Genomic DNA, 57671 nt, shown 5'->3' with positions numbered 1-57671 from the left:
TGTTTATAATTGGTAAAAAATCTTAATAACCGATTTTGAGAGGTTAACTAAATTTGGATTTGGATATTTAACCGGAAAAATAGTTTTGTTTGTGGTGTTTGTTCTAGTTACCTACTTCACTAGAAAAAAGAATGTTAAAGCTACTGCCTAAAAAACGAATAGCTTTTTTATTCAGTATTATACAAAAAAAAGGCAGTAAATTAAATTACTACCTTTTATTGTGGAAAAAGTTTTTAAGGGTTCACATCCTTAAAACACTAACTAATTTACACCTTGAGCATCGCTAATAACACGATCTATAAAATCGGTGTTAATATATAATAGCCTTGCCAAATTGTGTAAAACATTAATTTCGCTATCATCTATTTCTCCATCGGCATAGGATATAATAGATAAATCTCTAAGAATATTTAGTTTTTGCATTACAGATAGTACGATATCCAAATCTTTGGTAAGTTGTTTTACCTCGTCTATCATTTCATCTTCTGTAAGGCCTTTGATAGTCATCATACAATTAGCGAAAATTTTAGGAGCAACAATACTACTTAATGCTTGTATTTCAGAATCGTCTACAACGCCGTCTGCATTCGAAATTAAGTAACCACCTAAGAACATTAATCGTTGAATTTTTTCAGAATGTTCGCTTTCATCATCTAGGTTTTCAGGTTCCATTAACGACATAATACGTTTAATTTCAACCTCCATAGCTTCCTCTGTGATTTCACCGGTAATGTTCGGGTTAAATTCAGCATAGGTTTCACTTTTGTTAAAAAGCTCCAAAGCTTTAATTCGTAAAGGACTAAATGGATGACTGCTATACCAATCGGAAGGGTCGTGGTTAGCATCGTTTAAAACTTCTTCGAGATCTACAAATTGTTCGATGTAAGCATTAAGTTGAAAATCTAAAGAATCTGTTGTAACTCCAGAAGATAATTTGAAGAATGTACGGCCTACAGCTTCAAAATCTTGACAGCATAATAACCCGGCTCTATCTGCACTTATTTCTGCATTTCTATTCCATGCATATAATTTCATGGCGTGTATTGGCGCCAAGTGGTTCTCGCCTTCATCTAAAATTTGACGTACTGGGTAATCAAAATGCTCGAAAAGTACATGTCCGATTTCGTGACCAACAACAAAAATTAATTCTTCTTTAGAAAAACGTTCTAAAATTCCTGAAGATAAAATTATGTATAATTTATTATCGTCTGGCGGATAGCATGATGCGTTAAAGATGTCGCTTTGGTATACAAAAAACTCAATGTCAGCCTTTAATTTTAGAGTGTTTTTACAATGCTCTCCAATGTCGTGAAGCATTGGTGCCAAGGTTTTAGTAAGTCTTAAACTCGATTTTAATAAGTGTTTTCTAGACTTAAATTTACCACTGTTTTCGTTTACACGTTTTAAAGTTTCTTGTATTAATTCGTCTTTTTGAAATTCAATAACAAAGTCTCTATCTCCATCATAAACCAGTAAGTTTAAATCGATGTTCGCACGGTTGTTAGTATAGATTTGTGGCTCGTTATCTGCCACAACTTTATGGTTTAGCGCATTAATTTCTTCAATACGTTTGGTGTATTCTTGAGCTAGCTCTGTTGTTATATTTTGAAATTCAACACTGGCTTCTTGTATTTTACTGTGATCTCCTGAAGTTTGTGCTTCATTTAAATCTGCCATCATTTTTTCCTGCGCTGTATTTAAAGCTGCTTGATGTTCTTGTTCTAGATCCGAAATAGTTTCTGATGTATATGTCATAATATATTAAGCTTGAACTGTTATTTTAGAATTAGAAATTTTCATGAGTCTTCCTTTTAAATCGAAAATCCCAAGAATTTGATCAGCATCTTTTTTAGCGACAATATTATTTCCTGGTAGGTCTACTTCGTAACCTTTTGCTTTTAAGTAAAAGTACAAGCTGTATTTATGAGGGAACTTGTAGCTTGCTGCAACTTGCGTAAAATGAGAGCAAATTAAAGCAGGGACAGTTCGGGCTTTATCATCGGCTTCTATAGAGTTGACAGTAACATAAACGGTTAGGCCTTTAAAAGTTAATGGTACGTAGCAACTCTCTTTTAACATAGAAGACGCTATAGTTGAAAAATAAGCACCTGGATCAGAGTCTAATTCTGTTTTAGGGTTTGTTAAATCATCTATTTGGTAAGCTTCACCTATAGCCTTCATGGCTAAAGAAGTTTGTGTAAACTTTTCTGGAATACCACTTTGAGTGTTTGCCCATGCCCATAACCAACTTTTTTCATTTTCAGCATATGTTCCTATAACTTGAATATCAAAAACCTGATTGTCGCCATAAGTTAATTTACCTTCAAGCATATCGCAGCTCCATCCTAAGCCTTCTACCATTTCACTAAAAATCTCTTGTTTTTCTAGAGAAAGTACTAACGATTGATTATACAATTCTTGTATTGTCATTTTGTTAGGAGCTTCTGTTGCTTCTTGTTTCTTTTCGGTCGCAGGAGAAGAAGTAGAAGTTTCTGTAGTTGCTGTATCAGGAGTTCCTTCAGCAAATTCTTCTAGTTTATCTTCTAATAAAGAAATAATGCGTGCTGCTCTATCTTCAACCTTATCGGCATTAATAACTGGGCTGTGGTTTATTTTTAGTACACCAGCTTCAAAAGTAATGGCGCGTTCTATATTATGCTCGTTGTTTTCGTTTATAATAACCACATCTTTCAATCCTGTTTGTAAAAGTTCAATCCCCATAGAATCTACACAAATGGCTTTAAAAGCTTCTATTAATGGAAGAAAATATATTTTTGGAAACGTCTCGTTGTATATGTGAGAAAAGCGATCTTCCATAAGGGTGTTCCATGAAATATTTAAAGGTACAGTGTAACCTGCAGCTGTGTTAATTTCAGTTTCTAATGCTGGAAATAAATCGTTTTGAAAGGCTTGGATAATTCTTTTTTCTTTAAGTCCCATAATTTTATTCTTTAAGATTGTATTTTATTTTTGAATGAATTTTTTATAATATTTGAAGAAGCTTTTCTTCTAAAGTATTAGCTAGGTTTTCAGGCAAAGCCTTATCTATAGCTAGAGATATGGTTAAAGTTTTAGATTGAATTTTGAGTTTAAGTGTTTCCGTTTGCTCGAATACAATAGTGTCTAGCACTTGATAAGCTTGCTTACCTAAGTTATCTGTAGTGATATTGTTTACAGCTTTTTGTAGTGCAGTAAATACGTCTTGAACATTCAATCTATTATTTAATTCTTTTAAATTGAGTGTGTCTATTTTTAAATCATTTATTCGATTTCCCAATAGCGATTTTTCATTATTTAACCAGCGTTTAAGTTGTAAAACCGTTAGTTCTTGATTGGTAGATGATAATGGCCTGCTGATAGCGCCTTTGGATAATTCTACAACCATTTTTTTAGGTTGTTTTACCGTTATAACAGTAATGTCGCGTATCTTAAAAAATGATACGTTATCGTTTTCTGAAAGTATACAAACCGATTTGTGATGCTTGTTTTCTTCTGAAATATCTAGAAGCGTACCTTCCATATAACTGCCGTTGGTTAAAGAAATGGAAATTAAAATAGGGTCTTCTTTTTTAAAAATAGATTGTAGGATATCCTCGGGCGTTTGGGCTACAAACGCTTTATAATAAGATGTTTTTTCCATGATGTAAATTGGTGTTATGGGTGTTCTATAAGAAATTGATAATCTTCTGGTAATTGATCCATAAGTGAAAAGAAGACACCGTCTCGAGGTGTGGTTTTGTAATCGTAATATTTTAAGGTTTTCATGTCTAGGTTTGGATAGTTCATTTTTACCATATACACGCCAACAGCTTCTGTTATGTGTCTATTTCCCTCAGCTTGTTTTAATGGCTCGTGTTTTTCAAAAGCAATATAAAAACTGTTTAATTTTGATTGATTTAACCAAATATGATTTAAGTAAATCGGTGAGTTTGGTGTAGCGAATTCAAGTTGAATAACACTATCAATATGTTCTGCTTTTTTTGAACCCGTGTTATTTGCAACAATAGCATTTGAGTAATATCTATACGTTAGGTTACTATCGTTATAAGTATTCGGTTTTACAATAAGTTCGTAAAAACCTTTCTTTTCACCTTTAAGTTTAAAATCTACATGTGCTTCTCGGGTCCAAGTGTTCGGGTAGTCTTGCAAAACATAACGTATTTTTCTTGAAAATTTTTCAAAATCCTTCTGCGTTGGCTCTTTTTCTAAGGTTACGCTTATGTTATGGTTAAACACATTAACATCCATATCCAAAACGTCGGCATCTAAGGTTTCATGCATTTCTTTTCTTAAAACAATTTCTTGTTTTTGATATTGTGTTAGCGATTTAATACTAAGGTCTTGCCTATTGTGAGACGATATGTATAGTGCTTTATTTTTTGCGTTCCAATCAAAACTTATAATGATATCTGGATTTTCTTTTAGTTTGAGCTCTACCCAAAATAAATCGGGGTTCATGCTTGCAGCATTAAAGTCTCTTTTAAAAGTAAGTACGTCATACTTGTTTTTATGATGCATTTTTAAATAGGCGATAAGCCCTTTTTTAGCTTCTATTCCAGAAACACCGCAGCTAAAAAGCGATAAAAACAATCCGATTAAAATAATATAAAAAATAGATCTATACATATCAATAACTATTACCAATTAAACAACAGATTAAAACGCTTACTTATAGATTGTTTTCTAACAAATCAACGAGCACTTTGGTGCGGCTATCTACATCGTCGGCATTAAGAATCGGGCTATGGTCTAGAGTTAAAATTCCGTTAGAAAAACTAAAGGCATTACTAGGGTTGTGGTGATCTTGAGTATTTGTAATATGTATTTCTTTTAAGCTTTCAGCAAGGGCTTCTTTGCCCATATCATCTGCAGTAATAGATTTAAAGGCTTCAATAAATGGTAGGAAATAAATTTTAGGGTAAGAGTCGTTGTAAAGATGTAAAAAGCGGTCTTCGAATAAGTTAGCCCACTCAATATTTAAAGGTACATTGAAACCCGCAGCTTCAATTATTTGAGCTTTTAATTGAGGAAATTGTTCGTCTTGAAAAGTTTTAGAAAATCGGTTTTCTTTTAATCCCATGATTTTTAAATTTTAAGGTTATTTGTTTATTTACCTCAAAACTAAGACTAGAATACGATGATTTTAAAACCGTTTTATATGTGCCGTTTTACGTTTTGTATTTGCATTTATAGTGCGTCTAAAAGTTGTTTTAAATACGATTTTTTTCGTGTAGCGACAGGTATTTTTTCGTTGTTTGTTAGGGAGACTGTGTTGTTGGTGCTAATCGTTTTTATGTATTTTATATTTACTAAATGCGATTGGTGTACGCGAACAAAAGTGTGTTCGCTTAAAATGTTTTCGTAGTATTTTAGATTGCGCGCACTCATTATTTTTTTGTCTGTGGTATGGAATGTAGTATAAGCACCATCAGCCTGGCAACGTACTATATCTTTTATTTGAAGAAAGTGTTGAGCGTCTGCAGTTTTAATTAAAAGCGTTTGCTGGTTTTCTTTTTCGTTAATTTCCGAAACTTTATCTATTGCCTTCTTGTAAACCTGTTCTTTTTTAAAAGCAACTCTAAAACGGTCTATACATTCTGATAATTCTTCCGAATCTATTGGTTTTAGTAAGTAATCTATAGTGTCGAATTTAATGGCTTTTATTGCAAATTCGTCATAGGCTGTTGTGAAAATTATTTTAAAAGCAATACTCTCTAAAGCTTCTAAAATTTGAAAGGCATTGCCGCCAATTAACTCTATGTCTAGAAAAACAAGATCTGGTGTTTGACTTTTTAAAAATGTTATGGCATCGGTAACATTATCGATTTTAGCAATAACCTCAATATCTTTTTGGGTATATTTAATAAGCTTATCTAATGTGTTCTGCGCATTAAACTCATCTTCTATTATAATTGCTTTTATCATTAAAATTTCAATTTAAAAATTACTTCAGTGCCTGTTGGGGTGTTGTTTTTATCAAGTAAATCCTTGATTTTAAAAGTTTTTTCTTCACCCTTTTTTCTCATTTTTAAACGCTCTATAAAAATAGATGTGGCATGTAACTCTTCGGTAATTTTTTCTTGTTTTGCTTTTACAGAGCGACCTAATCCGTTATCTAGAATTATAAATACCAAGTCTTTTGGCTCTTTTTCGATTTTTATAGTCAGTTTACCGTCTTCTTTTTTTTCTTTTAAGCCATATTCTATAGCGTTTTCAACAAAAGGTTGTAATAGCATTGGTGGTACTTTTATTTCAGATTTATTTAAGGCATCATCAATCTCTATGGTGTAAGTAAAGGCATTATTAAAACGTAATTGTTGCGTTTCAATGTAATTAGAAATCATGGCAACTTCTTTATCTAGCGCAATAGATTCTTTTTTAACGTAGTCGAAATTTTGCCTAATTAATTTAGAGAATTTCGCGATGTAATTAGACGATTTTATGGGGTTGCCTTCCAGAGTTATATTTTGAATAGCGGCCAAGGTGTTAAATATAAAATGAGGATTCATTTGCACACGCAGTAAGCTTTGTTCTAGTTTAGAAGCTTTATTAGCAGCTCGTAATTTGGTGTTGTATACGTAAAATGCAGTGGCGATAAGTACCATTACACACAGTAAAACTGCGCTAATTAAAAGCCATTGGTTTCTGGAGTTAATTTCTTTTTGATGATTGATTTCGGTTTCTTTTTGTTTTACTTCGTAATTTACGTTTGCAAAGTTTAAAAGTCTATCTTTTTCTATTCGGTTCACGTTTAGTTGCAAGCTATCTCGAACTATTTGGTTGTTTAGAGCTTTAACATAGTCTCCAGCCATAATCGCTATTGCTATGAGTTTATCTCTTACCTCTATTTCCTCTTTAATGTTGCTATTGGCTTTGTAAATTTCTAAAGCTTTTTTAAAATTAGCGGCTGCCGAGTCATTTTTTTTTGTTAGTAAAAACATATTACCTAAACCCTTGTAAGGAGCAGCATTAATAGTGTTTATGTTTTTGTTTAAAGTAATAGAACCTCTTAAAAATTTTTCTGCACTTTCGTATTCACCGGCCTCTATATAGGTGTAGCCAATATTGTTTAAAACACTAACAATGGTTTTCGGGTTGCCTTTAGATTGACTTAAAGCCATAGCTTGCGAGTAGCTGGTTAAGGCCTTGTTGTATTCCTTGAGTTGTAAATAAACACTAGCAATATTGCTTTTTATAGCTATTATAGAAGTGGTATCTGTGGTTTTGGAGTAAAGGCTGTCGGTTGCTTTAATGTAATGCAATGCTTTATCGTAATCTTTTAATTTGAAATGTAAACTAAATAGTTGATTATAAGCTTTGCCTTCTATGCGTTTATCACCTATTATTTGCGCTATATGCAAGGCTTTTAGGGCGTAAACTTGGGAGGTTTCAATATCACCCATATGTAAGGCTGCACCACTTAATGTAATTAAGGATCGTCCTTGGTTGAAGTTATCTTTTAATTCAGAAAATAAGGCGTAAGCTTGTAAATGTATATTAAGTGCTTCATGATATTTATCGTTTAGGTATAAAGCTTCCCCTTTATTAAATAATAACATACCACGCTCGAGCGTAGTTAAATTATTGTTATCAAGTAATAGGCTGTCTAATTCTAGAAGTGATTGTTCGGGCTGTAATTGGGAGAGGGTATCTAATACCGCAAGTCTATTTTTTATGTCAGGACGAAGCGTATCTTGCCTAGAACAAGTAGAAAAAAGTATAAAAAAAGAAATGACAACGCTAAGTTGCCAAAGGCTTTTGTATGTTGAAATCATAAAAGCAAAGCTCGGTGTTATTTGGATGAGCTAAAGTAAGGAATCATAAAGGCTTATTAAAGGAATTTAGCTTTATGTTTTCTCTGATATTTTTAAATTCTTAAAGTTGCAGATGTTAGTATGAATAAATTATTTTTTGCTTCTAAATTAAATGCTTCAAGCCTATGCTCTAATCCTGTTTTTAATTTTAAATCTTCAGTAATTTGCCAGCCAATTTGTGTTGTTAATCTAACATCTGTTTCTGGCTTTTGCAATTTGCTCAAACTTAATAATCCTTCAAGGTAGCTTATCAAAAAAGTTTCTCCTATGTCTATGGTTTCACCGCATAAGGGAATGCTTGTAGAAAACCGGTAACGTTCTCTGTAAATGGTTTTAGCTTTTAGAAAACGTTGTTCAGTTCTAAATCGATGACCATATTTAAGTCTCTTTTTTTGTTTATTGTAGCTGTATTGCTGCATAATGCGCAACTCGTTGCTACCACTGTTAAAAGGCGTTCGTGTTCTGTAATACACACCTAAACTAAGCGAATTATGCTTGTTTAATTTTAATTTTGAAAAATGAAAGGCGTCAATTTGTTGCTGTTGGTATTGGGTGTTAGTGTTTTGGTATAAAAAATAACGAGATCTTAGTGTGAAATTTAGAGTGTAGTCTTTAGATATACCTTTATTTAGGCTGAATGCCGTCTCTCCTAAGGCGCTAAAATTTTCTTGACCAAAACCATTACATGTTACAAACAGGAATATTAGAGAAGGTATGATTTTTAAATGAAAAGTGCTTGACATTTGGTAATTCTATTTTTTTATAAAAATGATTTTAGAAATCATACTTCGGAATATCTAAAACATTTAGTTTCATGGTCGTTAATCATTCCGGTAGCTTGCATGTGTGCATAAACAACAGTAGAACCAACAAATTTAAAACCACGCTTTTTTAAGTCTTTACTTAAAGCATCGCTAATTACTGTGTTTGCTGGTGCATTTTTATAATAATCAACACTGTTTTTTATAGGTTTTCCATCTACAAATGCCCAAATGTATTTACTGAAACTTCCAAATTCTTCTTGGATTTTGATAAAAGCCTGAGCATTAGTAACAGTGGCCTTCACTTTTAGTTTATTGCGAATTATACCAGCATCTAGAAGTAAATCGTCTATTTTGTTTTGGTTATACGCTGCAATTTTTTTATAATCAAAATTATCAAAAGCTTTTCTGAAATTTTCTCGTTTCCGTAATATCGTAATCCAGCTCAAGCCCGCCTGAAAAGTTTCTAATATTAAAAACTCAAAGAGCGTACTGTCATCATAAACGGGAACACCCCATTCTTCATCATGATAGGCTTCATATAAAGTATCTCCTTCGCACCATCTGCACCGGTGTTTTGTCATTTTAATTTTGAATTTAAATGTATTATCTCTTTGTACTACACGAATGTTTAAAATTTTAAAAGAACAGGCAAAATACAAAATGATATTTAAGGCCCATAGATTGTAGTGATAAAGATTTTTTACGAGTTTTATGTTTTCTTATAGATTAACGTGTTCTATAACAAAAACCACAATAAAGAGCATAATAAAAGCAATGAGCAAAAGCCTTAAATTTTTTAGCTAATTCAAAATAGTGTAAGTTTTGTAATTAAAACATGACAAAAGTCAGCATAAATCAACATACAAGATACTAATTTTGTAATAGTTAAAAAAAGAATATTATGAGTAATTCAATTATAAATTCCGGACTTAAAAACAGTATAACCTACCAAGTATATAGAGATTTGGTTAAAAAATTGGTGGACCAAAACGCAAGTACGGGCCCCGTGCAAAATGACGATTTAGCTAATTATACGAAACTTAATGATCGTAGAATGAAACGTTGGGATAAAACGATTAAAGTTAGCGAGGACGATAGAAAGCGTATTGAATCTTTCGGAAAAAAGACCACTTGGCTAGTTATTACAGAGAGTTGGTGTGGAGATGCAGCGCATGTTTTACCAGCAGTAAATAAAATTGCAGAGTTGAACGATAATATAAAGATGAAAGTAGTACTTCGGGATGAAAACTTGGAGCTTATGGATACGTTTTTAACCAATGGTGGTCGCGCAATACCTAAAGTTATTATGATAGATGATGCTACAGGTGAAGTTTTAAATACTTTTGGACCAAGACCAAGCGAGGCAACTAATCTAGTGAATAGATTTAAGGCTGAAAATGGAGGTTTAACTCCGGAGTTTAAAGAAGATCTGCAGTACTGGTACAATAAAGATAAAGGTCAAAATATAATAAAAGATATTACTAAAACACTCTCGGAAGTAGCTTCTGCATCTGCAGTTTAATGCTTCCCAATAAAATTGAAGGTAATACTTCCAATTTGAGATGCCTTGGAACCATCGCTATTAAATCTCGATTTTTTAGCGTATTCCAAGGCATGTTTTATTAAACAATCGTTGGAAGAGTTTGAGGAGGTGTTTAAGTAGGCATCAGTAACATTTCCGCTAGAATTTACCGTAATATTAATAACCACTTTACCATCTACTTCACAAAGATAAACAGGGATAGGTATGTAGATTTTTTTTCTATTAGTTAGTGAAAAGCTTATAGTGCTTTTAGAGTTGTTATCCGTTTCGTTTTGTTTTTTTAGTAAATCGTTTACTTTATCGAAAGAAGAGCGTTGGTCTTTGTTTAGCTTCGATTCTATGGGCTCGTATTTTTTTGCGTAAGATTCTGTGGTGTTTGGGCCGTTAGTTTGGCTTTGTGGTACATAATCTTCTGGAGGAGCAACCGTTTTATAAGCCTGCGCAAAATGTTTGCTTTTTTGAGTTTCATTAAAAGCAGAATTAGTTTCTGCTTTAGTATTGTTAAGCTTTTCCAGAGTTTCAATCATTTTAACTTCCTCTTCGGTAACTTCTTTTTCAGGTTCTAGCTCGTAGTAACTTTCGGCTGCTAATTCGTTTTGCTGTTTTAGCCCCATATTGAAAACAGTAAGCACTACGGTTCCAGAAATTAGAAGCGTAATAAGTAGAGCTTTATGTTGATCTGTTAGGTTCAAATCGATGGATTTAAGAGCAAATATTTAATAAATATACGGAAAAGTAGCGAATCTAGACTTTTAACGAAGCGATGAAGTCGTCAATAGAGACACCGTTTTCAACATTAAAGTCTCCAATTTTTGTTCTTCGTAAAGCCGATAAATGAGCGCCAGATTGAAGTGCTTTTCCAAAATCGTGTGCCAAAGAACGTATGTAAGTGCCTTTACTACACACTATTCTAAAATCGATATTTAAACCATCAATTTTTGTGATTTCGAATTCAGAAACATGCACGGTTCTTGATTTTATCTCAACAGTTTCGCCCGCGCGAGCATATTCATATAAACGTTTTCCGTCTTTTTTTAGTGCTGAAAATATAGGAGGAAATTGCTCAATATCTCCGGTGAATTGTGTTGTAGTACTATGAATTAAACCCTTAGTGATATGTTTCGTTTCAAAAACTTCATTCACTTCAGTTTCCAAATCGTAAGATGGTGTTGTGCCTCCTAAAACAAAGGTGCCTGTATATTCTTTTATTTGACCTTGGAAGGTATCTATTTGTTTGGTCATTTTTCCCGTACAAATAACCAATAATCCTGTTGCTAAAGGGTCTAAAGTTCCGGCATGACCAACTTTTATTTTTTTAATGTTGAAAGCTTGGCGAATTTCCCAACGTAGTTTATTAACCACCTGAAAAGAGGTCCACGTTAAAGGCTTGTCAATAAGTAGAACTTGACCCGCTTGATATTCTTCGGCTGTTTTCATTTTAATTTAATAAAGCGTAAATAATAGCAATAACTCCAACAACTAAGCAATAAATAGCAAAGTATGACAGTTTGCTTTTCTTTACTAAAGAAATCATCCAAGTACATGCAAAAAGCCCAGCAATAAATGCTGCTACAAAACCAATAGAAAGCGCTGTAAAGTTTCCACTATCATAAGTTAAATCACCACTTAAAACATCTTTGGCAATTTTACCAAAAATTAAAGGTACTACCATTAAAAATGAAAAACGAGCTGCTTTTGTTTTATCGTTTCCTAATAAAACCGATGTAGAAATAGTAGCTCCAGACCGAGAAATACCTGGTAACATAGCTATAGCTTGGGAAATACCAATAATAAACGCATTTTTAAAAGTTACGTTTTTGTTGGTGTCCTTGGCTTTATCGGCTAAATAAAGTAAAACAGCAGTAATAATAAGCATGCAGCCTACGAGCAAAATATTTCCACCAAAAAGAGATTCTAGTTGTTCTTCAAAAAATAAGCCAACGATTACGGCTGGAATCATGGAAACTGCAATTTTTGCTATAAACTGTAAATCGTCGTTCCACTCAAATTTTAAAGCTCCCGTTATAAGGCTCAAAATATCTTTTCTAAAAACAACTATAGTACTTAAAGCTGTTGCAAAGTGTAATACTACAGTGAAAAGTAAACTTTCTTCGGGTACTGAGTTATCGCCTAAAATGGCTTTTCCTAACTCTAAATGTCCGCTTGACGAAACGGGTAAAAATTCGGTAAGTCCCTGAATAATACCTAGTATAATTGCATCTATTATTTCCATGGCGCAAAAATATTAAAATTGAAGTAGTAAAGGGATAAACTTTTAAAAATTTTAAACTTTAAAAGTGGAATCTCTTATTATTAAAGTTCCTTTTATTTCAATTAATTTATTCGATACGCTCTCTTCTTGGTTTTCAATTTCATCTATTAAATATTTTACAGCATTTTTACCAATAGTTTCTCCGGGTTGATCTACGGTTGTAAGGTTCGGTTCTATAACAGTAGACCTTCTTGAATTACTAAAACCCACTACAGCAATTTCTTCTGGAATTTTAATGTTGAATTTTTTAAGTGTTTGTATTACGCCAATAGCAGCACTATCGGTAATTGCAAAAATAGCGTCTGGCGGGTTTTTTATACTCAATAAATGGTTTGTCATTTGGTTTCCATGGTCAGTTGAAATATCATCTACGCTTATAATTAATTTCTCGTCAATTTCTAATTGGTTTTCTTTTAAAGCCGATAAGTATCCTGCATAGCGCTTTTCTGAAGTATAGGAGAAATCACGTTCCTTAATAATAGCAATACGTTTTTTGCCAATATTTATTAAGTGCTCAACAGCGTCATGGGCAGCTTCTTCATCATTTATAGTAATTTGAGTACAAGGTATTTTATTCGACACTTTGTCAAATAGAATAAGCGGAATTTTATTCAGTATTTTTAAAACATCATCTATATCTCGCGTCATTTTAGTTAGAGATACCAAGATGCCATCAACCCCAAATTGTAGCATAGTGTTTAGCATTTCTGTTTGCTTAATCGGGTCGTTGTTTGATTCTGAAATAATAACACGATAACCTTTAATAGCAGCTTCTTCTAAAATTCCCCTTACCATGGTTGTTGTAAAATAATGGGTAATGTTAGGCACAACCACACCAATAATTTTGGTTTTTCTATTTCTAAAACCTTGTGCAAAGATGTTGGGGACATAATTTAAGGAATCAGCAAGCTTTTTTACTTTCACTTTAGTTTCTTCACTTATATCAGGATGATTGCTTAGTGCTCTTGAAACTGTAGATGTCGACAAACCAAGCATTTGCGCTAATTTTTTTAATGTTATAGCTTGCTTTTTCATTTAAATTTTATCTTTTTATCAAAAATATACAAAAAACAAACGTTCCCGCAACCGTTTGCGTGAAAATATGATAATTTTTTGGAACTTTTTATGTGTATATCGTTATAAATTTGGTTAAAAATTAACTAAAACTAAATATTATGACCAAATTAATTTACACACTACTATGTGTTTTTAGTATTTCTACAGTGTTTGCACAAACAGACATTGCGGGAACAGTAAAAGACAATTCGGGTGTTCCTGTAACTGGAGCAAACGTTTTAATTGAAGGAAGCTCTTCAGGAGCCACTACCGATTTTGATGGTAATTATAGTTTCACCACGAGCACTTCTGGAGCTCAAACTATTGTCGTATCTTTTTTAGGGTATGAAACGTTAAGGCAAGCCGTAACCTTGAGCGGAGGTGCAATGACTCTGGATTTTGTTATGGTTGAAGGTGGAAACACTTTAGATGAAGTTGTATTAACGGCATCTTCTACATTTAGGTCTCAGAAAGAAACACCAAATTCAATTTCATCTTTAAAGGCTCAAGAATTAACGCGCTTGAATGCGAATAGCCAAGCAGATATTGTGGCGTCTATTCCAGGTATTGTTGCCGATGGTGGAGGTGGTGAAGCTGCTACAAATATATTTGTTAGAGGATTGCCTTCAGGAGGACAGAACGATTTTTCTCCAATACAATATGATGGATTAACTTTGGCTGGTTATGGATTAAGTTCTACAGCTGGTGATGTGTATGCTAAAGTGGATCAAGGTGTTAAAGGTGTCGAGTTTGTACGTGGTGGTTCTTCTATTTTATATGGTGCAGGTTCTACTGCAGGTGTAATGAATTACATTTCGAAAACAGGAGATACTAACGACGAAAATATTATAAATTTTGAGGTTGCTACAAAAGGAAGAATAAAAGGTGAGTTTTATTCTGGTGGTAAAGTAGGAGGCGAAGATTCCAATACATACTATGCTGTTTCTGGATTTGTGCGTAAAGATGATGGTCCTTTAGATTTTGGATTACCAACAAAAGGGTACCAACTTAGAGGGAATTTGAAAAAGAAATTTGAAAACGGATCTTTTACATTCTATACGCAGTTTATTGATGATAAAGCACAGTTTTTATTAGGTCTTCCATTGGATGGTGATTCTAGAGAGCGAATAGCTGGTAATGATGGTGAAACTGTTTATCAATTAAATTCTTCTCACGTTAGAAATATTAGTTTTTTAACACCTGCTGGAGAGTACAGAAGTCCAATTGGAGATGGTGTACATACTAAAGGTTTTTATGCTATGGGTGTTTTTGATTATGACTTAGGAAACGATTGGAAAATTAATTCTAAAGTAAAAGTTTCCGATTATGTTAACAATTTTGGATTATATGTTGCTGCCAATGGTACTGTAAATGCGCCTGCTAATTTAAGTGATTATTTAGATGCTTATGGGTATAGTGGTGCAACAAATATTAATGCATCTTACGTTGGAGGAACAGCGCTTGCTGCAAACGATAGGGTAATCGATAATTTAAATATTGATAGAAACAGACCTATTACAGACTTAACAGGAGAGTTTAGTATTACTAAAAAATTAGCTGGTGATAAAGTTGAGCACAATATTACTTTAGGTACGTATTTAACATCTTCGCAAGGAGAGGATAATAACTGGCAGTATAGAACATTGTCTGCTTTTAATGATGCTCCAGAGTTAGTAAACCTTTCGTTTACTGATGTTAATGGAAATGATGTTACTCTAGCACAAAATGGATTAACTGCGAGATTAGGACGTACGGCTGCCACTTTTCTTACTCAAGATAGAACTGCGTTTTATTTAACCGATGAGATGGTTTTAGATAAATGGCGTATTGATGTTGGTTTACGTGTTGAAAATCAAAAAGCAAGTAGAGAAATTGGAAGTATAGCAACGCAACAAGTGTATACAGATGCTGGTTTAACTTCTGCATTGCAAAATGTGGGTTATGCAACAGGCGAATACAGAAGAGCTGAGGTAAATACTACCGGTTTTGCTGCGTCTTTAGCTGCACTTTATAAAATTAACGACAAGTTAAATGCTTATGCAAACATGTCTAAAGGGTATTTTTTTCCGCTTACTAGAAGTATAAATGTTATAAGTAATGATGTTATAGCAGGAGATTATAAGCCTGAAAACATTTACCAAGTGGAGACAGGTTTAAAATATGGGAGCAGTAAGTTTTCTGGAACCTTTGCCGCTTATTACACCACACTTGTAGATCGTGTTGCTATTCAGAGATTAAATTACGGTGGAACTATAGGGACAGTAGATGGAATAAAAACAATTCAAGACACAAAAACACTTGGTATGGAAGTATCATGGTTATGGAAGTTTGCCGAAAACCTTTCGTTTAACGGAAACTTTACATACCAAGGTCACGAGCTTAAAAAAGATGAAAGAACAGTATTACAATCCGGTACTGTAGATGGTGTAGTTTTAGTTGAAGGCGATGTTACAAACGGAGCAAATGTTGGAAAGCAATTAAGAAGACAGCCAACTGCATTATCAACATTACGTTTTGATTACGATAATAAAAAGTTAGATGCTTTTGCTTCAGCAAACATTAGGGGTAGCCAATTTAATGATGATGCCAATTTAGTTGAGTTAGATGGCTTTACTGTATTAAGAATTGGTGCTGGATACACTATAGGTTTTGAAGATGATAAAAAATTAAGATTTGGTTTTTCAGTTTATAACTTAGGAGATAGTCAAGGTTTATCAGAAGGAGATCCTAGAGCATTTTCGCAATCAACAACACAAGACTTTTTTGTTGGTCGCCCAATATTACCAAGACGAGCATTTTTCAACGCTACGTTAACGTTCTAAACGTTTAGTTTGTTTTAACCTTTAGTTAATAGGTTAATTTAGTTACTCACCACTTATTGGTTAAGTGTTTAAGTGGTGGGTTTTTTAAAAAAATAAAATATGAAAGCATTACAAGAGAGAGCTCAGGCAGTTCTAAACAACAATTTTAAAGAAGGATTTAGTATACCTTGCGCAAAATTATACCCATTTCAATGGTTTTGGGATTCAGGCTTAATTGCTATTGGTTTTGCACATTTCGATATGCAAAAAGCAGAACAAGAAATATCAACACTGTTAGACGCACAATGGGAAAATGGCTTTATTCCGCATATTATTTTCCATACAGATACCGATACGTATTTTCCTGGACCAGATTTTCATAGGTCTGATTTACATCCTCAATCTTCTAAAAAATATAAATCTACAGGGATGACACAGCCACCTGTTACAGGTTTTGTTTTAGAGGAAATGTATAGAGTAAGTGAAAATAAAGTGGCTACATTAAAGTATATTCAAACAGTCATCGATAAAGTTTTCGATAACCATAATTACTTTTTTACAAAGCGTGACCCGCAAAATGAGGGCTTAGTTTATATTTACCATAACTGGGAGTCAGGCACCGATAATTCTCCTATTTGGGATGATATTTGGGAAACTATGGATCCGCCAGAATATACTTTCGAACGTCGAGATACTACACATGTTGATGCTGCTGAAAGACCATCGAAAAGGGAATATGATCATTATTTATACATTATTGATATTGCTAAAGAACATAATTATAGCGATGAGAAAATAGCTGAATTATCACCGTTTTTAGTACAAGACCCTTTGTTTAACGCGATACTGATTAAATCGAATCAAAGTTTAATTAATTTGTACGAATTATTGGGAGATTATTCTAAAGCGGAACAACTTAAACAATGGCAAAATAAAAGTGTAAAAGCTTTTAATAATAAGTTGTTTGATAAGGAGCTAGGTGCTTATATTCATTACGATTTACGGAATGAAAAACCACTGCGCTATTTATCATCTTCATCATTTTCACCTTTATTTGCAAACATTCCAAGTAAAGAGCGTGCAGATGCTATGGTGAAAGTTATGATGGACAAATTTGGAGGAGATCAGCAATATTTATGTGCTTCTTTCGACCCAACGAGTGAGCGTTTCAACCCTAAAAAATACTGGAGAGGTCCTGTATGGATAAATTTAAACTGGATGCTATATAAAGGTTTAAAGCAATATGGTTTTTCTGAAATAGCAGAACGCGTAAAACAAGATACCATTGAAATTATTGAGAAAAATGGATTTTATGAGTATTTTGATTCACGAAAAGATATGCATAAAGAAGGAAAAGCAGGTTACGGAGGAAACGATTTTTCTTGGAGTGCCGCATTACTTATAGATTTATTGAACGACTAATTAAAATGCTTCGATTATCTTAAAAAAAACAAACTAATAAGACATTTGAAAATAAAGGGTTTTAGTTATAAATTAAAACCCTTAATTGCATAAACCAACTAACCACAAAAACTAACATTATGAATTGGCTTGATTATAGTATCATCATATTTTATATCGTATTCTTTTTAGGAATGGGCTTTTTCTTCAAAGACAATAAAGATTCGAAAGATTATTTTTTAGGTGGCAAAAGCATGGGCTGGTTCCCTTTAAGTCTTTCAACTATGGCTACCCAGCTTTCTGCAATTAGTTTTATTTCGGCCCCAGCATTTGTAGGGTTAAAATTAAATGGCGGCATGAAATGGTTAACCTTTGAATTTGCAGTTCCGTTGGCGATGATATTTATAATGATTGTAATAATTCCGCCTTTATTCAGGTCTGGGGTTGTTAGTATTTATGAGTTTGTAGAAAAGCGTTTTAGCACCTCCACAAGGTTAATTCTAAGTATCGTTTTTCAAATAAGTAGAGCATTAGGAACCGGAGTTATGGTTTATACTATTGCCATTATTCTGCAAGCTGTATTAAATATCGATTTTGTTTACACAATTTTAATTATTAGTGTTATTACTATTATTTATTCGTGGCAGGGCGGCATGAAGGCTGTCGTTTGGGGCGATGCTATACAGATGATTATTTTATTCGCGGGTTTAATTATATGTCTGTATTATGGATGGAATTTATTACAAGAACACGGTGGTTTAGAAGCTGGATTCGATCCTGAAAGGTTAAAAGTTGTCGATTACAATTTAGGCGTAGGTGAAGGGAATGAATATGGTTTATTACCGATGATTCTTGGTGGGTTCTTTTTATACGCGTCTTATTATGGATGCGATCAAACGCAAGCACAGCGTATGCTATCTGCTAAAGACGAAAAAACCATTAGAAGCCTTTTATTGGCCAACGGGCTTTTAAGATTTCCGGTTGTTTTAGTATATTGTATCATGGGCTTAGTAATTGGTGGGTTAATTACACTTGCTCCAGATTTTCTAACTGAAATTGCAGATACAACTCAAAGACACTTTCCAGATGAATTTGCGCAGCACGGTATAAAAGCCGATTTAATGGTTCCGGTGTTTATTCTTAAATATTTACCACATGGTTTAATTGGGATATTAATGGTAGGTATCTTATCAGCGGCCATGTCGTCTTTAAGTTCAACAGTTAATTCACTTTCCGCAGTGACCGTAGAAGATTTTTTTAACCGTGGTGATGTAAAATTAAGTACGAAAAAATACATGATGATTTCAAAAGGGTCTGTTGTGTTTTGGGGCGTAGTTTGTATTGCAAGTGCCTTTCTTTTTGGGGGTAGTAAAAATGCCGTTATAGAAATAATTAATGCTATCGGTTCTGTTTTTTATGGTCCGGTATTGGTAACGTTCTTTTTAGCATTCTTTTCAAAAAAAGTGAATCATATAGGTATGAATGCGGGTATTATTTCGGCAGTTTTAATTAACTTAATGTTTTCAAAAACAATTCAAGAGTTGTTTCATATCGATTTAGGCTTTAATATTTTTTGGATTTGGTTAAACTTTACAGGCGTTATCATCGCGCTGGTTGTAGCTTATGTAGTAAGTGCATTAACTAGTAAAACTAAAGTAAAAACCATTTCTAATTTTAATGTGAGTATTAAAAAAGAAGATTTTATGATTAAAGAGGTTTATATACTTCTAGTGTTTTTCGTTTTTATACTTGGTTTAAGCTTTTTTCTTCCTTCAATTTTAAGTTAAATATTTAGATTATGAAAATTGTACTCGCACCAGATAAATTTAAAAACTCTTTAACCGGCATGGCGTTTTGTGAAGCGGTAGAATTAGGTGTTAATGCCGTGAATCCTGATGTAGATATTTTAAAATTGCCTCTCGCCGACGGTGGTGATGGCACAATTGAAGTGGTTAATTTTTACTTAAAAGGTGATGTGGTTGAGGTTGATGTGAGTAATCCGTTTTTTCAGCCAATAAAAGCCAATTATTTATATGCTGAAACATCTAAAACAGCTTTTATTGAAATGGCGGAAGCTTCTGGCTTAAAACTTCTAAAACGTAAGGATTTTGATTGTAAAAATGCAACCACATTAGGTACTGGCGATATGATTTTGGATGCCATAAATAAAGGGGCACGAACCATTATTTTGGGTATAGGAGGTAGTGCTACTAATGATTGTGGGATTGGTATGGCAACAGCTTTAGGCTATCGTTTTTTAGATGAAAAAGGGAAAGAAGTTACACCTACGGGAATCAATTTATTAAATATCAAATCTATTGATGCTACAAACGTACACCCAAATATTAGCGAAGTCAATTTTAAAATAGCCTGCGATGTTACTAATCCTTTATATGGTGAAAACGGTGCAGCTTATGTTTATGCTGCCCAAAAAGGAGCGAAGACTAGGGATATCACTTTGTTAGATGAGGGTTTAAAATCTTTTTCTAAGATAATACAAGCCGTTTTTGGTGTAAACGCGCAAGAGATTCAAGGGGCAGGTGCAGCCGGTGGAATGGGTATAGCTTCTAAAGTGTTTTTAAAAGGCACTTTAGAGCGTGGTATTGAGCTTATAAAAGACTTAGCTCAGTTTGATGAGCAATTACAGGGTGCCGATTGGATAATTACGGGAGAAGGCAAGCTAGATACACAAACCATGTCTGGGAAAACCATACAGGGCGTGCTATCTTCCGCGAAAGCGAAACAAATAAAAGTCGCTGCCTTTTGCGGGGCTATAGATTTAGAAAATAATAAAGCGAAAGATTTCGGCATAGAATATACCGATGCCGTTGTTAATTATTCAAAGAATTTAAATGACGCTATGAGAAATTCTAAAGATTATGTAGAAAAAATGGCTAAAAAGTTTGCTCAACAATTATAGAAAGGCGCTTTTGTTTATAAACCTATTATTTCCACGATAGTAGAAATAACATTATTAAATACTAAAAATTTAATTTTTATCAGGATTCAATAAAATAGCATAAACCTGAATGCCAAACCCAAGAAGAATTAGCATTGGTGCTAAACGTATACGTCTCCAACTAAAAATTTCTGGATTAAAAACTGCAGGGTCGTCGCTACCACCACCAGACATTAAAATAAAACCAAGAGCAATAATTGCTAAACCAATAAACATGAATTTATAGTTTTTCTTGCCAAATACAAAGGTGGCTTTTGCTACTTCTTTTTGTTTTTTATTTTCCATAATGTTTGTAAGTGCTGCAAATTAACAGAATTAATTCAGAATTTCTGTTAATGTTGTTTTAAATTTCTTGAGCCTAATAATACAGTTCGTCCGTTTTTAAATTCAAGAAGCGCTGTGTTGCAAAATGTGTGCTTATCCAAGTTATTAAAATACCAAGACCAAAAATGGCACCAAATAGAATGGCTATTAAAATTGGGTTGCTTAGTAATTCTAATTCGGCAAAAGTTCTGTTTAAATAATAAAGAACAACCGCCATTCCAATTATTGCTATAATAGCACCAATAATACCTAAACGAACGCTTTTCCATATAAATGGGCGTCTAATAAAACGTTTTGTTGCTCCAACCATTTGCATGGTTTTAATAGTAAATCGTTTAGAATATACGGCCAAACGGATAGAACTATTTATCAATAATACCGCTATAAGCGTAAAAATACCACTGATGACTAATACCCAAAAACTAATTTTTTTAACGTTGTCGTTCATGAGGTTTACTAGGTCGTTATCATAAGTCACTTCTTCTACAAAGTTTTTATTTAACGCTTCCGCTGAAATTTTTTCCAGATGTTCCGAGGTTACAAAATCGGCTTTTAAATGTACATCAATCGAGTTTTGCAATGGGTTATAACCAACAAAATCCATAAAGTCTTCGCCGTTTTCAGCTTTCATAAATTCGGCAGCTTGTTCTTTAGATACGTATTCGGTTGTTTTTACATAATCGGCCATAGCCAAACTTTTTTCAAGCTGTTTGGTTTCAACATCTTTAGCCGAATCTTTCAAATAAATGGTAAGCACCACTTGTTCTTTAAAATGATCGGATACTTTTTTAGCATTTAATACCAACATACCTAGCAAGCCTAGTAAAAATAATACTAAAGCAATACTTAACACTACAGAGAAATACGATGAAATTAGTCTGCGTTTTTGATGTTTTTCAAAAGATGAACTCATAAAAGGTGGTGATTAATGCTGTAAAAATAATAAAGAATAAGCAATCTTCATTTATATAAACAGAAACATATTGAAATTGTTGCTATTAACAATCAATTCATTTAAAATAAAAGCATGTTATACTAGTTTTTTAGGTGGTTTGCTAATAATATAAACGCCAATAACGACCATAATACAGCTTAGTATTTTTACAAGGTTAATATCTTGTGCGTATTCCGCTTTCATTAGTACAAAAGCATAAATACTTACCATTATAAAACTAATTACTGGTTGTAAATAAATGTAACTACTAGTTACGGATGGCATTACGTGGTTTAGCGCATACAAATTAAGTAAATAGGTAGTAAAGGTGGTAAATAAAACCACAAACCCAATAACTAAATAAGTGTTGGTTGTAAAGGCGTCAAAATCGGTTTCCATTATGGGTTTAATTGAAAACGGAGAAACAAAAAGAAGACCAAACAAAAACATCCAACAAATAACAGTAAGTGCATTATATTTTTTCATTAAAGTTTTGGCAAGTACCAAATAAAGTCCGTAAGAAAGTGCGTTACAAAACACCAAGAAATTACCAAGTAGCGAACTTGTGCCTTCCGCTTTATTGCCATATGCAATTAGAAAAATAGCAGCAACACCGGCAATAACAGTGCCTATAAATTTATTCTTTGTCATGCGTTCTTTCAAAATAAAAAAGCTAAAAATAAATACCAAAACGGGTGTAATCGTCATAATAATAGAGGCGTCTACGGGCGAGGTTTTATTAATGCCATGAAAGAAAAAGAGCATGTTTGCTGCTGCACCTAGTAAACCACAAATGGCTAAGCGAAAAAAATCTTTACGTTCTACTTTTTCTTTAACAAATAGAAATTTGAGTACCCAGAAAAGTACAACACAACAAACCAAACGAATAAATACAAAGGCTGTTGGACTAATTTTATGAGGCATAATACCTTTGGCGATTATGTAATTTAGTCCGTAAATAACATTGGCGCCAAAAAGGGCAAAATGGGCTTTGTAGATTTTCGCGTTCAAAGAGTTGTGTTTTTAGCGTGCAAAAGTAAATGTATCTCTTTGAAATAGCATGTTTTTTATCTGTTTTAACTTATAAAAATAAAAGATTTTTAAGTTGATTTATAAACCGTAAATTTGCGCCGAATATGGCGGTTTTAAAAACAGCCTGGTAGTAATTCGAAAATAATAAATAAGGATGATATACGATTTCAATAAAATCGAAGAAAAGTGGCAGAAATATTGGGCAACAAACCAAACTTTTAAAGCCGAAAACCAAAGCGAAAAACCAAAGTATTATGTGTTAGATATGTTCCCTTACCCAAGTGGAGCAGGTTTACACGTTGGGCATCCGTTAGGGTATATCGCATCCGATATTTATGCGCGTTACAAACGTCACCAAGGTTTTAATGTATTGCATCCGCAAGGGTACGATAGTTTTGGTTTACCTGCCGAGCAATACGCGATCCAAACGGGGCAGCATCCTGCGGTTACCACTAAGGAGAATATTGCGACATACCGTCGTCAACTCGATCAAATTGGGTTTTCATTCGATTGGTCTCGTGAAGTAAGAACATCAGATCCTCAATATTACAAATGGACCCAATGGATTTTTATTCAATTATTTAATTCTTGGTTTAATAAGGATAATGATAAAGCTGAAGATATTTCTACTTTAGTAAGCATTTTTGAAACTGAAGGTAATGCGACAGTAAATGCCGTTTGTGATGATAATATTGCGCCATTTACAGCAGCCGAGTGGAAGGGGTACACAAGTAAAGAACAACAAGCCATTTTATTACAATATAGATTAACTTATTTAGCCGAAACGGAAGTAAACTGGTGCCCAGAATTAGGAACGGTTTTAGCGAACGATGAAATAGTAAACGGTGTATCCGAACGTGGAGGTCACCCTGTTATTCGTAAAAAAATGACACAATGGAGTATGCGTATTTCTGCTTACGCGGAACGTTTGCTTCAAGGTTTAGATAAAATTGATTGGACAGATTCTCTAAAGGAAAGCCAACGTAACTGGATTGGGAAATCGGTTGGAGCATCTGTTACTTTTAATGTCAAGGATAGCAATGCTGTTATTGATGTCTTCACAACTAGACCCGATACTATTTTTGGTGTAAGCTTCATGACGCTTGCTCCAGAACATGAATTAGTGTCTCAATTAACAACGCCAGAGCAAAAAGCTGAGGTAGATGCCTATATTTTAGCAACAGCAAAGCGTAGCGAACGCGATAGAATGGCCGATGTAAAAACCATTTCTGGTGCATTTACAGGAGCTTATGCCGAGCACCCGTTTACTAAAGAACCTATTCCGGTTTGGATTGGCGATTACGTTTTAGCGGGTTATGGTACCGGAGCAGTTATGTCTGTGCCTTGCGGAGATGAAAGAGATTATGCGTTTGCGAATCATTTCAATATTCCAATTATTAATATTTTTGATGGTGCCGATATTTCGGAAGCAGCCTTTACAGATAAAGAAAAAACCGTTATCGGGAACAGTGATTTCCTTGACGGCATGAACTATAAAAAAGCTACTAAACGTGCTATTTTCGAATTAGAAAAAATAGGGCAAGGTGAAGGAAAAACCAATTACCGTTTGCGCGATGCTGTATTTAGTCGTCAGCGTTATTGGGGCGAGCCATTCCCGGTATATTATGTAGATGGTATGCCACAAATGATTGCTGCCGAACATTTACCAATTACATTACCAGAAGTAGAAAAATATTTACCAACCGAAACCGGCGAGCCTCCATTAGGTAATGCTACCGTTTGGGCTTGGGACACTAATAAAAATGAAGTGGTTTCAAACGATTTAATCGATAATGAAACCATCCATCCGCTAGAATTAAACACTATGCCAGGTTGGGCAGGGAGTTCTTGGTATTTTAACCGCTATATGGATTCTACAAACACCGAAGAATTCGCGAGTAAAGAAGCGATGGATTACTGGAAAGATGTCGATTTATACATTGGCGGAAGCGAGCATGCTACCGGACATTTACTATATTCTCGTTTTTGGCAGAAATTCTTGTTCGATAAAGGTGTTGTGCCTGTTGATGAGTTTGCTAAGAAACTGATTAACCAAGGAATGATTTTGGGGACTAGTGCTTTTGTAAGAAGACTTGATGGTTTTAAATATGAAAAAGGAAAATTTGGAAGTCCTGGTTATATGTCAGGAGCTTATGATGTAAAATCAAATATATTGGTTTCAGAAAATCGTGCAAATGATCAAGAGTTTCTTAAGGAGTTAATTGTAAAATATAAGCCAGAAACTGAGAATTCTATGAAATCATATGATAAGATAATTGAAAGTCTTGATGAATTTAAAATTGAATTGCGTCAGGGTATTCACGCTGATGTCGCTTTTGTGAATTCTTCAGATGAATTAGATACTGAAGCTTTTAAGAATTGGAGAGAAGAGTATAAGAATTCTGAATTTATTTATGAAGAAAATGGAACTTTTAAAGTAGGCCGCGAAGTCGAAAAAATGTCGAAATCGAAATACAACGTCGTAAACCCTGATAACATTGTTTCAGATTACGGAGCAGACAGTCTGCGTTTATACGAAATGTTTCTTGGGCCACTTGAGCAATACAAACCATGGAATACGGCCGGAATTACAGGCGTGCACAACTTCCTTAAAAAACTTTGGAAATTGTATGTGGATGATAACGGATTGAAAGTTACAGACCAAGCAGCAACAAAAGACAATTTAAAAACACTTCATAAAACTATTAAAAAAGTTCAAGAAGATATCGAGAATTTCTCGTTCAATACATCAGTTTCAACGTTTATGATTGCCGTTAATGAGTTAACAACTCAAAAATGTACATCTAAAGCTATTTTAGAACCATTATTGGTATTGTTATCACCTTATGCGCCACATATTGCAGAAGAGTTATGGAACCAATTAGGGAATAGCGAATCTATTTCTACAGCGGCTTTTCCAGCATTCGATGCCAGCCACTTGGTAGAAAGCAGTAAAAACTATCCTATTTCCTTTAACGGGAAAATGCGTTTTACCTTAGAGTTACCAATGGATATGAGCAAAGAAGAGATAGAAAAAACCGTTTTAGCACACGAAAAAACAAAGGAACAGTTAGGCGACCGAACACCTAAAAAGGTAATTGTAGTCCCAGGTAAAATTGTAAACATTGTTGGCTAAGTCCAAATAACATATAGAAATAAGCCATCTTATTTTACAAGGTGGCTTTTTTAGTTTAACTCAAATAGTACAATCTCGTAAAAATTATGTTCGAAATTCAACCCATGGAAATAGTAGGTTTGGTTGCAGCCACTTTAACGACTGCGTCATTTGTTCCGCAGGTGTATAAAGCCTATAAAACTAAAGATGTAGAAGGAGTATCATTAACCATGTTTTTAGCCATGTTTGTTGGTGTATTACTTTGGTTGGTTTATGGTTTCTATTTAAAAAGTTTATCTATGGTAATTGCTAATGTAATTACCTCAGTACTATGTTTAATGATTTTAATTCTTAAAATTAAACATAAAAAAAAGTAATATAAAACGAGTCAAAATAAGCTTAAAATTGGGTAAAGCAAAATCATTCAAAATTTCTATATTTTCAAAAAAACGAGTCTTTTTTTATCAATTAGAATTAAAAATGAGTGTTTTTAGAGCTGTTTTAATCAAAAAGGCGGTTTCCTATTAAATTGATGTGAATTACATATTTTTTGGTGTTCGCGTGTTTTAGGTGAAAATATATTAACAATAAGTCAGTTTTGATTATAATATTAAAATTTTTGTATTAATTTTGCTTTAGTTTAAATCTATAAAAAAGCTTAATACATGAAAATTGGAGTTCCTATTGAGATTAAAAATAGCGAGAACAGAGTTGGTATGATACCTTCTGGAGTTTTCGAATTAACCAAAAGAAACCACGAAGTTTATATACAAACAAATGCAGGTTTTAACAGTGGTTTTCTTGATGAAGAATATATTGAGGCAGGTGCGACTATTTTAGATAGCATAGAAGCTGTTTACGATATTGCCGATATGATAGTAAAAGTAAAAGAACCTATCGAGCCAGAATACAAGTTAATTAAGGAAAACCAAGTGGTCTTTACGTATTTCCATTTTGCATCTAGTGAGCCATTAACTATGGCCATGATAGAGAATAAATCTATATGTATTGCTTACGAAACTGTAGAAGATAACGATGGGTCCTTACCGCTTTTAATTCCAATGTCTGAGGTTGCAGGTCGTATGTCTGTGCAACAAGGAGCAAAATACTTAGAGAAACCAATTAAAGGTCGAGGTATTTTACTAGGCGGAATTCCAGGAGTGCCACCAGCAAAAGTACTTATTTTAGGTGCAGGTATTGTTGGTTACCAAGCCGCAAAAATGGCTTCTGGTTTAGGTGCGCAAGTTACTATTATGGATATAAACATGAAGGCCTTACGTTACGTAAGTGACTCTATGCCAAACAACGTAGTAAGCGAGTTTTCTAGTGAATACAACATCCGTAAACACATAGCAGATGCCGATTTAATTATTGGTGGTGTATTATTAAAAGGAGCAAAAGCGCCAAAATTAATAACACGCGATATGCTAAAAGAAATGCGCCCAGGTACCGTAATGGTAGATGTGGCTGTAGATCAAGGTGGTTGCTTCGAAACTACACACCCAACAACACACCAAGATCCAACTTATATTATAGACGAGGTTGTACATTACACCGTGGCAAACATGCCAGGAGCTGTGCCTTATACATCAACTATGGGGTTAACCAATGTAACTTTGCCATATGTAATTAAATTGGCAAACGAAGGTTGGGAGAAAGCATGCGAAAGCAGTGCGCCACTAGCTAAGGGTTTAAACATTGTAAAAGGAAAAATAGTGTATAAAGAAATAGCCGAAGCTTTCGATATGGAGCTAGAAACAGCATAATTTCTTTTTAAATACAAATAATAAATCTGGTTTTAGCATCACGTCTAGAACCAGATTTTTTTTGTGCTAAATGTTTTGGGCGTTACCCGAAAAGGGTCGGGCTTTCACTACTCGCTCCTCCTAAGGTCGGGAGCTCAAACAGGCCGTTCTATCCCTAACGCGGGTTTAGGCTGTGGTTATGTTTTAACTATAAAAACAGTGTTTTTAAGTTAAATTACCCGATTTCTGTTTTATAATTTCTAGTATTTGGTTTCTATCATTCTCAGAAAGAACCTCAAGAAAAACTCTGTGACTTGTAGTTTCTCTCGATGTGCTATTAACGATATCTAGATAATACCCTTTATTTGTAATTTTATTTTTTTGGTAAACATTAGAAATGTCTCTAAAATTAAACTCATAGCTTCCTAAATTATTTAAGGCTATCCTAAGGAGAATAAATATTCTAAACATTCCAAAATTAACAGTGGGGTATTTGGGTAAAATAATTTTAGAAGGTTGTACTTCTGCTATTTTTCCGAAGTTTAGTTTATTCAATAACATTTTAAATAATACCGATGCAATAATCGTGTATAATATTAATTTAATTCCACCACCAAATTGCGATTTAAACAAGAACAAAACAATAAATACAGCTAGTAAAATTGAGAAGATATAAGTAATATTACTATTAACGTAGTATGTTTTTCCATTTTTTAAAATATGTGGAATTTCAAAAGAGTTCATAAAGGCTATATTCTCTTTTGTAAATATGTCGTTTTTGTTTCCTTGTTTTTTGTTTTCCTGTTGTGTGTTGTTCTTTTTTGTGTTTTTTTCTTGTTCATCTGCCAACGAAATATTTCTTTTTTGTAATTCGGCCTCAAGAATTGGTAACACTTCTTTTCTTAAAGATTTTATGTCTTTGGTGGCTATTTCTATTAGTTTTTCATCATCAAAGTTTTCGTAATTTCTTTTTATATCTTCTAAGTTCATGCAATAAAGAAAGGTTTGTTAGTATAAGAAGGTTTTTTTGGTTGTATGTAAATCTTTTTTATAATGCCTTATTCTGTTAAAGCCTTCAGCATACCTTTAAAAATAAATCCGTGAAAAGGTAAAACGGCGTACCAGTATAATCGACCTGCTAAGCCAAGCGGTCTAAATGTTGCGGTTTGTATAAGCTTATCGTCAACAACTTTAAATTCTAGCCAAGCTTCTCCTGGGAGCTTCATTTCGGCAAATAAAAGTAAGCGGCCTTCAGTTTTATTGGCATATAAAACACGCCAAAAATCTATAGAATCTCCAACATTTATGGTTATAGGGTTTGTTCGTCCGCGTCTTAATCCAACACCTCCAAATAATTTATCCATGTAGCCTCTAATTTTCCAAAGCCATGTACCATAATACCAACCTGTATTTCCTCCAATAGCCCAAATTTTGTTTATGGAAACCTCTCGGTTCTCTATAGTTTTACTTCTACTATCTTTAAAACAACCATAGGAAGGCACGTTAATAAATTCTGATATATTGAAGTTTAATCCACTACTAGAATAAGCATCTTTCCAACTCGAAAGAATTTCGTTGTTTTCAATTTTACTAAAAGCACGTTTTAATGCTTCATTATAGCTTAAGGGTTTAATGCCTAGAATGTCGTTAATACGATTGTCTCGGCAAACTACTTCTACTTTCATACTATGCACTAAAGATGTTGCGAGTTTGTATGAGGTTGAGGTTACAAAATAAAGCCAATAAGATGATAGTTTGGGCGTCATTACAGGTACCGTATAAATGTAACGTTTTAAGTTCCGGGCTTTTCCAAAATTTAAAAGCATCTCTTTGTAGGTTAGAATGTCTGGACCGCCAATATCAAAATTCGCATTATAGGTTTCTGGATTAAAGAGCGCCTTAGATAAAAAAGCCATAACATCAGATATGCCTATAGGTTGACATTTTGTGTTAAGCCATCTTGGAGTTATCATAACAGGGAGTTTTTCAACTAAATCCCTTATGATTTCAAAAGAAGCACTACCCGAACCTATAATTATTCCGGCACGTAAAGCCGTAAAATTGTAATCGCCTTTCGCAAGTTCAATTTCAACATTTTTTCTAGAACTTAAGTGTTTAGAAAGTTCGGTTTCGTTAACAATACCACTTAAATAAATAACATGGTTTACGTTTGTGTTTTTAAGAGCTTGTCTAAAATTTTGAGCCGATGTTTCTTCTAAAGATTTGTAATCGCCTTCCGAAGACATAGAGTGAACTAGATAAAAAGCCGCATCAATATCTTTTGGGATATGTTCTAAAGAGGCTTTGTCTAAAAGATCTAATTGGAGTACTGTAATGCTTTTTGCTAAGGATTGTGGTGGATTGAATCTTTTTGGGTCTCTAACGCAACAAATAACTTCGTGCCCAGCTTCAACTAGAACAGGAATGAGTCGTTTGCCAATATAACCTGTTGAGCCTGTAAGTAGTATTTTCATTTTAATGGATAAGATTGTTGAAGTTTGGTACAAAACGAAGTTAACCATTTTTTTGTTAAGCGAGTTTATTTAGATTTATGCCTTTATTAGACTAAAATGTAACTGACAAACTAGCACAAATTAGAATTGGCTTTATTTTTGATATATTTACATTAGAATTTTAAAACGTAAACAAAATGATTGGATATTATATATTATTAGGAGCCATAAGCCTTGTGAGCTGGTTGGTGAGTAGTACCTTAAAAAGGAAGTTTGCCAAATACTCTAAAATACACTTGCGAAATGGCATGAGTGGTGCAGAGATTGCAGAAAAAATGTTAGCAGATAATGGTATTAGAGATGTTGAGGTGATTTCTACACCAGGGCAATTAACAGATCATTATAACCCACAAAATAAAACGGTAAACTTAAGCGAATCTGTTTACAACCAACGTAACGCAGCAGCAGCAGCTGTTGCAGCACATGAATGTGGACATGCTGTGCAACATGCTCAAGCTTATAAGTGGTTAGGGATGCGCTCTAAATTGGTGCCTGTTGTTAGTGTTACATCTAATATATCTCAATGGGTTGTTATTGGAGGTTTAATGTTAGGAGCAGCAGCTGGTTTAGGTTTGGGGTATTGGGTAGCTGTTGCCGGATTGGTAATGATGGGGTTTGCAACTTTATTTAGTTTTGTAACCTTACCTGTAGAATACGATGCTAGTAACCGAGCTCTGGCTTGGTTAAAAAACAAAAACATGTTATCTCAAGAGGAATATGCAGGATCTGAGGATGCTTTAAAATGGGCAGCTAGAACATATTTAGTTGCTGCAATAGGCTCTTTGGCATCTTTGGTATATTGGGCTTTTCAGGTTTTTGGAGGCTCTAGAGATTAATACATACCTATAAATAATTTATAAATCAATTTAGACCCAAATTTATGCATCAAACATTTAATAATAAGTTAATGGTAAGTCAGCTCTCTGAAGTTGATAGAGTCTCTTTTTACAAAAAAACATATTCGCATGTTGCTGGTGGTGTTTTAGTATTTATTCTTTTTGAATATTTATTACTACAAAGTGATACTATTGTGGAGTTTGCATTATCGATGACGCAGGGTTGGCGTTGGTTAATTATGCTTGGTGGTTTTATGTTTATTACCAATTACGCCGAAGGTATGGCGCTTAAAACTCCCGATAAGAATAAACAGTATTTAGCTTATGGTATTTACATTTTAGCGGAAGCTTTTATTTTTGTGCCGCTTATTTATATGGCTGCATTCTATATGGAATCTGGGCCAGCTATTTTAAATCAAGCAGCAATTGTAACCTTGGCGTTATTTACTGGTTTATCGGCTATTGTTTTTGTGACTAAAAAAGATTTTTCATTTTTAAGAGCAGGTTTAACTGTAGGTTTTTTTATAGCTATAGGTTTAGTTATTGCCGGAAGTATTTTTGGCTTTAATTTAGGACTTTGGTTTTCGGTAGGTATGTGTCTTTTAGCAGCTGGATCTATTTTATACCAAACATCTAATTTAGTTAATAAATATGGTGTGGAAGATTATATTCCTGCGGCTCTTGGCTTATTTGCTTCGTTAATGTTACTGTTTTGGTATATATTACGAATTTTTATGTCTAGAGATTAAGTATAATATATAAATGGTTTTAAAATTTTGAATGTAATTTAAAACTTAGTTAAAAAGAGAGCTCTGAAAAATAAACTTCGGAGCTTTTTTGTTTCTTTACCTTTTCAATTAAATAAAATGAGAGTAAATAATATAGCATACTACAAAGAACATCTAGAAAAATACAAAACCGAAGCGCAAAAGCTACATAAGCAAATGATAACCCTTAGTATGCTGAGGTTATTGGTGTTTGTGGCTATGGGGTTTGGTATTTATTTTACGTTCCAAAATTGGCAAGTAGCTTTAGTTATTGCTGTTTTGGGGATTGTGATTTTTCTTTTTTTACTATCAAAGTACAACAATATTAAGCGTGTGCATAGTTTTAATAAAGCACTTGTATCTATAAACGAAGAAGAAATTGAAATTGAAGCTGGTAATTTCCATAATCGGGATGCGGGTTTACAGTTTCAAGACCCCAATCATTTTTACAGTTTAGATATTGACTTATTTGGTCGTGGATCGTTTTTTCAGTTTATGAATAGAACCACCATTCTTGAAGGTCAAGAAAAACTTGCCGAATTACTGAAAGCAAACAATAAAGAAGCAATTGTTTCTCGCCAAAAGGCTATAGAAGAATTAAGTAATAAACCAGAATGGCGTCAGTATTATGCGGCAAATTCTAGCTTAATTGATACAGAAACATCCGCTAAGCATATTGTGGGTTGGCTAAAAAACTACAAAACCTTTTTACCTAAAGCAATGCAGTGGTTACCGCTTGTGTTTACCATGGTTTCGGTATTGTTATTTGGTTTAACTATATTAGAAATGGTGAGCCAGGAACTTGTTGGGTATTGGTTGCTTATCGGTTTAGGGTTTACGGGTTTGTATGTGAAGAAAGTAAATCTGCTATCATCTGGCGCTGATAAAGTAAAAGATACGTTTAGGCAGTATGCTATGCTTTTGGATTTAATAGAAAATGAAACGTTTACTTCCGAATTACTTCAAGAAAAGCAAGAGCAAATTCAATCTGAACATAAAAAGGCATCATTAATTTTTAAAGAGTTGTCTAAAGGTTTGGATGCTTTGGATAATAGAAACAATATTATTTCTGCCATTTTTGCAAATGGTTTATTCTTATCGGATATTAAAAACAGTTACCGTATTGAAAAATGGATAAATGAATTTGGAGATAAAGTTGAAGATTGGTTTGAGGTGGTTTCCTTTTTTGATGCTTACAATTCTTTGGGTGGCTTCCATTTTAATCATTCAGAGTTTGTTTTTCCTAAAATAGTTAAAGGTGGCGCTATCGTGAAAGCGAAAAGCTTAGGGCACCCTTTATTAAATAAAAACAAGCGTGTAGATAGCGATGTTACCATGGAAAACGAACAGTTTTTTATTGTTACTGGTGCAAATATGGCTGGAAAAAGTACTTTTTTACGTACCATGTCTTTACATATTGTTATGGCAAATGTCGGTTTGCCTGTTTGCGCTAAAGCAAGTGAGTATTCGCCTGTAAAATTGATTACAAGTATGCGTACAACAGATTCTTTAACCGATGATAGTTCGTATTTCTTTTCAGAATTAACACGTTTAAAATATATTGTAGATGCCATTGAAAAAGAACCCTATTTTATTATTTTAGATGAAATTTTAAAAGGAACAAATAGTACCGATAAGGCTATTGGCTCTCGTAAATTTGTAGAAAAATTAGTGGCTTCTAACGCTACAGGAATTATTGCTACACACGATTTAAGTTTATGTGAAATTGAAAAAGAATTACCTCAGGTGAAAAATTACTATTTCGATGCTGAAATTATAAACGACGAGCTTCATTTTGATTACACGCTAAAAAATGGTGTTTGTAAAAATATGAATGCATCCTTCTTATTGAAGAAAATGGAAATAGTTTAGTTTAATCCATGATAAAGGTTTCCTTTTAGATATTTAATGTAAAAATAATTCTCACCTTTTAGTTAGTGTGGCTTATTACTACTTTATTTTAGTATACGCTTCTCATGTTCTAAATAGCTAATGTGCTGTATATCGCCGTATTGCATAAAGTATGTGAATCAATACACTATACTTTTGTTAAAAGCGCGTTAAGCCCGTGACTAACCCTTAATTTTGTGTCTAAAAAGAAGAGAATCTTAAAAAAGATAAAGAATATGAAGATGATAAAAATAATTCCGATAGCATTGATAGGTTTATGCATGTCTTGCGGAAGTGGAGAACGAGTTGTAATGAAAGAAGGAGCTGTATATAAAGTGAAAAATGATAACTTTTACAGTAACGGTAAAGATGTTACAGAGTTGCTATCGAAAAACGAGAAAGAAGATATAAAGGCCACGTTAAAAAAACGTTTAGAAGCAGAACGTATTGCTGAAGATAAAAAAGAAAAGCTAGAGAAAGAGCAGAAAAAGGTAGAGGAGATCATAAAGAAAGCTAAGAAAAAACAAGAGGCTTTGGAGGAAAGTCAAAAGAAAATAGAAGAAAAACAAGAGGCAATAGAAGATGCACGAGACGATTTTTTAAAGGCTAAAGAGAAATTAGCGAGTAAGCAAGAAAAGTATAACAAACTAAAGGAAAAAGGTAAGCTATCGCCTAGTGATGAAGAGAAGTGGCAAGGCCGTTTTGAAGACTTAGAAGCAAAAATAAAAGAATATAACACTATTTATAAAAACTTAAAATAAAATAATTATGAAAAATATATTTGTAGCGCTAATCTTATTTGGATTTTGTTTAACCATTAATGCCCAGGAGGTTGTATTTAAAGAATCAACTTACAAAGTTAAAGGGGAGAAGATTTTAAAAGATGGTGAAGATGTGACAAAAACATTATCTCTAGAAGATCAGAAGCATATAAAAGATGCATATAGTGTTAAAAAAGTAGAATTAGAAAAAGCGAAAGCACAGGCTAAAGCAGAGGAGGCGCAAGTAAAAGCAAAAGAGAAAGCTGTTAAAAAGGAAGAAAAGGCAAAAAAAGAGCAAGAAAAAGCATTAAAAAATGCTCAAAAAGAACAGAAGAAAGCTGAAAAAGCGTTGAAAGCTAAAGAGAAAGCAAAATCTAATTTTGACAAGGCAGGAAAAAAGCATAAAGATGCCGTTGCTAAATACGAAAAGTTAAAAAATAAAGGTAAATTGTCTCCGGTTGATGAAAAGAAGTCTCTAGAGAAAATTGAAAAGCTTAGAGAAAAAGTAGAAAAAACAAAGCGTAAATTATAAAACGAATGTCACGGTATGGAAAATGAACTTAAGGTTGCATTAATTCAAGCAGATTTAATTTGGGAAAATCCTAAAGCAAACCGTGAACAGTTTACAGAAAAAATAAAGCAAATTTCAGGCAGTATAAATCTAATTATACTGCCTGAAATGTTTACAAGTGGTTTTACCATGAATGCCGAAATGGTTGCCGAAACCATGCAGGGTAAAACTGTATCATGGATGCTTGATATTGCTGAGGAAAAAAACGCAGCAATTGTAGGGAGTTTGGTTATTAAAGAAAACAAGAAGTACTACAATAGATTATTGTTTGTAGAACCTTCAGGTCAAATTACTGTTTATAATAAACGACATGCGTTTACATTAGTTGGTGAAGAAAAAATATATACTGAAGGAGCCGAAAAAGTGATAATAGATTATAAAGGTTGGAAAATTTGCCCTTTAATATGTTACGATTTGCGTTTTCCAGTTTGGGCAAGAAACACCGAAGATTATGATGTTTTAATTTATGTCGCCAATTGGCCGAAGCCTAGAATTTCTGCTTGGGATACTTTATTACAAGCAAGAGCTATAGAAAACATGAGTTATTGTGTTGGAGTTAATAGGGTTGGCGTAGATGGTGTTAATAGTGAATATACAGGGCATTCTGCTGTGTATGATGTTTTAGGGAATAAAATATCGGCGTTTGCAGAGAATGAACAAGGATTTAAAATAGTTACTTTAGAAAAACGTCATGTAGAAGCTTACAGGAATAAGTTTAAATTTTTAAATGATCGAGATAGTTTCTCGATCGATTAGTTTACTTATTTAAGAATAAAAGCCCGATTTTTACGTCGGGCTTAATAGATTAACCAAATTTATTACTAATCATTCTTTTTCTTAGCAAAGGTTCAGTCGTTTATATTTTTAATTACTTACATTTTTTTTTGAGGTTATAAAACCATTAAGTTGCAGCCACGAATATCAGAGTTGTCGAACCGTCCAATAACTTCAAAAGATCCGTCTGGGTTTAGTCTGCCTAAATCTTGGGTTGCAATAAAGGCGCAAGAATTAATATTTGCTAAGTCAATAACGTTAATTCCTCCCGCTTTACCATTTGTGGTTATGGTTAGTGCATCTTCAGTATCTCGCGTTAATACTTTCATCCAGTTAGGGCATTTAAAGGTGCCACTGCCTTGAGAGTAACCTTGGCTTAATAATTCCGTCATGCCATATTCACTATGTATACGGTCAACACCAAAACCTGCTTTTAGTTGTTTGTGTAATTCTTCTCGAATTAACTCTTTTCGGCGTCCTTTCATACCGCCAGTTTCCATAATAATAGTGTTTTTTAAATCAAATTGATGCATTTCAATTAAATCTAGTAAAGCAAAAGAAACTCCAATAAGTAACACTTTTTTTTTCTCGGCATCAACTTTTAATAATGTGTTTTTTAATTCAGAAATGTTATTTAAGTAAAACCCACTTTCAGCATGTTTCGATTTAGAAATCATGGCATCCACCATATATATTAACGAAGATCCTTCGCGTTCTAAATAAGAAGGGAGTAGGCCTAAAATCACATAATCTTCAATAGGTCCATAAAAATGTTGGAAGCCTTTATTAAAGCTTTCCTCGTAAACGCTTAAATCGGTTACTAAGTGCTTGCTTGTTGCACTTCCTGTAGTTCCAGAACTTGTAAATATTGTTTTTACATCATCTTTAGAACTTAAAATATCTCGTGTTTTAAAAAACTGGATAGGTAAAAAAGGAATGTCGTTAATGCTCTTTACGTCGGTAGGGTGTTTGTATAATAAATCACAAAATGAACGGTAAACTCTATTGTTTTTAAACTGATATTTAAAAACGTCTAGAGCCACAGCTTGAAACTCTTCTGGAGAGTTAATGTTGAAAATGGCTTTTTTATCTATCAATGTGCTATTAGTTTAATAAAGGCAAAAGTATATAAAATAAGAAAGCGCCACCAATTGGTAACGCTATTATATATGTGTATGTTTTAATTTTATTGAATGACCAACTTGCGGGTTTCACTAATGTTGTTTTCTGTGATATTTAAAATATAAACGCCTTTGTTTAATCTAGAAATATTTAAGGCTTTACCAACAAGTTTCGTGGAAAGGACTTGTTTGCCTAATACACTAAAAATTTTGATATTTTTGGTTAAGTTTTGTTTTGATGATATGTAAACTACATCGTGTTGCGTAGCAACTGGGTTTGGATAAATACTCAGACCTTCAATTTTATCTTTAGCCTCAAAAAAAGCATTTTTGTTTTGAGCATCAAACGGGGTAAATACAAGCAAAGTGTATAAAGCGAAAAATATTAAAAAGTATTGTTTCTTCATATCTGAATATTAATTAATTCAAAACTAGAATAATACTAGCAATTTTAATGCCAAAAAATAGTTAAGATTATTATTAAGAAAACAAAAGTTTAAGGATTTGTTTATAGATTGTTACCTTAATGTTATTAAATTTAGTAATTTCATAAAATTATGTTATTAGCTTTATCTTTACCTCAACAAACAGATTTTTTTTACAGATGAAAAAAAAAGACATTAAAATTTTATTGGTTGATGATGAACCAGATATTTTAGAAATTGTAGGTTACAATTTAGCTAGTGAAGGTTACCAAGTACTTAAGGCTGAAAATGGTGCGGAAGGTGTAAAGGTTGCTAAAAAGGAATTACCTCAATTAATAATTCTAGATGTTATGATGCCTGAGATGGATGGTATTGAAGCTTGTGAATTAATTAGAAAGCATCCCGATTTATCAAATACCATTGTTACTTTTCTAACCGCTCGTGGTGAAGATTACAGTCAGGTAGCAGGTTTTGATGCTGGTGCAGACGATTATATTACTAAGCCAATAAAGCCAAAAGTTCTTGTTAGTAAGGTAAAAGCGCTTTTACGTCGTTTTAAAGAAGAAGATGTTGCCGATACCATGAAAATAGGATCATTGGTTATTAATAGAGATGAATATAAAATTACTTCTAAAGGGAAAGAAATTATTTTGCCAAGAAAAGAATTTGAATTATTATCCTTATTAGCATCTAAGCCAGGAAAAGTTTTTAAACGCGACGAAATTTTAGATACCGTTTGGGGTAATGAAGTAGTTGTTGGCGGACGTACTATTGATGTACACATTAGAAAGTTACGCGAGAAACTTGGTGATAAAAGTTTTAAAACCGTAAAAGGTGTAGGTTATAAGTTTGTAGAGTAATTTGTAATGAAAGAAACTAAGTTTAAAAAATCGTATCGATTTGCCAAAATCACTTCGTTTTATATTACCTTATATATAACGCTCTTATTGAGCGTTTTTTTATTTTATTTCTCTAATATAGAGTTTTGGGAAGTATTAGTGCTTGCTTTTAGTACCTACATTTTTTGTTTTGTTGTTATTCAATACAGGGTAGAGCGGTTTATTTACCGACGCGTAAAAAAAATATACGACGATTTAACCTTGTTAGAATCTGCAAAACTTACAAAAGGAGCTATAACCACCGATATGCATACCCTTACTCAAGAAATAGATAGGTTTGCTCGAAATAAAAAATTAGAAATAGAAACCCTTAAAGTTAGGGAGCAATATCGAAAGGAGTTTTTAGGCAATGTCTCTCACGAGTTGAAAACGCCGTTGTTTACAGTACAAGGTTATATTTTAACTTTGCTCGATGGTGCTATGGATAATAAAGAAATTCGCGAAAAATATCTAGAACGCGCGAGCAAAGGGATTGAGCGATTAAGTTATATCGTTGAAGATTTGGATATGATTACTAAATTGGAAGTTGGTGATTTAAGACTTAAAATAGAAACTTTTGATATTGTAGAGTTAGTGAAAACCATTTTCGATATGCTGGAAATGAAAGCAGCAAAAAAGAAAATTACGCTAACTTTCGATCTGAATTACAAAAAAGCAATTTTTGTAAAGGCTGATAAAGAGCGTATACAGCAGGTTTTAATTAATCTTATAGTTAACTCTATTAAATATGGCAGCGAAAAAGGAACTACCGAAATCAGTATCGAGAATTTAATAAAGAACAAAATTATTGTCAGGGTAACCGATAACGGAGAAGGTATCACAACATCACATTTACCAAGGTTATTCGAGCGCTTTTATAGAGTGGATAAAACTGGGTCAAGAAAAGAAGGAGGTTCGGGACTTGGTCTTTCTATAGTTAAGCACATTATTGAAGCGCATCACGAAAAAATTTATGTAGAAAGTGAGTATAGTGTAGGTAGTGAGTTCTCATTCACCCTAGAAAAGGCTTAATAAGTCTTTAAAATTAACCTCGTAGTCAAAAGCCTTTAAACCTGCATAACCAGAAATGTTTTCTAACATTTTCAAATTAAAATCATCTTGCGAGCATGTTGGAACTAACCGCATGTCACTAAGTCGTTCTGCTAAGTATTCTTGCTCAAATTGGCCAGGTGTTGGTATAAAAAATGCTTTTTTGTTCAGTTTAGCTAAATCCATCACAGTGGTGTAGCCCGAACGTGAAACAATCAATTCGCTTTCGTTTATGGCTTGTTCTAACAAGTTAGACGTCATAAAATTATAAATCGTCAAATTGCCTTTTATTTCCTTGGTTTGTTTTTTTTCCATAAGGCCTTTAACAAAAACTACGCGACCCTTATAATATTTTAATTCCTCTAAAAGACGCTTTTCTAACATAGTGCGTTGTGGCTCAGGGCCAGAGATTAATACCATTAAATCGTTTTTGATTTTGGTTTCTTTTTTTGTGAACCGACTTAATGGCCCAATATAGGTTGTTGGAATTTCAAAGTGTTTAACATGACCCAGTTTTCCACTTAAGTTAATTTCCCCTGGTGTGTCTGGCACCCAACAAGCATCAAACTTATTAATAATTTTTTGATGCATTTTAGTGCTCAGCCAAGTGGTATTGCCACTCAAAACATTTAATTGATGTGTAATAAAAATAGAAGGTATTTTTTTACTTCTAACACCCAAGCGGTTGTCCGATATAATGCCAGAAATGTTCTCGGAGTCCACGAGGTGCTTAATAGCTTTTTTTTCAGCATTAATAGCCTTCATTAGTTTTGGAGAATCCTTAATAAGTTTTAACTTAAAATGCTTGCCATTCTTTGCGTACGTTACATTGTACGAAGGCAATTCAATACATTTTAAATCAGGAAACTCTTTTTTTAATAAGGATAAAGCTACGCCATCACTGGCGATAATAGGCTCAAAATTATTTAAAATTAACGCATTAATAATTGGCATACATCGTGTTGCATGGCCTAAACCCCAGTTTAAAGGAGCGACTAAAATTCGTTTTTTCATCAATTAAATATCTAAATAAAAAGCAATATTTTGGCGTTACCACAAGGGTCGGGCTTTCCGCTATATCTTTTTTTGAACTTTTAATTAAGTCATTTTATTAAACAACAGAAAACCTAAGTGGTTACTATCTGTTTTAAAACGTAATCTAGCACAAAAAAAGGATGCCGCATCAATCCCTAACGCACTTTTAAGCAAATTCAAAGGTAAGCATATAAAGACTTGGGTATATTTCCGTAATTTTACCAATTCAAAACTAATAATAACAAATAGTTAATATACTGTGGGTAGTAAAAATAAACTGAAACGATTTAGAGAAAACGAGACTTTTTCCAACGTATTTCAACCATCAAGAGAAGAATTGGTAGAGTCAACTTTTAGTCTAAAAGGTGAATGGCGTTCTAAGGTTTTCAAAAACGATAATCCTTTAGTGCTTGAATTAGGCTGTGGAAAAGGGGAATATTCGGTTGCATTAGCGCAAAAATATCCTAATAAAAATTTTATTGGAGTAGATATCAAAGGTGCTAGGTTTTGGAGAGGGGCAAAAACAGCCATAGAAGAAAATATACCTAATGTGGCTTTTCTGCGCACGCAAATAGAACTTATCGATCATGCTTTTGCGAACAATGAGGTTGATGAAATTTGGATAACATTCCCAGATCCGCAAATAAAGTATAAACGTACCAAACACCGCATGACAAATGCTGTTTTTTTAGAGCGTTACAAACAAATTCTAAAACCAGATGGTGTTATGAATTTAAAAACCGATAGCGAATTTATGCACGGTTATACGCTTGGTTTGCTGCACGGCGCAGGTCACGAGGTGTTGTATGCCAACCATAATGTTTATAAACAAGAAGGTAGCCCAGAAGAGGTTACTAGTATTCAAACCTTTTACGAGTCCCAGTATTTAGAGAAAAATAAGCCTATCACCTATATTAAATTTAAAATTAAATAGTTTTGAACATTACTTTTATCTTTTTTTTAGGGTTGGTTTTTGCGCTTGTGGGTGTTATTCCGCCAGGATTACTAAACATGACGGCTGCAAAAATTAGTCTAAAAGAAGGGCACGTGCGCGGCATAATGTTTTCTATTGGCGCCTGTGTAGTTGTAGTTATTCAAACCTCTATTGCTGCTGTTTTTGCTCGTTATTTGAGTAAAAATCACGATGTAATTGATGTCCTGCAGCGTGTAGCTTTTGTTATTTTTGTTTTAATTAGTATCTATTTTTTATTTATTGCGAAGTCCGAACCTAAAGAGCAGGTAGAGCCTAAAATAAGAAGTAAGGGGAGCCGTTTTTTTCAAGGATTATTTTTATCCGGAATTAATGTGTTTCCAATACCTTACCAGGCTTACATGACCATTACTTTGGCGTCTTTTGGTTGGTTAGATTTTAGCGAAACAAGTATTATATCTTATGTCGCTGGTGCAGCTATGGGTACTTTTGTTACTTTGTATATGTATATTTTCTTTTTTGATAAAATAAAGAGTAAAACACTCACATCTCAAAAAAACATGAACCGTATTATAGGTGGTATTACTGGTGTTATCGCTGTAGTAACGTTAATAAATATTATTAGGGAAATATAAATATGAAGCCGGAAACACTTAATTTTTTTGATAAAGTTTATGAGGTTGCTAAGCAAATTCCATTTGGTCGTGTTACTAGTTATGGCGCTATTGCCAAATATTTAGGTGCTGCAAAAAGTGCTAGAATGGTTGGCTATGCCATGAACGGTTCTCACGGGAAAGATGTTCCTGCTCATCGTGTGGTGAATAGAAAGGGTTTACTCACTGGTAAGCATCATTTTGATGGAACAAACCTCATGCAACAGCTTTTGGAAAGCGAAGGAATTGAAGTGGTTGATAATCAAATTCAGAATTTAGACCTTGTTTATTGGGATCCTTCAGAATACCTGTAACCTTTGTGATTTTAGAGGAAGTAGCCTTAAATAGCAGTGTGATAAACCATGTAGGCGAAGATAAATGCGTTAATTTTCAGCTCAAAACATCCTGTTTTTATTCCATTTCTTGATAATAACTATTTTCAATCATAACATAAGTAAAACTTCTAACTTAGGTCTTCCCACTTCCATCGATATTATTTATCTTTGTAAATTATAATTATTCTCAATTAAGTGGTGGTCAAATATGCCGGCTACCAATATTATTACACAAGCAATGAAATTAAACAAACAAGATATATTAAAAGCACTTGAAACTATTACTGTTCCTGGTGAAGGACAAAATATGGTGGAAAGTGGAGCCGTAAAAAATGTGGTAACTTTTGGAGATGAAGTTATTGTAGATATCACGATTAATAACCCAAGTTTACAAGCAAAAAAACGAACGGAAGTTGATGTTTTAAAAACGATACACGAGCACGTTTACGAAAAAGCCAAAATCACGGTTAATGTAAAAGTAGACGCGCCTGCTAAGCCAAAAGCGAATGTAATAAAAGGAAAACCAGTTCCTGGAATTCAAAATATAGTAGCAATTGCTTCCGGTAAGGGTGGTGTAGGTAAATCTACAGTTACTGCAAACTTAGCTGTAACTCTTGCAAAAATGGGTTTTAAAGTTGGTATTTTAGATGCTGATATTTATGGACCATCTATTCCAATTATGTTCGACGTGGCTAACGAAAAACCTTTGGCAGTAAATGTTGAAGGTAAATCGAAAATGAAGCCTGTTGAGAATTATGGGGTTAAAGTGTTGTCTATTGGTTTCTTTACACAACCTGATCAAGCTGTTGTTTGGAGAGGTCCAATGGCAGCAAAAGCGCTAAATCAAATGATTTTTGATGCACATTGGGGCGATTTAGATTTTTTACTTTTGGATTTACCTCCAGGAACCGGAGATATTCATTTAAGTTTAATGCAATCGCTACCAATTACTGGGGCCGTTGTGGTGAGTACTCCTCAAAATGTGGCTTTGGCAGATGCTAAAAAAGGTGTAGCTATGTTTCAACAAGAAAGCATAAATGTTCCTGTTTTAGGTATTATTGAAAATATGGCGTACTTTACTCCCGCAGAATTACCAGATGACAAATATTTTATCTTCGGAAAAGAAGGAGCTAAAAACTTGGCAGAAGATTTAAATGTACCATTTTTGGGAGAACTTCCATTGGTGCAAAGTATTCGTGAAGCCGGTGATGTTGGACGCCCTGCGGCTATGCAAAAAGGAACTCCTTTAGAGCAAGCCTTTGAAAAATTAACGCAAAATGTAGTGCAGGAAGTTGTTAGAAGAAATGACGATTTACCTCCTACAGAAGCAATTAAAATTACAACAATGGCTGGATGTTCTGCCGTAAAAAAATAAGATATGACCAGCGAAGAAGTAAGATTAAATGTTGAAAAAGCATTAGAAGAAATTCGTCCGTTTTTACAAAGTGATGGCGGCGATATTTCATTATTATCTATTGAAGATAATGATACTTTGGTAAAAGTACAATTGCAAGGCGCTTGTGTAGGATGTTCTGTGAATCAAATGACACTAAAATCCGGTGTTGAGATGACTATAAAAAAATATGCACCACAGATTGAAAAAGTGCTAAATATTGATGTTTAATAGGTTAATATCGATATAATTTAAAAATAAAGAATCTTCAATTTAAAAAAATTGAAGATTCTTTATTTTTTTGTAATCGTTTCTATTTTCCCTTAGAAAAGTATTAAAATTAAAGACACAAAACTTAAATTTGTGGCACGACTTATGACGTATCACTAATTGAATTACAAAATAGTACCATGCAAGACATAAATATTAAAATCACAGATAGAGACGGTGTAAAACACGAAATTGTTGCTCCAACAGATATGGCAATGAATTTAATGGAGGTTGTTCGTTCTTACGAATTGGCGCCAGAAGGAACTATAGGTGTTTGTGGCGGTATGGCTATGTGTGCTTCTTGCCAATGTTATGTTTTAAGTGATACAGAATTACCTGAAATGGGTGATGACGAAGAAGCAATGCTATCTGAAGCTTTTGACGTTAAGGATAACAGTCGTTTAGGTTGTCAGATACAAATGACGCCCGAAATGGAAGGTTTGGAAGTAGAGCTTGCTCCGGAAAGTTAATACCAATTATTATATTTCACGAATTTCTTTACAGGTTCTAAAGTAACTCAGTACGTTTTAATGGGTTGTGACTTGTATTAATTTGTGACTTTATTTCGGTTTAAGTGTCTAATATTAAACGTTATAGTTTAATTCTCTCAAAATGGCACTTTTCAAAATTTATACAGATAACAATGGTTTGTATCGGTTTTTTTTAAAAACTGATGCTAAGCATATTAGTTTTATAAGCACAGGATTTTCTTCAAAGTTTATTTGTTTAAGGAAACTTCAATTATTTAGGCAACAGGCTGTAAACAATAAATATTATCTTCGTCTTACTTCTACGGAAGGCCATCCATATTTTAAATTTAAAAAAGCCTTGTCTCAAGATATCATTGGGTTTAGTGAGCTTTTTTTAAATCATGAAGCTATGGAAGAAAAAATAGATGAAATAAAAAAAGTTGTCGTATTTGCGAAAATAGACAACTTAGTTTATGGGGTTTGAAACATGTAATAGTTTTATTTTTTCTCTTTCTTAGGTTTAAAAATAAAAGCACTCGGAAATTTTTTCTTAATTTTTTTAAGAGCCCGATCTGCTTCTAAACGTGTGCTAAAGTTACCCGCCCAAATTTTAAAATTTGGTGTTTCATATTCTATAGTCGGATTCCATTCTGAGAACGATTGGTTAAAATCGGCTTTTGCGTTTTGAGCAGCAGAGCGATTTCCAGAGTAGATTTGTATTTTGTAACGATCGGAATCATGTTCGTTTTTGTTCATTTCCTTTTTTAAATCTAGTAAAACAGCAATGTTTTGGTCTTGATTTATAGAAACATGGCCTTCTTGTGAAAAACTTATTGCAGATGTAAGCAACAGTGCTAAAAGGGGTAACAAAGTTAATTTTGTTTTCAATGGGTTCATTTTCAAATTATTTTGTGCAAAGATATACGTTGCAATCAAATTATTAGTTGTTTTCTTTATTTAGAATCTCTCTAAATTATCAATTATACCTGCGCTATCATTTCTAAAATCGACTTTTAATATTACTTTTGCGAGAGATTTTTTTAACTGTATTTTTTTTCAATTATTAGTAATGAAAAAATCATACCAAAGTTTAGAAGTTAATTTAACCAACAATATGAGACAGGTGATTCACCGTATATTAAGTAAAAACACTCTTAGTTTCAGCTTAATTATTTTATTAGCGTTTACATCAGTCCTTTCTGCTCAGGAAGGCGATCCAGCGAAAGGAAAATCTTTATTCAATGCCAATTGTGCGGCTTGTCATCAATTAGACAAGAAAATGACCGGTCCGGCTTTACGTAATGTAGAGGCGCGTTTGTCTGACGAGCAAGGTTTAGATCGTGACTGGATTCAAGCATGGATTCGTAACAGTTCAGGGCTTATTAAATCAGGAGACTCTTATGCGAATAAGGTTTACAACGAGTATGGTGGTGCTGCCATGACGGCTTTCCCACAATTATCCGATGATGATATCAGCAACATTTTGGCATACACTGCTGAAGAAAAGAAAGCGCCAGTTGCACCTGCAGGTGGAGCGGTTGTTACTCAAGCATCAGAATCATCAGGAGGAATTTCAAATGAAATTATTTTAGGAGCATTGGCTATTTTGTTTATGCTTTTAGCTGCTGGTTTATATTTAGTAAATAAAACATTACGTCGTTATGCCGTAGCCTCGAATATAGAATTGCCAGAAGACTCACAAAGAACTCCAATTTGGAAGGCATTTGTACAAAACCAATTTTTGGTAATGGTGGTTACCATCTTCTTTTTACTATCGAGTGCTTATTTTGTTTATGGTTATTTATCTCAGATAGGGGTAGATCAAGGATATCAACCTGTACAACCTATTCATTTCTCGCACAAAATACATGCTGGTGATAACGGTGTAGATTGTAAATACTGTCATTCTTCTGCTAGGGTTAGTAAAACTTCAGGTATTCCTTCATTAAATGTTTGTATGAACTGTCATAAATCTATTTACGAATACAACGGCGAAACAACTCCGGAGTACTCTAAAGATTTTTACGATGGTGAAATCAAAAAATTATACGCTGCTGCAGGATGGGATGATGCTGAGCAAAAATATACAGGTGAATCTAGTCCAGTAAAATGGGTTCGTATTCACAATTTGCCAGATTTTGCATACTTTAACCACTCGCAACACGTAACAGTTGCAGGTGTTGAGTGTCAAACATGCCATGGTCCTGTTGAAGAAATGGAAGTTGTTTATCAACATGCTCCTTTAACAATGGGCTGGTGTATCAATTGTCACAGAGAAACAGATGTTAACGTTAAAGACAATGCTTACTATACTAAAATTCATGATGAATTATCTAAGAAGTATGGCGTGGATAAGTTAACAGCTGCTCAAATGGGCGGGTTAGAATGTGGTAAGTGTCACTACTAAAAAAACAGTTTTTCTTTTCTGCTAAGGCAGAGATTTTTAAAAAATTAATAAGAAGTAATTCAATTATATAATATGTCATCAAACAAGAAATACTGGAAAAGTGTTGAAGAGCTAAACGAAAATAGCTCTATTGTTGAGACGCTTAAACAAAACGAGTTTGTAGCTGAAATTCCTACTGATGAATTTTTAGGAGATAAAGATACATTAGAAGAAAGCTCTACAACGCGTCGCGATTTCTTAAAGTATGTTGGGTTTAGTACAGCTGCTGCTACTTTAGCTGCTTGTGAGGGTCCTGTTAAAAAGTCGATACCTTATGTAGTACAACCAACAGAAATTATTCCTGGTGTTGCTAACTATTACGCAACTACTATAGCGAATGGTTTTGATTTTGCTAGTGTTTTAGTAAAAACTCGTGAGGGTCGTCCAATTAAAATTCAGAATAATGTGATGGCTTCTACCAATGGTAGTGCTAACGCAAGAGTTAATGCTTCTGTATTGGGATTGTATGATAGTTTAAGAGTTCAAGGTCCCAAAAAGGCTGGAGGTTCTATTTCTTGGGATACATTTGATAATGAAACAACTAAGAAATTAACAGAGTTAGCTGCGGCAAACAAGAATATTGTGTTGTTAACACAAACTTTTGCTAGTCCTTCTACTGATAAGTTAATCTCTGAGTTTAAAAATAAGTATGGCAATGTAAACCACGTGGTTTATGATGCAATATCAGAATCTGCTGCTCTTGATGCTTACCAAGCTAAATATGGTGAGCGCGGGTTAGCAAATTACGATTTTTCTAAAGCAATGACTATCGTTTCTATTGGAGCTGATTTCTTAGGAGATTGGCAAGGTGGAGGTTTTGATTCAGGATATGCGAAAAACAAAGTGCCTAATCACGGTAAAATGTCTCGTCATATTCAGTTTGAATCGAATATGTCTCTTACTGGTGCAAATGCTGATAAGCGTGTGCCATTAACTCCATCAGAACAAAAAATAGCTTTAGCTAAATTATATAGTTATGTTGTTGGAGGTTCTGTTTCTGGAACATTGCCTGCGAAAATTGACGAAGCTGTTAAAAATGCAGCATCTCAAATTAAGAAGGCAGGAAGTAACGCTGTTGTAATTACTGGCATTCAAGATGTGAATGCTCAAACTATTGCTTTAGAAATAAACGCAGCATTACAGAGTAAAGCTTTCGATCCTAGTACTCCAATAAAGACTAGACAAGGTAGCGATAAAGCAGTGACTAAATTAGTCGCAGATATGAAAGCTGGGAAAGTTGGTGCGGTTATCATGAGCGGGGTTAATCCGGTTTATAGCTTAGCAAACGCTTCAGACTTTTCAGAAGGATTAAAGAACGTTGAATTGTCAATCGCTTTTTCTTTAAAGGAAGATGAGACTTCAACTCAAACAGAATATATAGCGGCAGCGCCACATTACTTAGAGTCTTGGGGAGATGTTGAAATCAAAAAAGGTCATTATTCTTTAATGCAACCCACTATCCGCCCATTATTTGATACGCGTCAGTTTCAAGATGCTTTATTAAAATGGACAGGTAATGAAGATACTTTTCACGATTATATTAAGAACAATTGGAATTCTAGCGTATTAGGTGGGAATTCGTTCAATCAAGCATTACACGATGGTGTTTTTGTATACGGTTCTTCTATTGGAGGTTTAAATGAAGCTTCAACTAAAACGGTATCAACATCAACAACAGAATTAAAGGATAAGAAAGATCGAACTTTGGTTGGTGGACTTATTCATGATGTAGCTGTAGGAGTTGGTATTAAAAAGGAAGATAAAGATGAATACATTACAACAACATCTACTTCAACGGTAAATACTAGTAATAGTGTTAATGGAGTTTCTGTAATTGGAGGTGTAGCTGCAGCGAAAGCTTTAGTGTCTTCTGCTACTTCAAACGGATTAGAATTATCACTATATACAAAAGTAGGTATGGGAGATGGGCAACAAGCCAACAACCCATGGTTACAAGAGTTTCCAGATCCAATTACTAGAACATCTTGGGATAACTATTTAACAGTTTCTAAAGCTGATGCGGAAGCATTAGGTTTAATGAACAAGCACGTTGCCAATGGCGCGTTAAATGGTAGTTATGCAAATGTGACTGTTAATGGTGTCAGTTTAACTATACCAGTTTTAATACAACCAGGACAAGCTAAAGGTTCTGTTGGATTATCTTTTGGTTACGGTAAAACAAAAGGATTAAAAGAAGAGATGCAAACAGGTGTAAATGCCTTTGCTTTCTATCATAACTTCAATACAGTACAAAACGTAACTGTTGAGGCTGCAGCTGGTGAGCATGAATTTGCTTCAGTACAATTGCACAATACTTTAATGGGGCGTGGAGATATTATTAAAGAAACTTCTTTAGAAATATTTAATACTAAAGATAAACAAGAGTGGAACCCTATGGCTATGGTTTCTTTAAATCATAAAGAAACTGCTGTTACAGATCCGAAAGTTGATTTATGGGATGAGTTTGATCGTTCTATTGGTCATCACTTCAACTTATCTATAGACTTAAATTCTTGTACAGGTTGTGGGGCATGTGTTATAGCTTGTCATGCAGAAAACAATGTACCAGTAGTTGGTAAGTCTGAGGTACGTAGAAGTCGCGATATGCACTGGTTACGTATCGATAGATATTATTCGTCAGAAGAATCTTTTGATGGTGATAACGAAAAGAAAGAGAATATTTCTGGTTTAGGAAGTTCATTAAGTGAGTTTGGTGAAATGGAGCATCCTTCAGAGAATCCTCAAGTCGCTTTCCAACCAATCATGTGTCAACATTGTAACCACGCACCTTGTGAAACTGTATGCCCTGTGGCAGCAACATCACACGGTCGTCAGGGTCAAAACCACATGGCTTATAACCGTTGTGTAGGTACAAGATATTGTGCTAACAACTGCCCTTATAAAGTGCGTCGTTTTAACTGGTTCTTATATAATGGAAACGATGAGTTCGATTATCATATGAATGATGATTTAGGACGTATGGTATTAAATCCAGATGTTGTAGTACGTTCTCGTGGTGTTATGGAAAAATGTTCTATGTGTATACAAATGACACAAAAAACTATTCTTGATGCTAAACGTGATGGACGTGTTATTAAAGATGGTGAGTTCCAAACAGCTTGTTCTGCTGCTTGTAGTAGTGGTGCAATGGTATTTGGAGATATCAATGATGAAGAAAGTCAAGTTGCAAAACTTAAAGAAGATAACCGTATGTATCACTTGTTAGAACACGTTGGCACAAAGCCTAATGTGCAATATCATACAAAAGTGAGAAATACAACCGAAGCATAAATCTAATTAAAGAATCAATTATATAATTATGGCGTCTCATTACGAAGCACCTATTAGAAGACCTTTAGTTACAGGCGAAAAATCATACCATGATGTTACTGTGGATGTGGCCAAGCCTGTAGAAGGAAAAGCAAATAAGCAATGGTGGATAGTTTTTTCTATAGCATTAGCAGCTTTCCTTTGGGGTATAGGATGTATTATTTATACCATTTCAACAGGTATTGGAACTTGGGGTTTGAACAAAACCGTAGGTTGGGCTTGGGATATTACTAACTTCGTTTGGTGGGTTGGTATTGGTCACGCAGGAACACTTATTTCTGCAGTACTATTATTGTTCCGTCAAAAATGGAGAATGGCCATTAACCGTTCTGCGGAAGCGATGACTATTTTCTCTGTTGTACAGGCAGGTTTATTCCCTGTAATTCACATGGGTCGTCCATGGTTAGGATATTGGGTGTTACCTATACCGAATCAATTTGGTTCATTATGGGTTAACTTTAACTCTCCGTTACTTTGGGATGTATTTGCAATCTCTACGTACTTATCAGTATCATTAGTGTTCTGGTGGACAGGTTTACTTCCTGATTTTGCTATGCTAAGGGATCGTGCAGTAAAGCCTTTTCAAAAGAAAATTTACGCTTTATTAAGTTTCGGTTGGTCTGGTAGAGCAAAAGATTGGCAACGTTTTGAAGAAGTATCTTTGGTACTTGCTGGTTTAGCAACGCCGTTAGTACTTTCTGTACATACTATTGTATCTTTCGATTTTGCCACATCGGTTATACCAGGGTGGCATACTACCATTTTTCCGCCATACTTTGTCGCTGGTGCGGTATTCTCTGGATTTGCTATGGTAAATACCCTTCTTATTATTATGAGAAAGGTATGTAACCTTGAAGATTATATTACAGTACAACACATCGAATTAATGAACATTGTAATTATGATTACGGGTTCTATCGTTGGTGTAGCATATATTACTGAGTTATTTATTGCATGGTATTCAGGTGTAGAGTACGAACAATATGCGTTCTTAAACAGAGCAACTGGACCTTACTGGTGGGCATATTGGGCAATGATGTCTTGTAACGTATTCTCGCCACAGTTTATGTGGTTTAAAAAACTTAGAACAAGTATTATGTTCTCTTTCTTTATCTCTATTGTTGTAAACATAGGAATGTGGTTCGAACGTTTTGTAATTATTGTAACATCGTTGCATAGAGATTACTTACCATCATCATGGACAATGTTTTCACCAACATTTGTTGATATTGGAATATTCGTAGGAACTATTGGATTCTTCTTTGTATTATTCTTATTATATTCAAGAACATTCCCTGTAATTGCGCAAGCAGAGGTTAAAACTATTTTGAAATCTTCTGGTGAACGTTACAAGAACATTAGAGAAAGAGGTGATAGTTTAGCAGGAACAGGTGCTGATGCTAGAACATCTGGTCCAGTAGTAAAGACTGAAGTTGTTATTGAACCACCTGTTGAAGCGGTTCAGGAAGATACTTCTGAAAAGGTTAATAACCTATTAGGTAGTATTGGGGCTTTTGACGCTAATACTCAAACAGCCGATGACTTGAAGAAAGTTAATGGTATTGGCCCTAAAATGGAAGAAGTATTAAATAGTATTGGTATTTATACATTCCTTCAGGTTAGTAAGATGACAAAAAATGAGTATGACTTGTTAGATTCAATTACAGGTTCTTTCCCAGGAAGAGCAGAACGTGATGATTGGTCAGGACAAGCTAAAAATTTAATAAACTAAATATAGTCAATGGAAGCTTCAAAAGTTATTCACGCTATTTATACAGATGATGATGTATTAATGTCTGCTGTTAAAAAAGTTAAGGCAGAGAGATTTCACATCGAAGAAATATATACGCCTTTTCCAGTTCACGGACTAGACAAAGCCATGGGATTAGCGCCTACACGTATCGCTATTACAGCGTTCATTTATGGTTTAATTGGTTTAACTGTAGCAACGGTTATGATGAATTTCATTATGATTGAAGATTGGCCTCAAAACATCGGTGGTAAGCCTAGTTTTAGCTATATTGAAAATATGCCTGCTTTCGTACCAATTATGTTCGAACTTACGGTGTTTTTCTCAGCACACTTAATGGTACTTACTTTTTACTTAAGAAGTAGAATGTGGCCATTTAAAAATGCAGAAAACCCTGATCCAAGAACAACAGATGATCATTTCTTAATGGAAATTGCTGTTAATGGAAATGAAAAGGAGCTACAGGATTTATTAGCAGGAACAGGAGCAGTAGAAATTAATTTAGTTGATAAAGCACATTAATTTAAAGTATGAAAAGCTTAATTAAAATATTAGTAATTGCAGTTGTCTTACTTGCTGTTTCTTGTAAAAAAGATACAGCACCTAATTATCAGTTCATGCCAAATATGTATGAATCTGCTGGTTATGAAACTTATGGTGAAGCGGCTTTTAAGGATGGAGTAGAGGCTCAAATACCTGTTGAAGGTTCGGTAGCAAGAGGACATGTACCTTTTGATATTGAAAATTCTACAGCTGGATATGAGCTAGCTAAAGCTACATTGAAAAGTCCTTTAAGAGCAGAAGATATCGACGCTGAAAGAGGAAAAGAGTTATACAATATTTACTGTGGAATCTGTCATGGTACAAAAGGTAACGGACAAGGAAACTTAGTAAAGCGTGAAAAAATCTTGGGTATACCAAGTTATGATGACGCTGGTAGAGCAATAAATGCTGGAAGTATTTATCATACAATTTATTATGGTAAAAATGCGATGGGATCGTATGCTAACCAAATTAACGAAGAGGAACGCTGGCAAGTAGTTGACTATGTTTTAACCTTGAAGGCAGATTTAGAAAAGTAAGATTGATAAGATTATTATAGATATGTACACATTTTCAAATAAATTAAAGACATTCTCTTTCATTCTAATGCTTTTAGGAGCAATAGGAGTTGGTTATGGTTTTTTTACATCTCATTTATCTTTTGAAGAGGTTGAAACCTTAATAGCAGAAGAAGCGCATCACGGTGGAGGACATGGTGAGGAAGTAGCTCACGCGGCACCAGCTCATGATGCACATGCAGAAGAAAACGCACATGGCGAGACGGCTCATGCTAAATCTGGAGAACATCAGGTTGATGCGCATAAAGAGCATATTGAGCACGTGCAACACCAAATAGCCAATAGACCTTGGTCTGCATTATATGTGGCGGCATTTTTCTTTATGATGATAGCTTTGGGAGTTTTAGCTTTTTATGCTATTCAAATTGCTGCTCAAGCAGGATGGTCACCAGTATTATTTAGAGTAATGGAAGGTATTACAGCTTACTTGTTACCTGGAGCATTAATTGTTCTTGCAATAGCAGTAGCTTCTGGTACAATAGGGCATTATAATATTTTTATGTGGATGAATCCTGAGGTAACTAACCCAGAAAGTCATCATTACGATAAATTAATTGATGGAAAATCTAGCTGGTTAAATATTGGTTGGTTTGCTGTAAGAGGTTTAATTTTCATTGCAGGATGGAGTTTATACCGTCACTTTGCACGTAAATTTTCTATTGCGCAAGATACAGCCGAAGATAACAGTAACTTTAAAAAGTCTTTCCGTATTTCTGCGGCATTCTTAGTATTCTTTATTTATTCGGAATCTATAATGTCTTGGGATTGGATTATGAGTGTTGATCCGCACTGGTTCTCAACGTTGTTTGGATGGTATGTATTTGCAAGTATGTTTGTAAGTGGAATTACTGTAATAGCGTTAATCACTATTTACTTAAAAGCTAAAGGCTTTTTAGAATTTGTAAACGAAAACCATTTACATGATGTTGCGAAATTTATGTTTGCGATTAGTATTTTCTGGACTTATTTATGGTTCTCTCAATTCATGTTAATTTGGTATTCAAATATACCTGAAGAGGTAACGTATTTTGTAACGCGTTTCCAAGATTATCAATTGCCTTTCCTAGGTATGGTTGTACTTAATTTTTTATTCCCATTATTACTTTTAATGAATGCAGATTACAAACGAATCCCATGGTTTGTTGTTATGACTGGATTGGTTATATTATTTGGGCATTATATAGATATTTTCAATATGATTATGCCTGCAACAGTGGGAGATAGATGGTTTATTGGGATTCCTGAGCTAGCTTCTATCATGTTATTTGCTGGGTTGTTTATATTTGTGGTATTCACGGCTTTAACCAAAGCACCACTATTAGTAAAAGGTTATCCTTTTAGAAAAGAAAGTGAAGATTTTCATTATTAATTTAGAAATAAATAAAGACGAACGATACCAATGACTGCTTTATTAACAATTATAGTTTTAGTATTTATTTTAGTTGCCATATGGCAAATGGTTAAAATTTTCGATTTAGCTCAGGCTAAAGGTGAAAACAGTGCTGTTGCCACAGACAAAGACAACACAATGAATGCATATTTAATGATGGGCTTTTTAGCTTTCATTTATATCATTACCGTTGTATGTTTTGTTAAATGGGGAGATTTGCCATTAATGTCAAATTCTGCTTCTGCGCATGGCCCAATCATTGATAACTTAATGGTGATTTCAATGGTGCTTATTTTCTTTGTACAAACTGTAACTCAGTTTTTACTTCACTACTTCGCTTTTAAGTATAAGGGTGAAAAAGGTAAGAAAGCATTATTCTTTGCTGATAATAACAAGTTAGAGTTTATATGGACTATTATTCCTGTAATTGTTTTAGCGGGTTTAATTATATATGGATTAAGTACTTGGATTAATATTACTAGTGTTGACGAAAGTGATGATCCTTTAGTAATTGAATTGTATGCACAACAGTTTAACTGGAAGGCGAGATATTCTGGAGCGGATAATACTTTAGGTAAAGCTAACGTACGTTTAATTGATATAGACAGAGCTAATATTTTAGGTTTGGACGAAGCTGACCCAAATGCACAGGATGATATTATTACTACAGAGTTGCATCTACCTGTTGGGAAGCCAGTGTTATTTAAAATGCGTTCACAAGATGTATTACACTCAGCATACATGCCTCATTTTAGAGCACAAATGAACTGTGTTCCTGGTATGATAACTCAGTTTGGATTTACACCGACAGTAACTACTGTTGATATGCGTCAAACGGAACAAATGCAAGAGAAAGTTACAAATATTAACGAGATAAGAGTTGAGAAAAGTAAAGCTTTAATAGCCAAAGGTGAAGAGGCTTTAGAGCGCTACGAATTTGACTACCTGTTGCTTTGTAACAAAATTTGTGGAAAATCGCACTACAATATGCAAATGAAAATTATTGTAGAAACACAAGAAGAATATGATGCTTGGATTAAGGAGCAGAAAGAATTCAAAAACTCTCTAATTAACTAATTAAAAAGATAAAAACGATATAAGATTATGTCAGCACACGCAGATACTCACGCTCACGACGACGACCACGGACATCATCATAAAGAAACGTTTGTTACTAAATATATATTTAGTCAAGACCATAAAATGATCGCTAAGCAGTACCTTGTAACTGGTACGTTTATGGGGATTATTGGAATTTTGATGTCTTTAATGTTTCGTATGCAAATTGCATGGCCAGAGGAGCCAAATGTATTATTTGAGGCGTTATTAGGTAAATGGGCTCCTGGAGGAGTTATGGACGCGGATATTTATTTGGCATTAGTAACTATTCATGGTACCATTATGGTATTTTTTGTACTTACTGCTGGATTAAGTGGTACGTTTAGTAATTTGTTAATTCCACTGCAAATTGGTGCTCGTGATATGGCATCAGGTTTTTTAAACATGGTTTCATATTGGTTATTTTTTGTATCATGTGTAATCATGGTTATTTCATTATTTGTTGAAGCAGGGCCTGCTGCAGCTGGTTGGACAATTTACCCTCCTTTAAGTGCTTTGCCAATGGCTCAAGGTGGTTCTGGTATGGGAATGACTTTATGGTTAGTTGCTATGGCAATTTTTATAGCATCTTCATTGATGGGATCTCTTAATTACGTTGTAACGGTTATTAACCTGCGTACAAAAGGAATGTCAATGACAAGATTACCTTTAACGATATGGGCGTTTTTTATTACCGCTGTAATCGGGATAATTTCTTTCCCTGTTTTATTATCTGCTTGTTTGTTATTAATTATGGATAGAAGTTTTGGAACATCATTCTTCTTATCAGATATATTTATTCAAGGTGAAGTATTACACTATCAAGGTGGTTCGCCGGTATTATTTGAACACTTATTTTGGTTCTTAGGTCACCCTGAGGTATATATAGTAATTTTACCAGCAATGGGATTAGTATCCGAAATTATGGCTTCTAATTCGCGTAAACCAATTTTTGGTTACCGTGCGATGATTGCATCAATTCTGGCTATTGCTTTCCTTTCAACAATTGTTTGGGGACACCATATGTTTATTTCAGGAATGAATCCTTTCTTAGGATCTGTATTTACATTCACAACTTTATTGATTGCTATTCCTTCTGCTGTAAAGGCGTTCAACTGGATAACAACATTATGGAAAGGTAATTTACAGATGAACCCAGCTATGTTATTTTCAATCGGTTTTGTCTCAACTTTCATTACTGGTGGTTTAACGGGTATTATTTTAGGAGATAGTGCGTTAGATATAAATGTTCACGATACATATTTTGTAGTAGCTCACTTCCACTTAGTAATGGGTATATCTGCTCTTTACGGTATGTTTGCGGGTATCTATCATTGGTATCCAAAAATGTACGGTCGTATGTTGAATAAGAATTTAGGTTATATTCACTTTTGGATAACTGCTGTTTGTGCGTACGGAGTGTTTTTTCCAATGCATTTTATAGGTATGGCAGGTTTACCACGTCGTTACTATACAAACTCGAACTTTCCATTGTTTGATGATTTAGCCAATGTAAATGTAGTGATTACAATTTTCGCTTTAGTTGGTGGTGTTGTTCAATTAATTTACCTATACAACTTCTTCGTAAGTATGTATTATGGGAAAAAAGCAACTCAAAATCCTTGGAAATCTACTACTTTAGAATGGACAACGCCTGTGGAACATATTCATGGAAACTGGCCAGGAGATATTCCTCATGTACACCGTTGGGCTTACGATTACAGTAAACCGGGTCATGATGTAGATTTTGTACCTCAAGATGTGCCTTTAATGGAGGGTGAAGAGGAACTACAACACTAAAAACTATTGCCTTTTTTAAGGTATATCTTAAAAGAGAAATTTATATAAATAAAAGCCTTTCCAATTTGGAGAGGCTTTTTATTTATATTTGCTATATTGTTTCATTCACGTTTGGAACTTATCTTTAGCTTTAAAATATATTTGATTAATGAATGAAAATTTAGATCCTAGCGACGAGCATTTTTCACCTGAAGAATTAGATGTTGAAAAACAATTAAGGCCCCTGTCATTTGATGATTTTACGGGGCAGGATCAGGTTCTAGAAAATCTTCAAATATTTGTACAAGCAGCTAATAAACGTGG

Annotated in this window: 55 protein-coding genes (2 of these 55 cut by a window edge); 33 read left to right on the top strand and 22 right to left on the bottom strand. The window is 34.0% G+C overall.

Going from position 1 to position 57671, the window contains the following annotated elements:
* Window positions 1–9, top strand: the 3' portion of a protein-coding gene (gene aat / locus ACJJV4_RS09890; RefSeq protein WP_405293939.1) for a leucyl/phenylalanyl-tRNA--protein transferase. The gene continues 615 nt to the left of window position 1, outside the view; 9 of the gene's 624 nt are visible here — the last part of the coding sequence; its start codon lies off the left edge, out of view; it ends in the stop codon at window positions 7–9.
* A 252-nt stretch (window positions 10–261) separates the two neighbouring features.
* On the opposite strand, the gene ACJJV4_RS09885 is transcribed toward aat, so the two are convergent.
* The 9 genes from ACJJV4_RS09885 to ACJJV4_RS09845 form a co-directional block, all read right to left on the bottom strand.
* Window positions 262–1755 carry a M48 family metallopeptidase gene (locus ACJJV4_RS09885; RefSeq protein ID WP_405293937.1) on the bottom strand — a complete coding sequence of 498 codons (1494 nt, stop codon included), beginning with the start codon at window positions 1753–1755 and terminating at the stop codon, window positions 262–264.
* Between the two features lie 6 nt (window positions 1756–1761).
* Window positions 1762–2940, bottom strand: a complete 1179-nt coding sequence (locus ACJJV4_RS09880) for a DUF6882 domain-containing protein (protein ID WP_405293935.1) — start codon at window positions 2938–2940, stop codon at window positions 1762–1764.
* 43 nt (window positions 2941–2983) lie between these two features.
* Window positions 2984–3640 carry a hypothetical protein gene (locus ACJJV4_RS09875; protein WP_405293933.1) on the bottom strand — a complete coding sequence of 219 codons (657 nt, stop codon included), beginning with the start codon at window positions 3638–3640 and terminating at the stop codon, window positions 2984–2986.
* A gap of 14 nt (window positions 3641–3654) precedes the next feature.
* Entirely contained in the window at window positions 3655–4626 is a 972-nt protein-coding gene (locus ACJJV4_RS09870; protein WP_405293931.1) for a hypothetical protein, read from the bottom strand.
* 43 nt (window positions 4627–4669) lie between these two features.
* Entirely contained in the window at window positions 4670–5080 is a 411-nt protein-coding gene (locus ACJJV4_RS09865; RefSeq protein WP_405293929.1) for a hypothetical protein, read from the bottom strand.
* 107 nt (window positions 5081–5187) lie between these two features.
* A complete protein-coding gene (locus ACJJV4_RS09860; protein ID WP_405293927.1) occupies window positions 5188–5925 on the bottom strand; it encodes a LytR/AlgR family response regulator transcription factor in 738 nt (245 codons plus the stop codon).
* On the bottom strand, window positions 5925–7775 hold the full coding sequence (locus ACJJV4_RS09855; protein WP_405293925.1) for a tetratricopeptide repeat protein: 1851 nt from the start codon (window positions 7773–7775) through the stop codon (window positions 5925–5927). The genes ACJJV4_RS09860 and ACJJV4_RS09855 overlap by 1 nt, the downstream gene beginning before the upstream one ends.
* A 92-nt stretch (window positions 7776–7867) precedes the next feature.
* Complete coding sequence (locus ACJJV4_RS09850) at window positions 7868–8557, bottom strand: DUF2490 domain-containing protein (protein ID WP_405293923.1); 690 nt, start codon at window positions 8555–8557, stop codon at window positions 7868–7870.
* Between the two features lie 38 nt (window positions 8558–8595).
* Entirely contained in the window at window positions 8596–9159 is a 564-nt protein-coding gene (locus ACJJV4_RS09845) for a DNA-3-methyladenine glycosylase I (protein ID WP_405293921.1), read from the bottom strand.
* A gap of 320 nt (window positions 9160–9479) precedes the next feature.
* Here ACJJV4_RS09845 and ACJJV4_RS09840 point away from each other — a divergent pair, with 320 nt between their 5' ends.
* Window positions 9480–10100, top strand: coding sequence for a thioredoxin family protein (locus ACJJV4_RS09840; RefSeq protein ID WP_405293919.1), 621 nt, complete (start codon window positions 9480–9482; stop codon window positions 10098–10100).
* Here ACJJV4_RS09840 and ACJJV4_RS09835 read toward each other — a convergent pair.
* Genes ACJJV4_RS09835 through ACJJV4_RS09820 form a run of 4 tightly spaced genes read right to left on the bottom strand, consistent with a single transcriptional unit; the run spans window position 10097 to window position 13428 of the window.
* The gene (locus tag ACJJV4_RS09835; RefSeq protein WP_405293917.1) at window positions 10097–10813 is read right to left on the bottom strand and encodes a hypothetical protein; all 717 of its coding nucleotides are present in this window, start codon (window positions 10811–10813) and stop codon (window positions 10097–10099) included. The two genes, ACJJV4_RS09840 and ACJJV4_RS09835, sit on opposite strands and share 4 nt — an antisense overlap.
* A 52-nt stretch (window positions 10814–10865) precedes the next feature.
* Entirely contained in the window at window positions 10866–11558 is a 693-nt protein-coding gene (gene truB / locus ACJJV4_RS09830) for a tRNA pseudouridine(55) synthase TruB (protein WP_405293915.1), read from the bottom strand.
* Between the two features lies 1 nt (window position 11559).
* Complete coding sequence (locus ACJJV4_RS09825; RefSeq protein ID WP_405293913.1) at window positions 11560–12354, bottom strand: undecaprenyl-diphosphate phosphatase; 795 nt, start codon at window positions 12352–12354, stop codon at window positions 11560–11562.
* 51 nt (window positions 12355–12405) lie between these two features.
* Window positions 12406–13428, bottom strand: a complete 1023-nt coding sequence (locus tag ACJJV4_RS09820) for a LacI family DNA-binding transcriptional regulator (protein WP_405293911.1) — start codon at window positions 13426–13428, stop codon at window positions 12406–12408.
* A gap of 140 nt (window positions 13429–13568) precedes the next feature.
* Here ACJJV4_RS09820 and ACJJV4_RS09815 point away from each other — a divergent pair, with 140 nt between their 5' ends.
* From ACJJV4_RS09815 to ACJJV4_RS09800, 4 genes are all read left to right on the top strand, one after another.
* Window positions 13569–16271 carry a TonB-dependent receptor domain-containing protein gene (locus ACJJV4_RS09815; RefSeq protein WP_405293909.1) on the top strand — a complete coding sequence of 901 codons (2703 nt, stop codon included), beginning with the start codon at window positions 13569–13571 and terminating at the stop codon, window positions 16269–16271.
* Window positions 16272–16370: 99 nt separating this feature from the next.
* Window positions 16371–17672 carry an MGH1-like glycoside hydrolase domain-containing protein gene (locus ACJJV4_RS09810; protein ID WP_405293907.1) on the top strand — a complete coding sequence of 434 codons (1302 nt, stop codon included), beginning with the start codon at window positions 16371–16373 and terminating at the stop codon, window positions 17670–17672.
* Between the two features lie 119 nt (window positions 17673–17791).
* On the top strand, window positions 17792–19438 hold the full coding sequence (locus ACJJV4_RS09805) for a sodium:solute symporter family transporter (RefSeq protein ID WP_405293905.1): 1647 nt from the start codon (window positions 17792–17794) through the stop codon (window positions 19436–19438).
* 11 nt (window positions 19439–19449) lie between these two features.
* Window positions 19450–20571 carry a glycerate kinase gene (locus ACJJV4_RS09800; protein WP_405293903.1) on the top strand — a complete coding sequence of 374 codons (1122 nt, stop codon included), beginning with the start codon at window positions 19450–19452 and terminating at the stop codon, window positions 20569–20571.
* A 69-nt stretch (window positions 20572–20640) separates the two neighbouring features.
* Here the strand turns inward: ACJJV4_RS09800 and ACJJV4_RS09795 are convergent, their stop codons facing one another.
* The 3 genes from ACJJV4_RS09795 to ACJJV4_RS09785 form a co-directional block, all read right to left on the bottom strand.
* The gene (locus tag ACJJV4_RS09795) at window positions 20641–20895 is read right to left on the bottom strand and encodes a DUF3098 domain-containing protein (protein WP_405293901.1); all 255 of its coding nucleotides are present in this window, start codon (window positions 20893–20895) and stop codon (window positions 20641–20643) included.
* A 73-nt stretch (window positions 20896–20968) separates the two neighbouring features.
* Entirely contained in the window at window positions 20969–21847 is an 879-nt protein-coding gene (locus ACJJV4_RS09790) for a cell division protein FtsX (RefSeq protein WP_405293899.1), read from the bottom strand.
* A gap of 117 nt (window positions 21848–21964) precedes the next feature.
* Window positions 21965–22879 carry a DMT family transporter gene (locus ACJJV4_RS09785; RefSeq protein WP_405293897.1) on the bottom strand — a complete coding sequence of 305 codons (915 nt, stop codon included), beginning with the start codon at window positions 22877–22879 and terminating at the stop codon, window positions 21965–21967.
* A 175-nt stretch (window positions 22880–23054) separates the two neighbouring features.
* On the opposite strand from ACJJV4_RS09785, the gene ACJJV4_RS09780 reads away from it, so the two are divergent.
* From ACJJV4_RS09780 to ald, 3 genes are all read left to right on the top strand, one after another.
* The gene (locus tag ACJJV4_RS09780; RefSeq protein WP_405293895.1) at window positions 23055–26036 is read left to right on the top strand and encodes a leucine--tRNA ligase; all 2982 of its coding nucleotides are present in this window, start codon (window positions 23055–23057) and stop codon (window positions 26034–26036) included.
* Window positions 26037–26122: 86 nt separating this feature from the next.
* Complete coding sequence (locus ACJJV4_RS09775) at window positions 26123–26392, top strand: SemiSWEET family sugar transporter (protein WP_405293893.1); 270 nt, start codon at window positions 26123–26125, stop codon at window positions 26390–26392.
* 288 nt (window positions 26393–26680) lie between these two features.
* The gene (gene ald / locus ACJJV4_RS09770; protein WP_405293891.1) at window positions 26681–27781 is read left to right on the top strand and encodes an alanine dehydrogenase; all 1101 of its coding nucleotides are present in this window, start codon (window positions 26681–26683) and stop codon (window positions 27779–27781) included.
* Window positions 27782–27985: 204 nt separating this feature from the next.
* On the opposite strand, the gene ACJJV4_RS09765 is transcribed toward ald, so the two are convergent.
* On the bottom strand, window positions 27986–28750 hold the full coding sequence (locus ACJJV4_RS09765; protein ID WP_405293889.1) for a hypothetical protein: 765 nt from the start codon (window positions 28748–28750) through the stop codon (window positions 27986–27988).
* A gap of 68 nt (window positions 28751–28818) precedes the next feature.
* A complete protein-coding gene (locus tag ACJJV4_RS09760; protein ID WP_405293887.1) occupies window positions 28819–30234 on the bottom strand; it encodes an SDR family oxidoreductase in 1416 nt (471 codons plus the stop codon).
* A 176-nt stretch (window positions 30235–30410) separates the two neighbouring features.
* Between ACJJV4_RS09760 and ACJJV4_RS09755 the strand changes: the two genes are divergently transcribed.
* The 6 genes from ACJJV4_RS09755 to ACJJV4_RS09730 all read left to right on the top strand — a co-directional run bounded on the left by ACJJV4_RS09755 (window position 30411) and on the right by ACJJV4_RS09730 (window position 35854).
* Window positions 30411–31109: a zinc metallopeptidase gene (locus ACJJV4_RS09755; protein ID WP_405293885.1), complete on the top strand. Its 699-nt coding sequence runs from the start codon at window positions 30411–30413 to the stop codon at window positions 31107–31109.
* Window positions 31110–31153: 44 nt separating this feature from the next.
* The gene (locus ACJJV4_RS09750) at window positions 31154–31858 is read left to right on the top strand and encodes a Bax inhibitor-1 family protein (RefSeq protein ID WP_405293883.1); all 705 of its coding nucleotides are present in this window, start codon (window positions 31154–31156) and stop codon (window positions 31856–31858) included.
* Window positions 31859–31975: 117 nt separating this feature from the next.
* The gene (locus ACJJV4_RS09745; RefSeq protein WP_405293881.1) at window positions 31976–33748 is read left to right on the top strand and encodes a MutS-related protein; all 1773 of its coding nucleotides are present in this window, start codon (window positions 31976–31978) and stop codon (window positions 33746–33748) included.
* A 260-nt stretch (window positions 33749–34008) separates the two neighbouring features.
* Entirely contained in the window at window positions 34009–34527 is a 519-nt protein-coding gene (locus ACJJV4_RS09740; RefSeq protein ID WP_405293879.1) for a hypothetical protein, read from the top strand.
* A 7-nt stretch (window positions 34528–34534) separates the two neighbouring features.
* Complete coding sequence (locus ACJJV4_RS09735) at window positions 34535–35059, top strand: hypothetical protein (RefSeq protein WP_405293877.1); 525 nt, start codon at window positions 34535–34537, stop codon at window positions 35057–35059.
* Between the two features lie 15 nt (window positions 35060–35074).
* The gene (locus ACJJV4_RS09730; RefSeq protein WP_405293875.1) at window positions 35075–35854 is read left to right on the top strand and encodes an amidohydrolase; all 780 of its coding nucleotides are present in this window, start codon (window positions 35075–35077) and stop codon (window positions 35852–35854) included.
* Between the two features lie 134 nt (window positions 35855–35988).
* Here ACJJV4_RS09730 and ACJJV4_RS09725 read toward each other — a convergent pair whose 3' ends face one another.
* Window positions 35989–36969 carry an acyl transferase gene (locus ACJJV4_RS09725; RefSeq protein WP_405293873.1) on the bottom strand — a complete coding sequence of 327 codons (981 nt, stop codon included), beginning with the start codon at window positions 36967–36969 and terminating at the stop codon, window positions 35989–35991.
* Between the two features lie 89 nt (window positions 36970–37058).
* A complete protein-coding gene (locus ACJJV4_RS09720; protein WP_405293871.1) occupies window positions 37059–37400 on the bottom strand; it encodes a T9SS type A sorting domain-containing protein in 342 nt (113 codons plus the stop codon).
* Between the two features lie 197 nt (window positions 37401–37597).
* On the opposite strand from ACJJV4_RS09720, the gene ACJJV4_RS09715 reads away from it, so the two are divergent.
* Together ACJJV4_RS09715 and ACJJV4_RS09710 are read left to right on the top strand one after the other, a co-directional pair.
* Complete coding sequence (locus tag ACJJV4_RS09715; RefSeq protein ID WP_405293869.1) at window positions 37598–38278, top strand: response regulator transcription factor; 681 nt, start codon at window positions 37598–37600, stop codon at window positions 38276–38278.
* A 6-nt stretch (window positions 38279–38284) separates the two neighbouring features.
* Window positions 38285–39328 (top strand): sensor histidine kinase, encoded by a 1044-nt coding sequence (locus ACJJV4_RS09710; RefSeq protein ID WP_405293867.1) that lies wholly within the window; start codon window positions 38285–38287, stop codon window positions 39326–39328.
* Here the strand turns inward: ACJJV4_RS09710 and ACJJV4_RS09705 are convergent.
* Complete coding sequence (locus tag ACJJV4_RS09705) at window positions 39314–40360, bottom strand: glycosyltransferase (RefSeq protein WP_405293865.1); 1047 nt, start codon at window positions 40358–40360, stop codon at window positions 39314–39316. The two genes, ACJJV4_RS09710 and ACJJV4_RS09705, sit on opposite strands and share 15 nt — an antisense overlap.
* A 280-nt stretch (window positions 40361–40640) precedes the next feature.
* On the opposite strand from ACJJV4_RS09705, the gene trmB reads away from it, so the two are divergent.
* From trmB to ACJJV4_RS09670, 7 genes are all read left to right on the top strand, one after another.
* Complete coding sequence (gene trmB, locus ACJJV4_RS09700; protein ID WP_159019047.1) at window positions 40641–41315, top strand: tRNA (guanosine(46)-N7)-methyltransferase TrmB; 675 nt, start codon at window positions 40641–40643, stop codon at window positions 41313–41315.
* A gap of 2 nt (window positions 41316–41317) precedes the next feature.
* Window positions 41318–41947 (top strand): LysE family translocator, encoded by a 630-nt coding sequence (locus tag ACJJV4_RS09695; RefSeq protein WP_405293862.1) that lies wholly within the window; start codon window positions 41318–41320, stop codon window positions 41945–41947.
* 2 nt (window positions 41948–41949) lie between these two features.
* Entirely contained in the window at window positions 41950–42279 is a 330-nt protein-coding gene (locus ACJJV4_RS09690) for an MGMT family protein (protein ID WP_405293860.1), read from the top strand.
* Between the two features lie 259 nt (window positions 42280–42538).
* Window positions 42539–43675, top strand: a complete 1137-nt coding sequence (locus tag ACJJV4_RS09685; RefSeq protein WP_405293858.1) for a P-loop NTPase — start codon at window positions 42539–42541, stop codon at window positions 43673–43675.
* A 3-nt stretch (window positions 43676–43678) separates the two neighbouring features.
* The gene (locus ACJJV4_RS09680) at window positions 43679–43924 is read left to right on the top strand and encodes a NifU family protein (RefSeq protein WP_405293856.1); all 246 of its coding nucleotides are present in this window, start codon (window positions 43679–43681) and stop codon (window positions 43922–43924) included.
* Window positions 43925–44103: 179 nt separating this feature from the next.
* Entirely contained in the window at window positions 44104–44433 is a 330-nt protein-coding gene (locus ACJJV4_RS09675; protein ID WP_405293854.1) for a ferredoxin, read from the top strand.
* 142 nt (window positions 44434–44575) lie between these two features.
* The gene (locus ACJJV4_RS09670) at window positions 44576–44917 is read left to right on the top strand and encodes a hypothetical protein (RefSeq protein ID WP_405293852.1); all 342 of its coding nucleotides are present in this window, start codon (window positions 44576–44578) and stop codon (window positions 44915–44917) included.
* Window positions 44918–44931: 14 nt separating this feature from the next.
* On the opposite strand, the gene ACJJV4_RS09665 is transcribed toward ACJJV4_RS09670, so the two are convergent.
* Complete coding sequence (locus tag ACJJV4_RS09665) at window positions 44932–45330, bottom strand: SPOR domain-containing protein (RefSeq protein WP_405293850.1); 399 nt, start codon at window positions 45328–45330, stop codon at window positions 44932–44934.
* A gap of 217 nt (window positions 45331–45547) precedes the next feature.
* Between ACJJV4_RS09665 and ACJJV4_RS09660 the strand changes: the two genes are divergently transcribed.
* The 9 genes from ACJJV4_RS09660 to ruvB all read left to right on the top strand — a co-directional run.
* Window positions 45548–46840, top strand: a complete 1293-nt coding sequence (locus ACJJV4_RS09660) for a c-type cytochrome (RefSeq protein WP_405294166.1) — start codon at window positions 45548–45550, stop codon at window positions 46838–46840.
* A 72-nt stretch (window positions 46841–46912) separates the two neighbouring features.
* Complete coding sequence (locus tag ACJJV4_RS09655; protein ID WP_405293848.1) at window positions 46913–50170, top strand: TAT-variant-translocated molybdopterin oxidoreductase; 3258 nt, start codon at window positions 46913–46915, stop codon at window positions 50168–50170.
* A gap of 28 nt (window positions 50171–50198) precedes the next feature.
* On the top strand, window positions 50199–51941 hold the full coding sequence (gene nrfD / locus ACJJV4_RS09650; RefSeq protein ID WP_405293846.1) for an NrfD/PsrC family molybdoenzyme membrane anchor subunit: 1743 nt from the start codon (window positions 50199–50201) through the stop codon (window positions 51939–51941).
* Between the two features lie 9 nt (window positions 51942–51950).
* Complete coding sequence (locus ACJJV4_RS09645; RefSeq protein ID WP_405293844.1) at window positions 51951–52481, top strand: DUF3341 domain-containing protein; 531 nt, start codon at window positions 51951–51953, stop codon at window positions 52479–52481.
* 8 nt (window positions 52482–52489) lie between these two features.
* A complete protein-coding gene (locus ACJJV4_RS09640) occupies window positions 52490–53041 on the top strand; it encodes a c-type cytochrome (protein WP_405293842.1) in 552 nt (183 codons plus the stop codon).
* A gap of 22 nt (window positions 53042–53063) precedes the next feature.
* Window positions 53064–54449: a quinol:cytochrome C oxidoreductase gene (locus tag ACJJV4_RS09635; protein WP_405293840.1), complete on the top strand. Its 1386-nt coding sequence runs from the start codon at window positions 53064–53066 to the stop codon at window positions 54447–54449.
* 30 nt (window positions 54450–54479) lie between these two features.
* Window positions 54480–55547 (top strand): cytochrome c oxidase subunit II, encoded by a 1068-nt coding sequence (locus ACJJV4_RS09630; protein WP_405293838.1) that lies wholly within the window; start codon window positions 54480–54482, stop codon window positions 55545–55547.
* A gap of 27 nt (window positions 55548–55574) precedes the next feature.
* The gene (locus ACJJV4_RS09625; RefSeq protein ID WP_405293836.1) at window positions 55575–57368 is read left to right on the top strand and encodes a cbb3-type cytochrome c oxidase subunit I; all 1794 of its coding nucleotides are present in this window, start codon (window positions 55575–55577) and stop codon (window positions 57366–57368) included.
* Between the two features lie 148 nt (window positions 57369–57516).
* On the top strand, window positions 57517–57671 hold the beginning of the coding sequence (ruvB, locus tag ACJJV4_RS09620; RefSeq protein ID WP_405293834.1) for a Holliday junction branch migration DNA helicase RuvB. It continues 868 nt past the right edge of the window; 155 of the gene's 1023 nt are visible here — the first part of the coding sequence; the start codon lies at window positions 57517–57519; its stop codon lies off the right edge, out of view.

This window comes from Algibacter sp. Ld11, assembly GCF_045066735.1.
In the GTDB taxonomy this organism is placed as follows: domain Bacteria; phylum Bacteroidota; class Bacteroidia; order Flavobacteriales; family Flavobacteriaceae; genus Algibacter.
This window is presented reverse-complemented; position numbering and strand designations above follow the sequence as displayed.

Excerpts from the sequence above, each read along its gene's own strand:
- ACJJV4_RS09885 (WP_405293937.1), bottom strand. The coding sequence starts at position 1,755 with ATGACATATACATCAGAAACTATTTCGGATCTAGAACAAGAACATCAA.
- ACJJV4_RS09860 (WP_405293927.1), bottom strand. The coding sequence starts at position 5,925 with ATGATAAAAGCAATTATAATAGAAGATGAGTTTAATGCGCAGAACACA.
- ald (WP_405293891.1), top strand. The coding sequence starts at position 26,681 with ATGAAAATTGGAGTTCCTATTGAGATTAAAAATAGCGAGAACAGAGTT.
- ACJJV4_RS09780 (WP_405293895.1), top strand. The coding sequence starts at position 23,055 with ATGATATACGATTTCAATAAAATCGAAGAAAAGTGGCAGAAATATTGG.
- ACJJV4_RS09660 (WP_405294166.1), top strand. The coding sequence starts at position 45,548 with ATGAGACAGGTGATTCACCGTATATTAAGTAAAAACACTCTTAGTTTC.
- ACJJV4_RS09745 (WP_405293881.1), top strand. The coding sequence starts at position 31,976 with ATGAGAGTAAATAATATAGCATACTACAAAGAACATCTAGAAAAATAC.
- ACJJV4_RS09840 (WP_405293919.1), top strand. The coding sequence starts at position 9,480 with ATGAGTAATTCAATTATAAATTCCGGACTTAAAAACAGTATAACCTAC.
- ACJJV4_RS09730 (WP_405293875.1), top strand. The coding sequence starts at position 35,075 with ATGGAAAATGAACTTAAGGTTGCATTAATTCAAGCAGATTTAATTTGG.
- ACJJV4_RS09765 (WP_405293889.1), bottom strand. The coding sequence starts at position 28,750 with ATGAACTTAGAAGATATAAAAAGAAATTACGAAAACTTTGATGATGAA.
- ACJJV4_RS09680 (WP_405293856.1), top strand. The coding sequence starts at position 43,679 with ATGACCAGCGAAGAAGTAAGATTAAATGTTGAAAAAGCATTAGAAGAA.
- ACJJV4_RS09805 (WP_405293905.1), top strand. The coding sequence starts at position 17,792 with ATGAATTGGCTTGATTATAGTATCATCATATTTTATATCGTATTCTTT.
- ACJJV4_RS09665 (WP_405293850.1), bottom strand. The coding sequence starts at position 45,330 with ATGAACCCATTGAAAACAAAATTAACTTTGTTACCCCTTTTAGCACTG.
- nrfD (WP_405293846.1), top strand. The coding sequence starts at position 50,199 with ATGGCGTCTCATTACGAAGCACCTATTAGAAGACCTTTAGTTACAGGC.
- ACJJV4_RS09815 (WP_405293909.1), top strand. The coding sequence starts at position 13,569 with ATGACCAAATTAATTTACACACTACTATGTGTTTTTAGTATTTCTACA.
- ACJJV4_RS09825 (WP_405293913.1), bottom strand. The coding sequence starts at position 12,354 with ATGGAAATAATAGATGCAATTATACTAGGTATTATTCAGGGACTTACC.
- ACJJV4_RS09855 (WP_405293925.1), bottom strand. The coding sequence starts at position 7,775 with ATGATTTCAACATACAAAAGCCTTTGGCAACTTAGCGTTGTCATTTCT.
- ACJJV4_RS09810 (WP_405293907.1), top strand. The coding sequence starts at position 16,371 with ATGAAAGCATTACAAGAGAGAGCTCAGGCAGTTCTAAACAACAATTTT.
- ACJJV4_RS09795 (WP_405293901.1), bottom strand. The coding sequence starts at position 20,895 with ATGGAAAATAAAAAACAAAAAGAAGTAGCAAAAGCCACCTTTGTATTT.
- ACJJV4_RS09875 (WP_405293933.1), bottom strand. The coding sequence starts at position 3,640 with ATGGAAAAAACATCTTATTATAAAGCGTTTGTAGCCCAAACGCCCGAG.
- ACJJV4_RS09740 (WP_405293879.1), top strand. The coding sequence starts at position 34,009 with ATGATAAAAATAATTCCGATAGCATTGATAGGTTTATGCATGTCTTGC.
- ACJJV4_RS09635 (WP_405293840.1), top strand. The coding sequence starts at position 53,064 with ATGTACACATTTTCAAATAAATTAAAGACATTCTCTTTCATTCTAATG.
- ACJJV4_RS09675 (WP_405293854.1), top strand. The coding sequence starts at position 44,104 with ATGCAAGACATAAATATTAAAATCACAGATAGAGACGGTGTAAAACAC.
- ACJJV4_RS09820 (WP_405293911.1), bottom strand. The coding sequence starts at position 13,428 with ATGAAAAAGCAAGCTATAACATTAAAAAAATTAGCGCAAATGCTTGGT.
- ACJJV4_RS09645 (WP_405293844.1), top strand. The coding sequence starts at position 51,951 with ATGGAAGCTTCAAAAGTTATTCACGCTATTTATACAGATGATGATGTA.
- ACJJV4_RS09625 (WP_405293836.1), top strand. The coding sequence starts at position 55,575 with ATGTCAGCACACGCAGATACTCACGCTCACGACGACGACCACGGACAT.
- ACJJV4_RS09640 (WP_405293842.1), top strand. The coding sequence starts at position 52,490 with ATGAAAAGCTTAATTAAAATATTAGTAATTGCAGTTGTCTTACTTGCT.
- ACJJV4_RS09760 (WP_405293887.1), bottom strand. The coding sequence starts at position 30,234 with ATGAAAATACTACTTACAGGCTCAACAGGTTATATTGGCAAACGACTC.
- truB (WP_405293915.1), bottom strand. The coding sequence starts at position 11,558 with ATGAAAACAGCCGAAGAATATCAAGCGGGTCAAGTTCTACTTATTGAC.
- ACJJV4_RS09845 (WP_405293921.1), bottom strand. The coding sequence starts at position 9,159 with ATGACAAAACACCGGTGCAGATGGTGCGAAGGAGATACTTTATATGAA.
- ACJJV4_RS09750 (WP_405293883.1), top strand. The coding sequence starts at position 31,154 with ATGCATCAAACATTTAATAATAAGTTAATGGTAAGTCAGCTCTCTGAA.
- ACJJV4_RS09800 (WP_405293903.1), top strand. The coding sequence starts at position 19,450 with ATGAAAATTGTACTCGCACCAGATAAATTTAAAAACTCTTTAACCGGC.
- ACJJV4_RS09775 (WP_405293893.1), top strand. The coding sequence starts at position 26,123 with ATGTTCGAAATTCAACCCATGGAAATAGTAGGTTTGGTTGCAGCCACT.
- ACJJV4_RS09630 (WP_405293838.1), top strand. The coding sequence starts at position 54,480 with ATGACTGCTTTATTAACAATTATAGTTTTAGTATTTATTTTAGTTGCC.
- ACJJV4_RS09690 (WP_405293860.1), top strand. The coding sequence starts at position 41,950 with ATGAAGCCGGAAACACTTAATTTTTTTGATAAAGTTTATGAGGTTGCT.
- ACJJV4_RS09880 (WP_405293935.1), bottom strand. The coding sequence starts at position 2,940 with ATGGGACTTAAAGAAAAAAGAATTATCCAAGCCTTTCAAAACGATTTA.
- ACJJV4_RS09735 (WP_405293877.1), top strand. The coding sequence starts at position 34,535 with ATGAAAAATATATTTGTAGCGCTAATCTTATTTGGATTTTGTTTAACC.
- ACJJV4_RS09670 (WP_405293852.1), top strand. The coding sequence starts at position 44,576 with ATGGCACTTTTCAAAATTTATACAGATAACAATGGTTTGTATCGGTTT.
- ACJJV4_RS09705 (WP_405293865.1), bottom strand. The coding sequence starts at position 40,360 with ATGAAAAAACGAATTTTAGTCGCTCCTTTAAACTGGGGTTTAGGCCAT.
- ACJJV4_RS09720 (WP_405293871.1), bottom strand. The coding sequence starts at position 37,400 with ATGAAGAAACAATACTTTTTAATATTTTTCGCTTTATACACTTTGCTT.
- ACJJV4_RS09755 (WP_405293885.1), top strand. The coding sequence starts at position 30,411 with ATGATTGGATATTATATATTATTAGGAGCCATAAGCCTTGTGAGCTGG.
- ACJJV4_RS09685 (WP_405293858.1), top strand. The coding sequence starts at position 42,539 with ATGAAATTAAACAAACAAGATATATTAAAAGCACTTGAAACTATTACT.
- ACJJV4_RS09870 (WP_405293931.1), bottom strand. The coding sequence starts at position 4,626 with ATGTATAGATCTATTTTTTATATTATTTTAATCGGATTGTTTTTATCG.
- ACJJV4_RS09865 (WP_405293929.1), bottom strand. The coding sequence starts at position 5,080 with ATGGGATTAAAAGAAAACCGATTTTCTAAAACTTTTCAAGACGAACAA.
- ACJJV4_RS09850 (WP_405293923.1), bottom strand. The coding sequence starts at position 8,557 with ATGTCAAGCACTTTTCATTTAAAAATCATACCTTCTCTAATATTCCTG.
- ACJJV4_RS09710 (WP_405293867.1), top strand. The coding sequence starts at position 38,285 with ATGAAAGAAACTAAGTTTAAAAAATCGTATCGATTTGCCAAAATCACT.
- ACJJV4_RS09655 (WP_405293848.1), top strand. The coding sequence starts at position 46,913 with ATGTCATCAAACAAGAAATACTGGAAAAGTGTTGAAGAGCTAAACGAA.
- ACJJV4_RS09790 (WP_405293899.1), bottom strand. The coding sequence starts at position 21,847 with ATGAGTTCATCTTTTGAAAAACATCAAAAACGCAGACTAATTTCATCG.
- ACJJV4_RS09715 (WP_405293869.1), top strand. The coding sequence starts at position 37,598 with ATGAAAAAAAAAGACATTAAAATTTTATTGGTTGATGATGAACCAGAT.